At 65.8% G+C, this 57,671-nt stretch carries 53 protein-coding genes and 4 pseudogenes (2 of these 57 cut by a window edge); 16 read left to right on the top strand and 41 right to left on the bottom strand.

All coding sequences use genetic code 11. The annotated features are described in order from the left end of the window. Positions 1-18, bottom strand: the beginning of a protein-coding gene (gene uvrC, locus AB0L63_RS16175; RefSeq protein WP_364500655.1) for an excinuclease ABC subunit UvrC. The gene continues 2,010 nt to the left of window position 1, outside the view; the window shows 18 of its 2,028 coding nt (coding positions 1-18); it begins with the start codon at positions 16-18; its stop codon lies beyond the left edge, outside the window. 47 nt (positions 19-65) lie between these two features. Beyond that, positions 66-911, bottom strand: coding sequence for a LysR substrate-binding domain-containing protein (locus tag AB0L63_RS16170; protein WP_364500652.1), 846 nt, complete (start codon positions 909-911; stop codon positions 66-68). Positions 912-993: 82 nt separating this feature from the next. Here AB0L63_RS16170 and AB0L63_RS16165 point away from each other — a divergent pair, with 82 nt between their 5' ends. Beyond that, a complete protein-coding gene (locus AB0L63_RS16165; RefSeq protein ID WP_364500649.1) occupies positions 994-1,998 on the top strand; it encodes a bile acid:sodium symporter family protein in 1,005 nt (334 codons plus the stop codon). Between the two features lie 10 nt (positions 1,999-2,008). Here AB0L63_RS16165 and AB0L63_RS16160 read toward each other — a convergent pair whose 3' ends face one another. Both AB0L63_RS16160 and AB0L63_RS16155 read right to left on the bottom strand, forming a co-directional pair. After that, a complete protein-coding gene (locus tag AB0L63_RS16160) occupies positions 2,009-2,446 on the bottom strand; it encodes a hypothetical protein (RefSeq protein WP_364500647.1) in 438 nt (145 codons plus the stop codon). Between the two features lie 118 nt (positions 2,447-2,564). Beyond that, positions 2,565-3,248: an HAD-IA family hydrolase gene (locus AB0L63_RS16155; protein ID WP_364500645.1), complete on the bottom strand. Its 684-nt coding sequence runs from the start codon at positions 3,246-3,248 to the stop codon at positions 2,565-2,567. Positions 3,249-3,431: 183 nt separating this feature from the next. Between AB0L63_RS16155 and ggt the strand changes: the two genes are divergently transcribed. Further along, positions 3,432-5,384, top strand: a complete 1,953-nt coding sequence (gene ggt / locus AB0L63_RS16150; protein WP_364500642.1) for a gamma-glutamyltransferase — start codon at positions 3,432-3,434, stop codon at positions 5,382-5,384. Positions 5,385-5,960: 576 nt separating this feature from the next. On the opposite strand, the gene AB0L63_RS16145 is transcribed toward ggt, so the two are convergent. From AB0L63_RS16145 to AB0L63_RS16130, 4 genes are all read right to left on the bottom strand, one after another. After that, positions 5,961-6,458 carry a PH domain-containing protein gene (locus AB0L63_RS16145; protein WP_364500639.1) on the bottom strand — a complete coding sequence of 166 codons (498 nt, stop codon included), beginning with the start codon at positions 6,456-6,458 and terminating at the stop codon, positions 5,961-5,963. A 2-nt stretch (positions 6,459-6,460) separates the two neighbouring features. Further along, positions 6,461-6,940 carry a 6,7-dimethyl-8-ribityllumazine synthase gene (ribH, locus tag AB0L63_RS16140; protein WP_364500636.1) on the bottom strand — a complete coding sequence of 160 codons (480 nt, stop codon included), beginning with the start codon at positions 6,938-6,940 and terminating at the stop codon, positions 6,461-6,463. Between the two features lie 174 nt (positions 6,941-7,114). Further along, positions 7,115-8,359: a bifunctional 3,4-dihydroxy-2-butanone-4-phosphate synthase/GTP cyclohydrolase II gene (locus tag AB0L63_RS16135; protein ID WP_364500634.1), complete on the bottom strand. Its 1,245-nt coding sequence runs from the start codon at positions 8,357-8,359 to the stop codon at positions 7,115-7,117. A gap of 77 nt (positions 8,360-8,436) precedes the next feature. Then, entirely contained in the window at positions 8,437-9,060 is a 624-nt protein-coding gene (locus tag AB0L63_RS16130; protein ID WP_364500631.1) for a riboflavin synthase, read from the bottom strand. A 576-nt stretch (positions 9,061-9,636) separates the two neighbouring features. Here AB0L63_RS16130 and AB0L63_RS16125 point away from each other — a divergent pair. Further along, positions 9,637-10,107 (top strand): hypothetical protein, encoded by a 471-nt coding sequence (locus AB0L63_RS16125; RefSeq protein ID WP_364500629.1) that lies wholly within the window; start codon positions 9,637-9,639, stop codon positions 10,105-10,107. Here the strand turns inward: AB0L63_RS16125 and rpe are convergent. Then, complete coding sequence (gene rpe / locus AB0L63_RS16120; protein ID WP_364501068.1) at positions 10,104-10,766, bottom strand: ribulose-phosphate 3-epimerase; 663 nt, start codon at positions 10,764-10,766, stop codon at positions 10,104-10,106. The two genes, AB0L63_RS16125 and rpe, sit on opposite strands and share 4 nt — an antisense overlap. Positions 10,767-10,862: 96 nt before the next feature. On the opposite strand from rpe, the gene AB0L63_RS16115 reads away from it, so the two are divergent. Both AB0L63_RS16115 and AB0L63_RS16110 read left to right on the top strand, forming a co-directional pair. After that, the gene (locus tag AB0L63_RS16115) at positions 10,863-11,285 is read left to right on the top strand and encodes an anti-sigma factor (protein WP_364500626.1); all 423 of its coding nucleotides are present in this window, start codon (positions 10,863-10,865) and stop codon (positions 11,283-11,285) included. 53 nt (positions 11,286-11,338) lie between these two features. Next, positions 11,339-12,142, top strand: coding sequence for an RNA polymerase sigma factor SigF (locus AB0L63_RS16110; protein WP_364501066.1), 804 nt, complete (start codon positions 11,339-11,341; stop codon positions 12,140-12,142). Positions 12,143-12,154: 12 nt separating this feature from the next. Here the strand turns inward: AB0L63_RS16110 and AB0L63_RS16105 are convergent. The 5 genes and pseudogenes from AB0L63_RS16105 to dnaE form a co-directional block, all read right to left on the bottom strand. Next, positions 12,155-12,497, bottom strand: a pseudogene (locus AB0L63_RS16105) (MmcQ/YjbR family DNA-binding protein). Positions 12,498-12,757: 260 nt separating this feature from the next. After that, positions 12,758-14,083 carry an RsmB/NOP family class I SAM-dependent RNA methyltransferase gene (locus AB0L63_RS16100; protein ID WP_364500623.1) on the bottom strand — a complete coding sequence of 442 codons (1,326 nt, stop codon included), beginning with the start codon at positions 14,081-14,083 and terminating at the stop codon, positions 12,758-12,760. A 725-nt stretch (positions 14,084-14,808) separates the two neighbouring features. After that, positions 14,809-15,732, bottom strand: coding sequence for a methionyl-tRNA formyltransferase (fmt, locus tag AB0L63_RS16095; RefSeq protein WP_364500621.1), 924 nt, complete (start codon positions 15,730-15,732; stop codon positions 14,809-14,811). Then, the gene (gene def, locus AB0L63_RS16090; protein ID WP_364500619.1) at positions 15,732-16,295 is read right to left on the bottom strand and encodes a peptide deformylase; all 564 of its coding nucleotides are present in this window, start codon (positions 16,293-16,295) and stop codon (positions 15,732-15,734) included. Before def ends, fmt begins: the two co-directional genes overlap by 1 nt. A gap of 304 nt (positions 16,296-16,599) precedes the next feature. Beyond that, positions 16,600-20,163 (bottom strand): DNA polymerase III subunit alpha, encoded by a 3,564-nt coding sequence (gene dnaE / locus AB0L63_RS16085; RefSeq protein WP_364500616.1) that lies wholly within the window; start codon positions 20,161-20,163, stop codon positions 16,600-16,602. 138 nt (positions 20,164-20,301) lie between these two features. On the opposite strand from dnaE, the gene AB0L63_RS16080 reads away from it, so the two are divergent. Next, positions 20,302-21,276, top strand: a complete 975-nt coding sequence (locus tag AB0L63_RS16080; RefSeq protein WP_364500613.1) for a LysR family transcriptional regulator — start codon at positions 20,302-20,304, stop codon at positions 21,274-21,276. A 584-nt stretch (positions 21,277-21,860) separates the two neighbouring features. Here AB0L63_RS16080 and AB0L63_RS16075 read toward each other — a convergent pair. The 7 genes and pseudogenes from AB0L63_RS16075 to AB0L63_RS16045 all read right to left on the bottom strand — a co-directional run bounded on the left by AB0L63_RS16075 (position 21,861) and on the right by AB0L63_RS16045 (position 28,717). After that, positions 21,861-22,979 carry a serine hydrolase domain-containing protein gene (locus AB0L63_RS16075; protein ID WP_364500610.1) on the bottom strand — a complete coding sequence of 373 codons (1,119 nt, stop codon included), beginning with the start codon at positions 22,977-22,979 and terminating at the stop codon, positions 21,861-21,863. Between the two features lie 93 nt (positions 22,980-23,072). Beyond that, positions 23,073-23,945 carry a helix-turn-helix domain-containing protein gene (locus AB0L63_RS16070; RefSeq protein ID WP_364500607.1) on the bottom strand — a complete coding sequence of 291 codons (873 nt, stop codon included), beginning with the start codon at positions 23,943-23,945 and terminating at the stop codon, positions 23,073-23,075. A gap of 63 nt (positions 23,946-24,008) precedes the next feature. Next, positions 24,009-24,461: pseudogene (locus tag AB0L63_RS16065) on the bottom strand (NADH:flavin oxidoreductase/NADH oxidase); the annotation flags it as partial. Positions 24,462-24,689: 228 nt separating this feature from the next. Continuing rightward, positions 24,690-25,589, bottom strand: a complete 900-nt coding sequence (locus AB0L63_RS16060; RefSeq protein ID WP_364500603.1) for a nucleoside phosphorylase — start codon at positions 25,587-25,589, stop codon at positions 24,690-24,692. A 157-nt stretch (positions 25,590-25,746) separates the two neighbouring features. Further along, positions 25,747-26,649, bottom strand: a complete 903-nt coding sequence (locus AB0L63_RS16055; protein WP_364500600.1) for a hypothetical protein — start codon at positions 26,647-26,649, stop codon at positions 25,747-25,749. Positions 26,650-27,047: 398 nt separating this feature from the next. Continuing rightward, positions 27,048-28,106, bottom strand: coding sequence for an enoyl-CoA hydratase/isomerase family protein (locus AB0L63_RS16050; protein WP_364500597.1), 1,059 nt, complete (start codon positions 28,104-28,106; stop codon positions 27,048-27,050). 164 nt (positions 28,107-28,270) lie between these two features. Further along, a complete protein-coding gene (locus tag AB0L63_RS16045; RefSeq protein WP_364500595.1) occupies positions 28,271-28,717 on the bottom strand; it encodes a MarR family transcriptional regulator in 447 nt (148 codons plus the stop codon). 91 nt (positions 28,718-28,808) lie between these two features. Here AB0L63_RS16045 and AB0L63_RS16040 point away from each other — a divergent pair, with 91 nt between their 5' ends. From AB0L63_RS16040 to AB0L63_RS16030, 3 genes are read left to right on the top strand one after another with little or no spacing between them, the layout of a single operon-like run. Continuing rightward, a complete protein-coding gene (locus AB0L63_RS16040) occupies positions 28,809-29,639 on the top strand; it encodes an SDR family NAD(P)-dependent oxidoreductase (RefSeq protein ID WP_364500592.1) in 831 nt (276 codons plus the stop codon). Positions 29,640-29,648: 9 nt separating this feature from the next. Next, positions 29,649-30,098 carry an SgcJ/EcaC family oxidoreductase gene (locus tag AB0L63_RS16035; protein WP_364500589.1) on the top strand — a complete coding sequence of 150 codons (450 nt, stop codon included), beginning with the start codon at positions 29,649-29,651 and terminating at the stop codon, positions 30,096-30,098. Positions 30,099-30,100: 2 nt separating this feature from the next. Next, entirely contained in the window at positions 30,101-30,727 is a 627-nt protein-coding gene (locus AB0L63_RS16030) for an NAD(P)H-binding protein (protein ID WP_364500587.1), read from the top strand. Positions 30,728-31,084: 357 nt separating this feature from the next. Here the strand turns inward: AB0L63_RS16030 and AB0L63_RS16025 are convergent, their stop codons facing one another. Beyond that, the gene (locus AB0L63_RS16025) at positions 31,085-31,483 is read right to left on the bottom strand and encodes an LLM class flavin-dependent oxidoreductase (protein WP_364500584.1); all 399 of its coding nucleotides are present in this window, start codon (positions 31,481-31,483) and stop codon (positions 31,085-31,087) included. Positions 31,484-31,808: 325 nt separating this feature from the next. On the opposite strand from AB0L63_RS16025, the gene AB0L63_RS16020 reads away from it, so the two are divergent. From AB0L63_RS16020 to AB0L63_RS16005, 4 genes and pseudogenes are all read left to right on the top strand, one after another. After that, the gene (locus AB0L63_RS16020) at positions 31,809-32,069 is read left to right on the top strand and encodes a LysR substrate-binding domain-containing protein (protein ID WP_364500582.1); all 261 of its coding nucleotides are present in this window, start codon (positions 31,809-31,811) and stop codon (positions 32,067-32,069) included. Between the two features lie 57 nt (positions 32,070-32,126). After that, complete coding sequence (locus tag AB0L63_RS16015) at positions 32,127-32,846, top strand: dienelactone hydrolase family protein (RefSeq protein ID WP_364500579.1); 720 nt, start codon at positions 32,127-32,129, stop codon at positions 32,844-32,846. Between the two features lie 195 nt (positions 32,847-33,041). Beyond that, positions 33,042-33,782: pseudogene (locus AB0L63_RS16010) on the top strand (sigma 54-interacting transcriptional regulator); the annotation flags it as partial. Between the two features lie 376 nt (positions 33,783-34,158). Next, a pseudogene (locus AB0L63_RS16005) lies at positions 34,159-35,717 on the top strand (hypothetical protein); the annotation flags it as partial. A 120-nt stretch (positions 35,718-35,837) separates the two neighbouring features. Here AB0L63_RS16005 and AB0L63_RS16000 read toward each other — a convergent pair. The 3 genes from AB0L63_RS16000 to AB0L63_RS15990 form a co-directional block, all read right to left on the bottom strand. Next, positions 35,838-36,887 (bottom strand): alpha/beta fold hydrolase, encoded by a 1,050-nt coding sequence (locus AB0L63_RS16000; RefSeq protein ID WP_364500577.1) that lies wholly within the window; start codon positions 36,885-36,887, stop codon positions 35,838-35,840. A 62-nt stretch (positions 36,888-36,949) separates the two neighbouring features. Then, entirely contained in the window at positions 36,950-37,606 is a 657-nt protein-coding gene (locus AB0L63_RS15995) for a PadR family transcriptional regulator (RefSeq protein WP_364500574.1), read from the bottom strand. A 151-nt stretch (positions 37,607-37,757) separates the two neighbouring features. Continuing rightward, complete coding sequence (locus tag AB0L63_RS15990; protein ID WP_364500571.1) at positions 37,758-38,309, bottom strand: TetR/AcrR family transcriptional regulator; 552 nt, start codon at positions 38,307-38,309, stop codon at positions 37,758-37,760. A 110-nt stretch (positions 38,310-38,419) separates the two neighbouring features. Between AB0L63_RS15990 and AB0L63_RS15985 the strand changes: the two genes are divergently transcribed. Beyond that, on the top strand, positions 38,420-39,253 hold the full coding sequence (locus AB0L63_RS15985; protein ID WP_364500568.1) for an NAD(P)H-binding protein: 834 nt from the start codon (positions 38,420-38,422) through the stop codon (positions 39,251-39,253). Positions 39,254-39,289: 36 nt separating this feature from the next. Here AB0L63_RS15985 and AB0L63_RS15980 read toward each other — a convergent pair whose 3' ends face one another. From AB0L63_RS15980 to pyrR, 16 genes are all read right to left on the bottom strand, one after another. Beyond that, positions 39,290-39,583 (bottom strand): hypothetical protein, encoded by a 294-nt coding sequence (locus tag AB0L63_RS15980; protein WP_364500566.1) that lies wholly within the window; start codon positions 39,581-39,583, stop codon positions 39,290-39,292. 196 nt (positions 39,584-39,779) lie between these two features. Next, a complete protein-coding gene (locus AB0L63_RS15975) occupies positions 39,780-40,385 on the bottom strand; it encodes a TetR/AcrR family transcriptional regulator (RefSeq protein ID WP_364500563.1) in 606 nt (201 codons plus the stop codon). A gap of 86 nt (positions 40,386-40,471) precedes the next feature. Then, positions 40,472-40,882, bottom strand: coding sequence for an SSI family serine proteinase inhibitor (locus AB0L63_RS15970; RefSeq protein WP_364500561.1), 411 nt, complete (start codon positions 40,880-40,882; stop codon positions 40,472-40,474). A gap of 94 nt (positions 40,883-40,976) precedes the next feature. Next, positions 40,977-43,622 (bottom strand): primosomal protein N', encoded by a 2,646-nt coding sequence (locus tag AB0L63_RS15965; protein ID WP_364501063.1) that lies wholly within the window; start codon positions 43,620-43,622, stop codon positions 40,977-40,979. A gap of 70 nt (positions 43,623-43,692) precedes the next feature. Beyond that, on the bottom strand, positions 43,693-44,904 hold the full coding sequence (gene metK, locus AB0L63_RS15960) for a methionine adenosyltransferase (protein WP_364500558.1): 1,212 nt from the start codon (positions 44,902-44,904) through the stop codon (positions 43,693-43,695). Positions 44,905-45,187: 283 nt separating this feature from the next. Beyond that, the gene (gene coaBC / locus AB0L63_RS15955; protein ID WP_364500555.1) at positions 45,188-46,411 is read right to left on the bottom strand and encodes a bifunctional phosphopantothenoylcysteine decarboxylase/phosphopantothenate--cysteine ligase CoaBC; all 1,224 of its coding nucleotides are present in this window, start codon (positions 46,409-46,411) and stop codon (positions 45,188-45,190) included. Between the two features lie 25 nt (positions 46,412-46,436). Next, positions 46,437-46,718 carry a DNA-directed RNA polymerase subunit omega gene (rpoZ, locus tag AB0L63_RS15950; RefSeq protein WP_040692158.1) on the bottom strand — a complete coding sequence of 94 codons (282 nt, stop codon included), beginning with the start codon at positions 46,716-46,718 and terminating at the stop codon, positions 46,437-46,439. 58 nt (positions 46,719-46,776) lie between these two features. Next, complete coding sequence (gene gmk / locus AB0L63_RS15945; protein ID WP_364500551.1) at positions 46,777-47,361, bottom strand: guanylate kinase; 585 nt, start codon at positions 47,359-47,361, stop codon at positions 46,777-46,779. An 8-nt stretch (positions 47,362-47,369) separates the two neighbouring features. Further along, on the bottom strand, positions 47,370-47,687 hold the full coding sequence (gene mihF, locus AB0L63_RS15940) for an integration host factor, actinobacterial type (RefSeq protein ID WP_062993489.1): 318 nt from the start codon (positions 47,685-47,687) through the stop codon (positions 47,370-47,372). Between the two features lie 659 nt (positions 47,688-48,346). After that, the gene (pyrF, locus tag AB0L63_RS15935) at positions 48,347-49,171 is read right to left on the bottom strand and encodes an orotidine-5'-phosphate decarboxylase (RefSeq protein ID WP_364500548.1); all 825 of its coding nucleotides are present in this window, start codon (positions 49,169-49,171) and stop codon (positions 48,347-48,349) included. A 16-nt stretch (positions 49,172-49,187) separates the two neighbouring features. Further along, on the bottom strand, positions 49,188-52,499 hold the full coding sequence (gene carB / locus AB0L63_RS15930; protein ID WP_364500545.1) for a carbamoyl-phosphate synthase large subunit: 3,312 nt from the start codon (positions 52,497-52,499) through the stop codon (positions 49,188-49,190). Next, positions 52,499-53,614 carry a glutamine-hydrolyzing carbamoyl-phosphate synthase small subunit gene (carA, locus tag AB0L63_RS15925; protein WP_364500542.1) on the bottom strand — a complete coding sequence of 372 codons (1,116 nt, stop codon included), beginning with the start codon at positions 53,612-53,614 and terminating at the stop codon, positions 52,499-52,501. Before carA ends, carB begins: the two co-directional genes overlap by 1 nt. Next, positions 53,611-54,108, bottom strand: coding sequence for a transporter (locus tag AB0L63_RS15920; RefSeq protein WP_364500539.1), 498 nt, complete (start codon positions 54,106-54,108; stop codon positions 53,611-53,613). Before AB0L63_RS15920 ends, carA begins: the two co-directional genes overlap by 4 nt. After that, the gene (locus tag AB0L63_RS15915) at positions 54,109-55,404 is read right to left on the bottom strand and encodes a dihydroorotase (RefSeq protein WP_364500536.1); all 1,296 of its coding nucleotides are present in this window, start codon (positions 55,402-55,404) and stop codon (positions 54,109-54,111) included. Further along, on the bottom strand, positions 55,401-56,357 hold the full coding sequence (locus tag AB0L63_RS15910) for an aspartate carbamoyltransferase catalytic subunit (RefSeq protein ID WP_364500534.1): 957 nt from the start codon (positions 56,355-56,357) through the stop codon (positions 55,401-55,403). The genes AB0L63_RS15915 and AB0L63_RS15910 overlap by 4 nt, the downstream gene beginning before the upstream one ends. A 117-nt stretch (positions 56,358-56,474) precedes the next feature. After that, positions 56,475-57,110 carry a bifunctional pyr operon transcriptional regulator/uracil phosphoribosyltransferase PyrR gene (pyrR, locus tag AB0L63_RS15905; protein WP_364500531.1) on the bottom strand — a complete coding sequence of 212 codons (636 nt, stop codon included), beginning with the start codon at positions 57,108-57,110 and terminating at the stop codon, positions 56,475-56,477. A gap of 137 nt (positions 57,111-57,247) precedes the next feature. On the opposite strand from pyrR, the gene AB0L63_RS15900 reads away from it, so the two are divergent. Continuing rightward, the gene (locus AB0L63_RS15900) at positions 57,248-57,412 is read left to right on the top strand and encodes a hypothetical protein (RefSeq protein ID WP_364500529.1); all 165 of its coding nucleotides are present in this window, start codon (positions 57,248-57,250) and stop codon (positions 57,410-57,412) included. A 51-nt stretch (positions 57,413-57,463) separates the two neighbouring features. Further along, positions 57,464-57,671 carry the 5' end (the start) of an alpha-ketoglutarate-dependent dioxygenase AlkB gene (locus AB0L63_RS15895; protein WP_364500526.1) on the top strand. The gene runs 419 nt beyond the window's last position, so 208 of the gene's 627 nt are visible here — the first part of the coding sequence; it begins with the start codon at positions 57,464-57,466; its stop codon lies off the right edge, out of view.

The raw sequence follows: 57,671 nt of genomic DNA, 5'->3' as shown, positions 1-57,671 counted from the left end.
GGTCGCGGGATCTGCCACGAATCCAAGCCTATCGACCGGCTCCGACACATCCGCATGGGCGCGGCTCAGCCGAAGCGGCGGGCACTCGCGACGATCGCATCGCACAGCACCCGCTCCGGCGCGGACAGGGTCGTGCGACGCCGCATCAGGACGAATTCGAGGTCGCCGAGCGCCGGCAGCCGCGGGTCGGCGAGGACGCGCAGGCCGTCCGGGATCAGGGTTTCGGCATGCACGATGACGCCGAGGCCGGCGAGCACGGCAGCGCGCAGACCGAGCAGACTGTCGCTGGTGCAGGTGACGCGCCAGGTGCGGGCGTCGCGTTCGAGGGCCTGCAATGCGATGCGGCGGGTGAGACTGGGTGGCGGATAGGTGACCAGCGGGACCGGATCGTCGAATTCCGTCGTGGCCGAGCGGCCCGCCCACACCAGCCGGTCGCGCCAGAGCAGTTCGCCGTGCCGCTCACCGGGCAGGCGTTTGCCGACCATCAGGTCGAGTTCACCGGTAGTCATGCGGGTTTTGAGGTTTTCGCTCAGGCCGACAGTGAGTTCCAGATCAACGCCAGGATGGGTGCGCTGGAATTCCAGGAGTACGTCGGGGAGTTCGCGGGCCATCACATCATCGGAGGCGCCGAGGCGAATCAAACCTGTGAGGGTGGAGTCGGAAAAGTAGCGCTCGGCCTGCCCCTGCACGTCGAGGATGGCGCGGGCGAAGCCGACCATGGCCGCGCCGTCGGCCGTCAGCGCGAGATTGCGGGTGTCGCGGCGGAACAATTCCCGTCCCGCGGCTTTCTCCAAACGGGCGATATGGCCGCTGATAGTGGACTGACGCAGGCCGAGGATGCGCCCCGCGGCGGTGAAACCCCCCGCGCGTTCGACGGCGAGGAATGTGCGCAGCAGCTCAGGTTCGAACATACTCCAATTATCGTCGTTTGCGTTTACAGATATCATTCCGAACGCCTTTTTCGTTCAATCAGGCGGGCCGTACCGTCGACGGGTGAAGTTTCTTGCCAAACTCCGCATCGATGCGTTCATGCTCGGCCTCCTGGCCAGCGTGGCGGTGGCCGCGCTGCTTCCCGCACGCGGTGTCGCGGCCGATGCGCTCGACTGGATGACCAAGGTCGCGATCGGTGTGCTGTTCCTGTTCTACGGCGCGCGGCTCGAGCCCCGGGAGGCACTGGCCGGGTTGCGACATTGGCGGTTGCATTCGTCGGTGCTGGCGGTGACCTATCTGGTCTTCCCGCTGATCGGGCTGGCAATGCACGTACTGGCGCCATCGGTACTGACCGACGATCTCTACACCGGCGTGCTGTTCCTATGCCTGGTGCCGTCGACTGTGCAGTCATCGATTGCCTTCACCGCCATTGCCCGCGGGAATGTGGCGGGCGCGGTGGTGAGCGCGTCACTGTCGAATCTGATCGGTGTTTTCGCGACCCCGCTGCTGGTCATGCTGCTGATGGACACCACCGGCAAGGCGACCGTCTCCCCGACGGCGATCCTGGCGATCGTGGTCCAACTGCTGCTGCCGTTCCTGGCGGGTCAAGTCCTGCGACCCCGGATGACCTGGCTGCTGCGGCACGCCGCGGTGACCAGGGCCGTCGATCGCGGTTCGGTCTATCTCGTCGTCTATGCCGCCTTCAGCGCGGGCATGGTGGAACACATCTGGAGCGCTACATCGCCGCGGGCACTACTGGCGACGGTCGCGGTGTGCGCCGGCCTTCTCGCCGTGGTCCTGACGATCACCACCTTCGGTAGCCGCCTGCTGGGTTTCTCGCGCCCCGATCAGATCGTCGCCGTGTTCTGCGGCTCGAAGAAGAGCTTGGCCACCGGGCTCCCCATGGCCTCGGTCCTGTTCACCGGACATCCGGTCGGCCTGATCGTGTTGCCGCTCATGATCTTCCACCAGATCCAGCTACTGACCTGCACGGTCCTCGCCCAGCGCTACGCGCGATCAGCGGAGCCCGATCTCGTGACGACCGAACCTTCCGCACAACCCGCTTGATCCGAGCCGTTCACCACTCGGCGTCGGCGACCCGAATGTCGAACCACGCCTTGGCTTCCGGTCGCCACAGCTGGTACACGATCGTCGCCGACGCGCCCAACGTGAAGAAGACGACGACAAACCCCGCCACATTCGGGACGGCCTCGACGTGAATCCACAGCACGGCGACGGATTGCAGCAGGGCCGAACCGATCGCGACCCGCCGCACCAATGGCCCGCGGCCGAGGAAGAGTACCGCGAGGCCGAGCACCCAGCTAGCGCCGAATTGCACAGCCGCGGATCTCGCCGCGTCATCGCCGATGATCAGGCCAAGGACAATCGGATACGCAAGGCCGAAACCCGCAAGGCCCCATGCGCCGTCTCTGGCCTCGCGCACCGATTCGGGCAGGCCGACGGGCGACGCCGTCCGCACGGCCGACGATTCGAAATATGCCTCGGCATCATCCATGGCCACTCCCCGTCGAGCTAGCGCACCACGATGTGGTGGGCGTCACAGCAAGCTAATTCAGTTCGGGGGCAAGGGCATTCAGGATTCGAGAAATGTGTCGCAGGTCACATACCGGACACTAGGCCAGTTCATACCGCCGCAATACCTCGAGCAAACCTTCGGCGCGCTCCACCGTCGGCAGCGGATCGACCAGCGCGAAACCACAGCCAGCCGCTACCGCGCCGCCATCGGTTACGGCACTGTCGCCGACCATAAGCGCTGATTCCGGACGCACGCCGAGCTGGTCCACCGCGGCCAGGAAGATCCGCGGATCCGGCTTCACCGCGCCAACTTCGAACGACAGCGTGTGCGCGGCGACGAGCCGATCCCAGCCGTTGACGGCGAATGCCGGTCGGACATCGAAGGCGATATTGCTCACCACAGCGACCGGGATGCCCTGCGCTGCCAGGGTTTTCAGTACGGCGCCGGTATCCGGATACGGCGTCCACGTCAGCGGGTCGAGCATCCAGTCGTAGAGTCGCTCGATCAGCTCCGGTGTCGGCACCCCGGCTTGTCGCAAGACCTCGTGGTAGGCGATGCGGTGCATTGCCGGATCCAGATCCCGCCGCTCCCAGGCGAGCCGACCCTCGGCGTCGAAGACCGCACCGTGACCGACCGGCGTCGTCATCCGATCCAAGATCGCGGCCTGCTGCGACCCGTCCACGGGTTTGTCATCAGCCCCGACCATATCGGCCCAGCTTTCATCGGGTTCGAGCCGGAACAGCGTGCCGGAGAAGTCGAAAAGAACCGCCTCGATCGCCACTGTGCCAGCCTACCGACCGCCGCACTCGTCATCGGTCGAACAACTCGGCCTCGATACCCGTTCCCGCAGCGTCGCATTCGAACAGGCGCTCAATGCGATTGCCCGCTAACCGTTTTCGCTGAACTCACCAGCACTGGGACGGATTTCCTGCGACGCTCGGCGATCGGCGATACAGTGCGGTCCATGAGTCGCACGCGAGGAACTTGGGTCAGCGCCGCGGCGGCGCTCATGCTCATCGTCAGCGTTGTCAGCGGATGCTCATCCGATGACACACCGGCGAACGCGGCGTGTACCGCGACACCGAACGGGACCCCGGTGGTCGCGACCTCGGCGGCTGCGACACCCGGCGCGACCAAGGATCTGAGCACCCATCCGGAGATCGCGACCGGCTACCGCTCCGACATGACGGCGGTGCGCACCAAGACCTACGCGGTATCCACGGCCAACCCGCTCTCCACCGAGGCCGCCTGTAAGGTGCTGAGCAACGGTGGCACGGCCGCGGACGCACTCATCGCGGCACAGCTGGTGCTTGGCTTGGTGGAGCCGCAGGCCTCCGGCATCGGCGGTGGCTCGTTCATGCTCTACTACGACGCGGCCAGCAAGAGCGTGGAGGCATACGACGGTCGGGAGATCGCCCCCGCGGCGGCGACCGAGAACTATCTGCGCTGGGTCAGCGATACCGATCGGACCGAGCCGAAGCCGAGTGCCCGGGCGAGCGGACGCTCGATCGGCGTGCCCGGCGTCTTGCGCATGCTGGAACTGGCGCATCGCGACCATGGCAAGACCGCTTGGCGGGATCTGGTCGACCCGGCCATCGGCCTGGCCGATCGCGGCTTCCCGATCAGTCCGCGGCTGGCGAGTCAGATCGCCGAATCCGCTAAGGATCTCGCGGTGGACGAGTCCGCGAAGACCTACTTCCTCAATCCGGACGGCACTCCGAAACGAGTCGCCACCGTGCTGACCAACCCGGCAATGTCGAAGACCTTGAACGCCATTGCCACCGACGGCGTCAATGCCTTCTACACCGGCGCGATCGCCCACGACATCGTCGACGCGGCCGCGTCCACCGCGGGTGGCCGCACCCCGAGCCTGATATCCGCCGACGACCTCGCCGGATATCAGGCCAAAAAGCGTACCGCGCTCTGCACGACGTACCGCACGCACGACATCTGCAGTATGCCGAGTCCGTCCTCGGGTGGCATCACCGTCGCGGCCACCCTCGGCATCCTGGAGAACTTCGACCTGTCCGCATTGCAGCCGGACAATATCGACCGCAACGGCGGCAAGCCGAAGGCCGAAGCGGTGCATTTGATCTCGGAGGCCGAGCGGCTGGCTTACGCCGACCGGAACAAGTACGTCGCCGATACGGATTTCATTCCACTGCCGGGCAATTCGCCACAGACCCTGGTGAACAAGGACTATCTGAAAAAGCGCGCAAGTCTCATCGATCCCAACCACAGCATGGGTACCGCGCAGCCCGGCGATTTCGGCCCGGTGCCGCTCGGCGTCGGTCCGCAGCCGCCGGAGCACGGCACCAGCCATATCTCGGTGGTCGATAAGTACGGCAATGCCGCCTCGATGACCACCACGGTCGAAGCCGCCTTCGGATCGTTCCATCTCGTCGACGGATTCGTGCTGAACAACCAGCTCACCGACTTCTCCGCCGATCCATTCGGCACCGATGGCGCCCCGGTGGCCAATCGCCTCCAGCCGGGTAAGCGGCCCCGCAGCTCGATGAGCCCGACCCTGGTCTTCGACCACAATGCCGACGGCTCCCGGGGCGATCTGACCGAGGTCGCCGGCTCCCCCGGAGGTTCGGTGATCATCCAGTTCGTCGTGAAAGCCCTGATCGGCGTGCTGGATTGGGGCCTGGACCCCCAGCAGGCGGTGTCCGCAGTGGACTTCGGCGCCGGAAACAGTCCATCGACCGGCGTCGGCGGCGAGCACCCAGCCATCAATGCCACCGATAACGGCGATCACGATCCACTGGTTCTGCGCCTGCGCGAACTCGGTCACCAGGTCTCGGTCGCCCCACAATCCAGCGGCGCCAGCGCTTTGCAACGCGACGGCACCGACGGCTGGATCGGCGGTGCCGACCCCCGGCGCGAAGGCGCCGTCCTCGGCGACACCCACTGACCCGCGGCTGCGTTATCCGGCCCGATGCATTGGATAGAGCAGCGGGCCGTCATCGAGCGCCAGGGCGCCTAGCCGTTCGAAGCCGAAACGCTCCTAGAACGGCACATCAGACCGTCTGGTCGCCAGTCGGAAACACGGGTCCGTGGTGCCTGATAAGCGCTTCTCGGGCAATGCCGACGCGAAACCCATGCCCTGCATGTCAGGTCGGTTCCGATGGCCGCAAGATACAGATGCGGAAATTCGGGCAGAACACCCATCGATCCGCGTGGCGGCTGGTAGTGCCCGCCGCTGACCGCGACCGAGTGCCCGGATCAGGGTCACCGGCTTGGTCGGCGGCGACGCCACACCGCAGGTTCCCAGAGCCCGACGGCGACCGAGTTCACCGCCGTCGCTCGAGGTTGCGATGTCGACGATCCCGTTCCGCTGTCTAGATGCGAAGCACGAATCCCAGACCAGCGGCGACGCTTTTCGGCGACGCACCGCAACCGGCCAGAAGTATGTCATGAGCGGATCGTCGGCGAATGCCTCGGCCAGCACGCGAGCTCAGGATGTCGCGCAGCACGGGGAAATACCCGACTACTCTTGTGCGGCAGTGTATTTCGCGCCCAGCGCCCGCAATTTGTCCAGGGCCTCGACGGCGCGTTTCTTATCGTTGGAGCGGATTGCCATGAGCGGGACGTAGTCGTCGTCGACCAATTCGAGGCGGGCCCAGGACTTTCGGTCCGGAAACGAGACGCCGCGGATGTACTTCCAGGGGAATTCGGTGTCGCCCAGGATGTTCCGCACCGAAATGCCACGCTTGCCGACCCGGACCCGCGGCCGAGTCAGTAGCAGCACTGCCGCCGCACCGAGCACGCCGATGCCGATCATGGCGAACTGGTCCGCGAGCCGGAAGTTCACGCCCGTCGAGCCGTGACGCAACAAGACGCCGCCGGTAGTGAAACCGGCGACCAGCAGTCCCGCGACGATCCACGCGGTCCGCACCGCGCGATGCGGCCGTACCTCGAGGTCCCACTCACCGGAATCCGATTCGGCGGCCGAGGCGCCCCTGCGCCAGATGCGGACGACCGGCATGGCTACCCGGACTGCCGCAGGGCGCGCAACGTGAGCGCGGCATCGAGCGCCGCCGCGGCGGCCTGTTCGCCCTTGTTCTCGGCGGAACCGGGCAGCCCGGCCCGATCCAGCGCCTGTTCCTCGTTATTGGTGGTCAGCACACCGTTCGCGACAGGCGTGCCGGCATCGAGCGATACCCGGGTCAGGCCGGCGGTCACCGCATCACAGACGTATTCGAAATGCGGTGTGCCACCGCGGATCACCACACCGAGCGCGACCACCGCGTCATGCGAGCGAGCCAATTCCTGAGCCACCACCGGCAGTTCCATCGCACCCGCGCACCGCACCACGGTGATGTGCTCGACGCCCGCGTCCTTGGCCACCCGCTCCGCATTCGCGACGAGCGTGTCGCAGATCTGGGTGTGCCAGCGCGAGGCGACGATACCGAGCTTCAGATTCTTGGCATCCGACAGCTCGAAGCTGGGTACACCGGCGCCGCTCATGCCCGCGCCTCGCTGGCGCACGGACCCTGTGGGGACCACCCCCACACCGCCCGAGCTGCGGGACGCCCCTTGGACCTCCGGTCGGGCTCCGGCATGCGCGATGCGCGCTGTGACATGGTTCGCTCGCTGCGCTCGCTCACTGAATTCCTTTCCAGGCTGCGTCGAGGTGAGAAATCACCGTGCGGTCTCGCCGAGATCGAGTTCGTCCAGCCCGATCAGGTCGTGTCCCATCCGGTCCCGCTTGGTGCGCAGGTACCGCAGATTCTCGGCATTGGCGCGCAACGGCATCGGCACCCGCTCGGTGATCTTCAGCCCGTAGCCGTCCAGTCCGACGCGCTTGGCCGGATTGTTGGTGAGCAGGCGCATGGACCGAATCCCGAGATCCACCAGAATCTGCGCGCCGGTGCCGTAGTCGCGGGCGTCGGCGGGCAGACCGAGTTCCAGATTCGCGTCAACGGTGTCGTGGCCCGAATCCTGCAGCTGGTAGGCCTGCAACTTGTGCATCAGCCCGATGCCGCGACCCTCGTGTCCGCGCATGTAGAGCACCACACCGCGCCCCTCCTGGGCCACCATCTCCAGTGCGGCGTCCAGCTGCGGACCGCAATCGCAGCGCAGCGAACCGAAGACATCACCGGTGAGGCATTCGGAATGCACCCGCACCAGCACATCGTCGCCGTCGTCGATATCGCCGCGCACCAGCGCGACATGCTCGACATCGTCATAGATGCTCTGATAGCCGACAGCCTTGAATTCGCCGTGCGCCGTGGGGATCCTGGCCTCGGCGACCCGAATGACCTGCTTCTCGTGCTTGCGCCGCCAGGCGATCATTTCCGCGATGGAGATCAGCGCCAGGTTGTGTTCGTCGGCGAAGACGCGCAATTCCTCGGTGCGGGCCATATGGCCCTCGTCCTTCTGGCTCACGATCTCGCAGATGACACCGGCGGGCTGCAATCCGGCCATTCGCGCCAGATCGACCGCGGCCTCGGTGTGGCCGGGACGGCGGAGCACGCCGCCTTCCTTGGCACGCAACGGAACCACGTGACCCGGGCGGGTCAGATCGTCGGCCTTCGCATTCGGGTCGGCGAGTAGCCGCATGGTGGTGGCACGGTCAGCCCCGGAGATACCGGTGCTGATGCCCTCCCTGGCGTCGACCGAGACGGTGTAGGCGGTGCCGTGCTTGTCCTGGTTCTGCGCGTACATCGGCGGCAGGCCGAGTCGATCGCAGTCCTCACCCGTGAGCGGCACACAGATATAGCCCGAGGTGTAGCGAATCATGAAGGCGACCAGCTCGGGGGTCGCCTTCTCGGCCGCGAAGATGAGATCGCCCTCGTTCTCGCGGTCCTCGTCGTCGACGACGACAACCGCCTTACCGGCAGCGATATCGGCGACTGCGCGCTCGATGGTGTCGAACCTGGTCACGTCTGTTGTGCTCCATCTCGAAATAGGTGCCCCCATACAGTACGGCGTCGATGGCGAGTCGCCGCCGCCCGGCCGGATCAGCCGCGTTGTTGGAGACGTTCGACGTACTTGGCGATGACATCGACTTCCAGGTTCACTGTGGTACCGACGGTGGCGGCGCCGAGATTCGTCATGGATAGGGTGGTCGGAATCAGCGAGACCTCGAACCAGTCGCGATTGCCGTCGGGGGCGGGCGCGTCGGCGATGCCGAGACCCGCGACCGTCAGCGAGATACCGTCGACGGTGATCGAACCCTTCTCCACTACATAGCGGGCGATCGCGTCCGGCAGCGAGATCCGCACGACCTCCCAGTTCTCCGAGGGCGTGCGCGCGAGCACGGTTCCGGTGCCGTCGACATGGCCCTGCACCAGATGGCCGCCGAGCCTGCTGCTCAGCGCGGCCGCTCGCTCGAGATTCACCCGCGCCCCCGTGTCGAGTCCGCCGATACCGGAACGGTTCAGCGTCTCCTGCATCACGTCGACGGTGAACGAATCGCCATCGACCACATCGACAACGGTCAGGCAGACACCGTTGACGGCGATCGAATCACCGTGTCTGGCATCGGAAGTGACCAGCTTGCCCCGGATCGTCAACCGGGCGGCATCGGCCAGCTCTTCGGTGGCGACGATCTCGCCGAGTTCCTCGACGATGCCTGTGAACATGCCTTGACTCCCTGTCGCGTCGTTTCTACGGTTGCCGAACAGCCGGGATCCGGCGGCTATTCCCGTCGGTACGCCGATCCCTCCCCAGCCTAACGACGCCGGGTCGTAGACGACACCGCGGTTCCGGCCAGCGGTCGGCGGAAACCGTGGCTCGGCGAGTTCCCGGGGAAGCAGACCACAGGGCACCTCAGGTCGCGCCGAACCAGCGGAGATTATTTTTCGAAGCGGAATAATGCATGGCCGTGCAAGAAAATCAACATTTCCCTGCCGACGATAATTATTCATTCCCATTTTCGTGATCACCCGAATCGATTTCATCCGTGGCATATAGAGTCGAAATCAAAAGTTGTACCCAGCCGCAACACACTTACACCAAAACCTTGCGCGGGCCCGAAAATGGTCGCAAGATTGTTATGTAGCCGATTCCTATCGTTCAACTTCGACTTGCCGTTCAGTGCGGACCGGTTCGCCCCGGCCCGACATGGTCCGGCGAGTTCGCCCCAGGAAAATCCACCACTCGAGGAAGCCAGATGCGGCAGTGGGTCAAATCAGGTTCGATACTTATGGGGGTGTTGCGTGACCAATCTTCTCGATTCGACGCTGGAAGTTCGCTGTGTGCAGTACCGGCGCGAATTCCATATGCCGGCATCGATCGACCCGACGTCCCGCCGCATCCTGCTCCAAATCGGTGCCCATTACGGCGCCATCACGATGCCCGCCGAGCTGGGTGAACAAGTGCAGCAGCAGCTCATCCAGGCGCAGCTCGCCGCACCGGTGGTGCACCATCCGCGAGCCAGGCGCTGGACCTTCATCACCGGCCCGGCCCGGCCCGATACCCTCAGCACGGCCGTATCCGCGGAGCTGTTCCGGCTGTACGCGACCGTGGCCTGCACCGGGAGCCAGGTCGTGCTGCCCTCACCGGATGACGAGCGCACCGGCTATCGCACCTGGATCCAGCCGCCGGAGAGCGCGACGACCCTGCCACCACTCACCGCGGTGATCGAGGCGACCCGCACCATCGGCGGCCGGAAAGTGCCCGCCCGCTAGGAGATTCCCGACCTGAGCGCTGCGGCCTGCTGGCGCAGCTTTTCGACGGTCGCACTCGGATCGGCGGTGTTGTAGACCGCGGATCCGGCGACGAAACAATCGATGCCCGCCGCCGCGGCGGCCTCGATCGTGTCGGCATTGATGCCACCGTCGATTTCCACGATCAAACGCAGTTCGCCCGCGTCCACCAGCCGACGCACGATGAGCGCCTTTTCCAGTACATGCGCAATGAACGACTGCCCGCCGAAGCCCGGCTCCACGCTCATCACCAGCAGCGTGTCGAAGTGGCGCAGGATTTCCAGATACGGCTCGATCGGCGTATTCGGCTTCACCGAAAGACCGGCCTTGGCGCCGGCCGCGCGAATATCGCGCGCGACCGCGACCGGATCATCGGTCGCCTCGGCGTGGAAGGTCACGTTGTACGCACCCGCCTCCGCGTACGACGGGGCCCAGCGGCCCGGATTTTCGATCATCAGATGGCAGTCGAGCGGAATGTCGGTGGCCTTCAACAAACTTTCGACCACCGGGAGTCCGAGGGTGAGATTCGGCACGAAGTGCGCGTCCATCACATCGACATGTAACCAATCGGCACCATGCACGGCTTTTGCCTCATCCGCGAGGCGGGCGAAGTCGGCGGACAGGATGGACGGGGCGATCATCGGCGTGGTCGGGCGCCTAAACGTCGAATCGGACACATCGCGGGAGCTTACCGGTACCCAGGGTTGCTCTGGCCGGGAGTGGGTAGCCTGCATAGGGTGATCAACATTTCGGCGGAAAAGGGGCTCTACAGCACCCCGGTGGAGATTCGGGTGGCAGCGTCGGTGACGCAGCTGCCGATCGTGCGTGGGCTCGCCGAAACACTGGTGCTGCTCAGCGATTTCACCCTCGACGAGGTGGCCGATATCCGACTGGCCGTCGACGAGGTGTGCTCGACACTGATCGCGGTCGCGGCACCGGAGACCAGCCTGCACTGCCGGTTCACCGTCGGGGAAACCGAACTACTCGTTCGGGTCACCGGCCTCGCCGCGACGGAGGGGCTGCCGGATCAGCGCAGCTTCGGTTGGCATGTGCTGCGCACTCTCACCGATGAAGTACAAGCGACACAGGACCCGTTCGACGCGGCCACATCCGGATATCCGACGACGGTAGAGTTCCGTCGGGTCCGGGGGAAGGCGTAGTGGCGGACGAGAACACCGTGTCCGACGCCAAGCAGGACGACGACGCCGAACCCGTGCTGACCGAAGAGGCCGCAGAGGAAGTCGAAACCCTCCAGGCATCCGGCGCGGGGTACGACGATGTCGGCGCGCTGTTCGAGCAACTCGCGACCAGCAAACCGGGAACCGCGCGGCATACCGCGTTGCGTGCCGAGCTGATCAGCCGGTGCATTCCGCTCGCGGATCACATCGCCCGCAAATTCAGTGGGCGCGGTGAGCCGTTCGACGATCTCACGCAGGTGGCGCGGGTCGGTTTGGTGCACGCGGTGGACCGTTTCGATATTTCGCGCGGCTCGAACTTCCTGTCCTTCGCGGTGCCGACGATCATGGGCGAGGTGCGTCGCTATTTCCGCGACAACACCTGGGCCATGCGGGTGCCGAGACGAGTGAAGGAGACCCATCTGCGCATCGGCGCGGCCATCGACTCGCTCTCGCAAACCCTCGGCCGCTCCCCGACCGCGAAAGAGATTGCGACCGAACTCGATGTCGATCCCGACGAGGTGACCCAGGCCGTCATCGCGGGCAACGCCTACCAGCCGAGCTCCATCGATGCCGCCTCACTCGGCCGTGATACCGAGGCATCGCTGCTGGACACCCTCGGCGAGGAGGAATCCCAATTCGACCGGGTGGAGGAGTATGTAGCGATCCGTCCGCTGCTCGCTGGACTTCCGGAGCGCGAACGCCGGATTCTCACCATGCGTTTCTTCGAATCGATGACGCAGACCCAGATCGCCCAGCGCATGGGTATCTCGCAGATGCACGTCTCGCGCATTCTCGCGAAAACCCTTGCCCGCCTGCGCGAACAGTCGGCTCGGGACTGAGCACCGGCATAGTCAGCGTGTCTGCTGTTTGCGAGGTTTCGCGGGCGCAGACAACCACCAGGCGGCGTCGAGCAATTCGCGGAGTTGATCGGGCTCGATCCGGTCGAGGTCGATGAGGATGTAGGGATATCCGTCATAGTGCGGGGTGGTGGAGAAGGCCGGGTCACCGGAGGTGAGCATGGCCTCCTTCTCCGCCATCTCGCACAGCAGGACGAGTCCGCCCTCGGCCTCCGACCGCAGCCGCGCGAAACCCTTACCACTCACCTTTCAGTGCGGGGCTGCGCCACCACGTCGATTCCGTCACCTCGGGAAGTTCGGTTGCCAGCGCAACCACCTGGTCCCATGTCATCGCCATGGGACCAGTCTGCGCCGCCGACCTGCCGCGGTCTTGGACGAATGTCGCCGCGAGTACGCAAGGGCCATCGGCCATCATGCGGCACGCATCGGCACCGCGCCGGTGCGAACCTCCACGTCATGGAAGCCACATGCGAAGGCGTGGACCGGAGTGCAGGCCACTCCGCGGAGACGGGGGTCCTGACACACTGCCCGCCCCGCCCGGCGAGTCACAACTGCGGCGGCCGCCGACAGACCGCCGGAGGGCACCCGGATCACGCGTTATTCCAGCGGCTTGCGCAGGACAGCGAGGAACATGGCGTCGGTGCCATGGCGGTGCGGCCAGAGTTGGGCGCCGGGACCCTCGCCGATATCGGTGACACCAGGGAGGAGATCGCGGGTGTCGAGTTGGACGGCGCCGGTGCGGCGGGCGGCGTCGGCGACCACGGCGACGGTCTCCAGCAGGTGTGGTGAGCAGGTCGAGTACAGGACCACGCCGCCGGGGCGCAGCAGATCCCATGCGGCGGCGAGGAGTTCGCGTTGCAGGACGACGAGCTCTGCCACATCGGCCGGGGTGCGACGCCAGCGGGCCTCCGGGCGGCGACGCAGTGCACCGAGGCCGGTGCACGGAGCATCGACGAGGATGCGGTCGTAGCCGGGAGTAAGTCCGCTCTTGCGGCCGTCGGCGACGTGCACGTCGACGGGCAGGTCGTGCACCGCTTTGCGGACGAGTTCGGCGCGGTGTTCGGCCGGTTCCACCGCATCGACGCGATGGCCGTCGATTGCGGCGATCGCACCGAGTAGGGCCGCCTTGCCGCCGGGTCCGGCACACAGGTCGAGCCAGCGACCATTATCTGGACCGTCCAGTTCCGCCCGGGTCAGCGCGAGTGCGACGAGTTGACTACCCTCGTCCTGCACGGCCGCCATACCTTCGCGAACGGGCTCCAGCTTGCCGGGATCGCCGCCGCCGTCGAGGTAGACCGCGTACGGCGACCACCTGCCCTCTTCGCCGCCCGTCACCAGGGCCAGTTCCTCGGCGGTGATATCGCCGGGGCGAGCCACCAGATGAACGATCGGACGAGCATCGTCGGCCGCCAGCACGTCCCGCAGCTCCCCGGCTCGCGCACCGAGTGCATCCGCGAATGCCTGCGCGATCCACACCGGATGCGCGAATTCGAATGCCAACCGCCCCACCGGATCCCGCGGCGCGAGTTCATCCACCCACTCGTCGACGGACTTCTCCCCCGCCCGCCGCAGCACGGCATTCACGAAACCAGCCTTACCGGCACCGAATTCCGCGCGCGCCAATTCCACCGACGTATCCACTGCCGCATGCGCCCCGATCCGGGTGCGCAGCAACTGATAAGCCCCGAGGCGCAACACATCCAGCAGCGGCCCATCGATCTCCTCGACCGGACGCCCGGCACCCGCCGCGATGACCGCGTCCAGCAACCCGAGCGAACGGCAGGCACCGTAGGTCAGTTCGGTCGCCAATGCCGCATCCCGCCCCGAAATCTGCCGCTCGCGCAGCAGCCCCGGCAGCACGAGATTCGCATAAGCCGCCCGCTCGCGCACCGCCCGCAACACATCCCGCGCCACGAGCCGCACCGGATCCCCCTGTGCTGCCGAATCCTTTTGCCGCCCACGCCCTTTCGGCGAGCCGGCACGCCTACCCGAAGCAGCGGCCGTGCTGCTCCCACCGGCCGTCGCACCCGAACTTCCCGCACGACTCGAACGGCGCTCAGCACTGCCGGTCAATTGCTTCCCCTGCCGTCCTGCCTTCCCACCCGCCGATGCGGATGCACGGCCCTCACTCCGAGCACCGTTCGCAGGCCCTTTCCCCTTCGCGCCGCGATCCCACGAGCCGGATGCGCCTGCAGAACGTTCAGTCCCCGAGCGATTTTCGCGTCGGTCGGCGCCCGACTGCCGCGCGTCCTTGTTCCGAGGGCTGTCATCCCGTTCCGAAGACCGCCGCGCCGCCGCGCCGCGCCGCGCCGGATCGCCCTGTCCGGCGGCTTTTGCTCCCCGACCGACCCGTGCGGCGCCACCCGATCCACCGCGCACCGCGCCTTTGCCCTGCGCCGAGGTCGAACCTCCGCGCTGCGACGAACCTTCACTCGATGATCCGGACTTGCGCTGATCGGTCATATTCCACCGCTCTGATCGGGTTTGCGGCGCATCGCCACGGATCTGGTCGGTGCGCCACGGTCGGGCTTCGTCGTCACGCCGCGTGGACTGCGCATTCTTCTGCTGTGCACCACTTTTCGCTGATGTCGCGCGGGCGAGCCAACCCGAGTCGACGGATTTCCCGGCGGACCTGCGATTCGGCGGCGTCACTCGACCACCGCGCCAGGCTGCAGGCGGGCGCCACGGGCCCAGTCGAGGGCGGACATCATACGTTTGCCTTGTGGTTGCACCTGATCGAGGCGGACCGCGGTGGTCGCGGTGCCGACGAAGACGCCGGACTTGTGTACCTCGATCGTCCGTTCCGGCAGGACTTCCTCGACCATTTCGACGGGACCGATCTTCAACCGGGTACCGCCCACTTGGGTCCAGGCACCGGGTGCGGGGGTGACCGAGCGAATGCGGCGGTTGATCGCCAACGCGGGCTGGTCCCAACGGACATGTCCGGCCTCGACCGGCACCTTGGGTGCGTAGGAAACACCATCGTGGGGTTGCGGAACCGCCTGCAACGTCCCGTCTTCCACGCCGTCGAGCGTCTTCTCGAGCAGCACCGCCCCGGTATCGGCGAGCCGATCCAGCAACGCGCCCGCAGTATCGGTCACCGCGATCTTCTCGGTCACCACACCGAAGACCGGCCCGGTATCCAAACCCGCTTCGATCTGGAATGTGGACGCGCCGGTGAACTCGTCGCCCGCGTCGATCGCCGCCTGCACCGGAGCCGCGCCGCGCCACGCGGGCAGTAGCGAGAAGTGCAGATTGATCCAGCCGAAGCGCGGAATATCGAGGACTTGCTGCGGGAGCAGCGCTCCGTAGGCCACCACCGGACAACAGTCGGGCGCCAATTCGGTGAGCTGCTCGATGAATTCGGGCTCGGCGGGGCGCCGCGGCGTCAGCACGGGAATGCCGTGCTCCTCGGCGAGCCGCCCGACCGGCGACCGCTGCACCTTGCGTCCACGCCCGGCGACCGCATCGGGCCGGGTCAGCACCGCGAGCACCTCGTGTCGCTGCGAATCGATGAAACGCTGTAGCGACGGGACCGCCGGTTCCGGTGTGCCCGCGAAGACAATGCGCATCAGCGACCCCGTCCGAACAGTCCGGCCTCGGTCGAGCCGAGCGCACCCGAACTACGCACGGTGATACCCGCGCTGAACCAATCGGATTCGCGAATGGTGCGCATCGCCTCCTTGCGCTGCGCGGGATCGAGCCGATCGATGAACAGCACACCATCCAGATGATCGGTTTCATGCTGTACACAACGAGCCAGCAGGCCCTCGGCCGCGAATTCCACCGGCTTGCCGTGCACGTCGACACCCGCGGCCCGCACCCGCAGTGCGCGCCGCGTGTCATAGCGCAGCCCGGGGATCGACAGGCAGCCCTCGGGCCCGACCTGCTCCTCCACACCGACCACTTCGTAGGTCGGATTGATCAGATGTCCGCTCGCATCCCCGGTGTCGTAGACGAAAACCCGCAGACCGACGCCGATCTGCGGCGCCGCCATACCCACCCCGCCGTCATCGTGCATGGTGTCGATCAGGTCGGTGACCAACTGGCGCAGCTCACGATCGAACTCGGTGACCACCGCCGCATGTGATCGCAGGATTGGATCGCCGAAGAGGCGAACGGGCTGAATGGTCACGGCGGCGACTCCCCAAGAACGATGAACACGGTCGATTCATTCTAGAGAGCGACATCGTTCACACGGATATACCCGACCGAACGGGAAAAAGCTGGTAGAACTCCAATGCGGTCCGGGCGGGGTGTCCACCCCTCCGCCCGGCCGCCCGACAACGACCTCGTCAGCGACTCGGGGTCGCCCTTCGTCTGCAGCTCACTTCGACCAGGTGCGCCTTCCGGCGCAGCACCATCGTCGGTACCAGCCCCGCCGTGCCGATCAGGTTGGGGTCCTCGACGACGGCCCAGCTGACAGCCCGCTGACCGATCTACGCATCGGCCGTAACGACAGCTGTTGTCAGGCAGTTAGCCCCGAACAGGACCTTGAGATCTCCGAGTAGGGCTGGTGTCTTGCGGATGCGGAATCGTGGGTCGATTGCCCACCGCGACGTTTTCGTACTTCCAGACAGGATGATGTGCACGTCGGTGTCCCCGGGGTGGCGTTGGAGAATCTCCCGGAGGACTTCGATGTTGGGGCGTGTACACGCCCTCACCGCGATGGTGAGGGTCATCGGATCGGCACCCGGTCCACCTGCTCCCAGATCCGGTGTGAAGATGTCGACCGCGACGAGTGATGTTCTGCCATCTCGAATATTGACGTTCGCGGTGACGAGGAGAACGGAGTCGTTGGTGAGGGCGGAGTGGAAGCTGGTGTAGGCCGAGGCGAAGATGAGGACTTCTGTGGCGGCGTCAAGATCTGCGATCTCGACGATGGCCCAGGGCTCGCCCTTCTTGTTCACGCGGCGGTCGACAGCCGCGACGAGACCACCGATCACGATCTTCTGGCCGTGACGGATCTTTCCGGCGTGCACTGCCGCGATGGAGGTGTCGGTACGTGATGACAGCGCAGCGGCAATGCCGTCGAGGGGGTGCCCGGACACATAGAGTCCGAGCATCTCGCGTTCGAGTGCGAGTTTGTGCTTGGAGTCCCATTCCTCGTCGGGCACCTTGACGTTGAAGACGGACGCGATCGACTCGTCGACGTCGTGCCCACCGAACAGGTCGAACTGCCCCATCTCCTCGGCCTTCTTGGTGCCCATCACCGCGTCGATCGCATCGGCATGCACCAGCATCAGGCCCTTGCGAGGATGCTCGAGCGAATCGAATCCTCCTGCCTTGATGAGGGATTCGGTGACCTTCTTCGAACACGCCAGCGCGTCGATCTTGTTGAGGTAGTCGGAGAAGTCGGTGAAGCTCCCCTTCTGCTCGCGGGCCGCGATGATCGACGACACCACGTTCGTGCCGACGTTGCGCACCGCGCCCAGGCCGAAGCGGATGTCCTCGCCGACCGAGGCGAAGTCGACGCGCGATGCGTTGACGTCGGGCGGCAGCACCGTGATGCCCATCTTCCGGCAGTCCGACAGGTACACCGCGGCCTTGTCCTTGTCGTCACCGACCGAGGTGAGCAGACCCGCCATGTACTCGGCCGGGTAGTTGGCCTTGAGATATGCGGTCCAGTACATGACGAGGCTGTATCCGGCCGCGTGCGATTTGTTGTATGCGTAGCCGGCGAACGGCAGCACTGCCTCCCACAGTGCGGTGATCGCTTCGTCGCTGTAGCCGTTGGTGCGCATCCCGTTGCGGAAGTTCTCGAACTCCGCTGCGAGAACCTCGGGCTTCTTCTTGCCCATCGCTCGGCGGAGCAGATCGGCTTGTCCGAGGGTGTAGCCGGCCACCTTCTGGGCGATCTGCATGATCTGTTCTTGGTAGACGATCAGCGCGTAGGTTTCGGCGAGGATGTCGTGCAGGGGTTCGTCGAGTTCCGGGTGGATGGGCGTGACGGCCTCGCGTTCGTTCTTGCGGTCCGCATATGACCAGTGCGCGCCGACGCCCATCGGGCCGGGGCGGTAGAGCGCGTTCGATGCGATGAGGTCGTTGAATTCCGTGGGTGCCATGCGCAGGAGAAGCTCGCGCATACCTGCCGAATCGAGTTGGAAGACACCGAGGTTGTCGCCGCGGGCGAGCATCGCGTAGGTGGCGGGATCGTCGATGGGCAGCGTGTCGAGGTCGAGGTCGATACCGCGGTTGGCCTTGATGTTTTCGATCGCGTCGCCGATGACGGTGAGGTTGCGCAGGCCCAGAAAGTCCATCTTGAGCAGACCGATGGCCTCACACGACGGGTAGTCCCAGCCGGTGATGATCGCGCCGTCCTGTGCGCGCTTCCACACCGGGATGGCGTCGGTGAGCGGTTCGCGGGACATGATCACCGCGCACGCGTGGACACCGGCGTTGCGGATCAGGCCCTCGAGGCCCTTCGCGGTCTGGTAGATCTTCGCGACGTCCGGGTTCGACTCGATGAGCGCACGGACCTCGGCGGCCTCCTGGTAGCGCTCGTGCTCGGGGTCGGTGATACCGGAAACCGAGATGTCCTTCGCCATGATCGGTGGCGGCAGCGTCTTGGTGATCTGGTCGGCGATCGCGAAACCCGGCTGGCCGAACTGGACTCGCGCGGAGTCCTTGATGGCGGCCTTGGTCTTGATGGTGCCGAACGTGATCACCTGCGCGACCTTGTCGCTGCCCCACTTCTCGGTGGCGTAGCGGACCATCTCACCCCGGCGGCGATCGTCGAAGTCGATATCGATATCGGGCATCGACACGCGCTCGGGGTTGAGGAACCGCTCGAACAGCAGGCCGTGCGGGATGGGATCGATGTTGGTGATGCCCATCGCGTACGCGACGAGCGAACCGGCCGCCGAGCCTCGCCCAGGACCGACGCGGATGCCGACCTCGCGGGCATGGTTGATCAGGTCGCCGACCACGAGGAAGTAGGCGGGGAACCCCATCTGGTTGATGACGCCGATCTCGTACTCGGCGCGTTCGACGTAGTCCCGCCGTGGTCCGGCCGGGAAGCGGCGGCCGAGGCCTCGCATGACCTCCTTGTGCAGCCAGCTCGCCTGCGTCTCACCCTCGGGCACCGGGAAGATCGGCATCCGGTCGCGGTGCTGCCACACGTCCTCGTACGGCTGTATCCGCTCGCCGATGAACATGGTGTTGTCGCACGCACCGGGGACCTCCGAGTCCCAGATGGCCCGCATCTCGTCAGCCGATTTGAGGTAGTAGCCGTCGCCGTCGAACTTGAACCGCATGGGATCCGAGAGGGTCTTGCCCGTCTGGATGCACAGCAGCGCCTCGTGATTCTCGGCCGCGTCCTTGGTCACGTAGTGACAGTCGTTGGTCGCGAGTGGCGGGATACCCAGCTTGTTGCCGATCTCGAGCAAACCCGCGCGGACCCGGCGCTCTATCGACAGCCCGTGGTCCATCAGCTCGAGAAAGAAGTTGTCCTTGCCCCAGATCTCCCGCCACTTCGCGGCGGCCTCGAGCGCCTCACGATCGTGTCCGAGGCGCAGCCGGGTCTGGATCTCGCCTGACGGACAGCCGGTGGTCGCGATGATGCCCTCGGCGTGTGCGGCGATGAGGTCCTCGTCCATGCGCGGCCACTTGCCGAGCTGGCCCTCGATCGACGCGAGCGACGACAGCTTGAACAGGTTCCGCAGGCCCGTCGAGTTCTCGGCGACCATCGTCATGTGCGTGTAGGCACCGCTGCCGGAGACATCGTCGGACTTCTGGCTCGGATCGCCCCACAACACTCGCTTGGTGTTGAACCGCGACTCGGGTGCAATGTACGCCTCGATGCCGATGATCGGCTTGATGCCGTGCTTCTTGGAGACGTTGTAGAACTCGCTGGCGCCGTACATGTTGCCGTGGTCGGTCATGCCGACCGCGGTCATTCCGAGCCGCTCAGCTTCCTTGAACAGCGGGCCGACCTTTGCCGCACCGTCGAGCATCGAGTACTCGGTGTGATTGTGCAGATGCACGAAGGACGAACGACTCATGACCACCAACCACCCACTCAGGCTCTATCGACGTCACTTGGTTGTTGGACGCAAACCAGCGCCCGGCAAATCTGGCAGGTATATGACCAGCTAAAGTGCCGGTCTGTCGAACAAACGACACGAGCCGACAAACAACCAATGGATGTGGATGCAGGTGTCAGGGTGGACCTCGATCTGTCCGCGGTACGCGCGATGATCGCCGTCAGCGACGAAGGCCAGTTCGGTCTGGCCGCGTCGGCGCTGGGCATCAGCCAGCAAGCGGTGTCGAAGCGAATCGCAAAATTGGAGGGTCAACTGGGCGCCCAACTATTCGAGCGCCGGATCGGCAACGTCGCGTTGACCGCTCACGGCGCCCGCTTGCTGCCGCACGCACGCTCGGTCCTCGCTTCGGCCGACGCCGCTATCGCCGCGGTGCGCGATGCGCAAGTACTTCGCGTCGCGGTGCACGGTGCCCAGATCGCCGACGCGAACCTGATGCGGTTCTACCTCGAGAAGCACCCGGACGCCGAGGTCGAGCTCATCATGATGGGCCCGTCTACGACATCACGGAGCGCCGTGATCGACTGTCGGGTGGACGTCGCCTTCGCCCGCGCACACTGGCACACCCGCCCACTGCCGGCGTATGTCACCGCGACACCCGCCTACCTCGACGCTCTGCATCTGCTCGTCGGCAATGGCCATCCACTCGCCGGCCGCGATCAGGTCGAACTCGACGACCTCGACGGACTCACCGCGTGGGTACCCGGAGCCGGATTCGACTCCGAAGTGGGCGACTTCTACGGTCGACTCAGCGAAAGCTGCGGCATCACAATCAATACCGAGCGGCACCCCGGCGGCATCGGGTTCGCGAACATTATCGACCGCATCGCGGACTCGACGACACTGGTCACCTTCGGCGGTGCAGGAACCACGACGCCGTGGCATCCGAACATCCGCCGCATCCCCATCGTCAACCCCACGCCCGCTTACCCCATGGCACTGCTGTGGCGGGAGACGATCACTCCCCATCCACAGCTCAGCTCTTTGATCGACTTCGTCACCGGCAGCTACAACGGCAACGCAGTCAGCGCCACGTGGATACCAGAGCCAGATCGTGCATTGTTCGCGCGATGATCGCCGAGCACTTCGCAGGTGCGTCCGCCGGCTGACGTCTACTGCAGAAAAGTCTTTGCACTGCAAGGCATCTGGAGCGAGGAAGCTGAAGGCCAGTCTCGGATCAGCGGATTTGGGCTGATCTGCCCCAGAACGGCCCCTGGAATCACAACTGAGCACAGGGAGACACCACGACCTCGATGTCGGCGTATAGATCGATTGGCCGCCGCCGCGCCGATGTCGGCGCGGTCCGCGGTCGTCGCAGGCTTGGCCGCGGGCTTACCCCGCTCAGCCTTGACCGCGCTGAGCAGCCCCGCCGCGACCAAGACCCGACGAGCTGTCGGATGCGAAACACCTGCCGCCTTCGCTGCCTGATTCACCGATCCAGTTGCGTTGAACATCAATCGGATACGCTCGCGATCCACCGAACTAGACCGTTGCCTCGAACTCACCGATCGATCACCGAACTGACCAAGACCACCCGAAAACGACACGGCCGCCGCAACCTCTCAATCGAGAATGTTGCGACGACCGCATGAACCCGCGTCATCTCGGGGCCGCTGCCGTCAGTACACGGTCATGCCGAATTCAGGATGTTGTGTGTATCAAGCACACAGCGCCAGTTGGGTGAAGACCCGAAGTGCGTCGTCGATGGGGTGGGGCTGCGGCCTACCCGAGGAGTCGAGTTTGTTCCATCGCTGCAGGTTCACCGCGATGGACATTTGTCGTTTGCCGTCAGCACTGGTCATGGAAATCGCTCCGCCGCCCCAGACGGAGCCGTCATGGCCCCAGTAGGTGCCGTGACCGGGCACCTCCATCCTGTGCAGGCCGAGACCGTAGTCGAGGATCTTTCCCTCGAAGGAGACGACCGGAACGGTGCGTTGCATCTGTGCCAGCGACGATCGGCTGATGATTTCACCGGCCAGCAGCAGGCCGAAGAAGCGGTTCAGGTCCGCGACGGTCGATATCAGCGAAGCCGCCGGTCCCACCCAGGACATGTCATAGACGCTGTAGTCGCGCGGCGGGTCGATCATGCCGAACCACGCCTCGTAGTGCAGTGCGTGCGGTCCGTTGATATGTGGTCCGGCCGGGAGCTCGGTGTCCCGCAGCGCGGTGCGTTCAATGACGGCGCGGGTGATGTATTTCTCCGCCGAGGTGCCGGTTACCGACTCCAGGAGTTGGCACAGGAGCAGGTAATTGGTGTTCGAGTACACCCCCGGTGTCCCACCTGGGGTTCCGACGGGAGGCGCCGAGACCCCCATCTCGATCAGCTCGGTCGGGTGAAACTGGGTGAACCGGTTGTCGTCCAGGCTCGCCGGTGTCGTATTCGCCAAGGCGGGGAAGGCCGCGAGGGACGGGTAGGCATACGGGAGGTATTCGGCGAAGCCGCTGGTGTGGTTGATCAACATCCGGACCGTGATCGCCGCACCGCGTTCGCCGGGAACCAACCGTGGCAGGTAGTGGCCGATCGGTGTGTCGAGCCCGATCTCGCCAGTGTCGACCTGCTGCAGCACGGCGGCGGCGGTGAACGTCTTGGTGATGCTGCCGACGCGATGTCGCATATCAGCCGTGACAGGACGGTCGGTGGCGACATCGGCGACTCCAGCGGCGCCGCGCCAGATCTGGTCATCGGCGCGCACCTCGGCGAAAACTCCTGGCATGCCCGCGCGATGGACAGTCTCCAGGGCGGTCTGTAGCTCCGCGGGATCGAGGGTGTTGGTCACGACACTTGTCCTCTCGTTGTCGATGGGGTGATAGCTCGGGTGCGATCAGCTCGCCGACCGCACCCGAGGCGAACACCACTATCGACCGACCGGTCACGCGCGGTATTGGAAAAATTTTCCCCAGGCTCGGTACCGGTGCCGGGCGATGGCAGGCAGATAATGCCCCATCAGCGCCCCCGGCGTGCGGTCCGCGAAGATCGACACGTCCCGGCACAGATGAGCCTGATCGGTGTACCCGCCCGCCGCCGCGACGTCGGCGGCGGGCCGACCCGCCAGCAGGCCCTCGACCGCGTACCGGAATCGGACCAGCATCGCCGCGCGCTTGGGTGTCAAGCCGATCTGGGACTCGAACCGCGCCCACAGCCGTTTACGGCTCCATCCGAAGGATTCGGCGAGCTCGCCGATCCTCACCTGGCCACGGGAGGTCAGTATGCGATTCCAGCTGGCGAGCACCTCCGGGTCCGGGGTCCGCATCGGCCTGTCATGCTGTGCCAGAAACGATTTCGTCAGTGCGAAACGTTCGTCCCAGGTCCGGGCGGCCGCGAGTTGCTCACGCAGCCGCCGAGCCCGCCATCCCCACAGATCCTCCAGAGCGACAGCACCCCGGCCCAAATCGGTTGGGGGAATACCCAACAGCGAATACGCCTGTATCGGCGACACGCGAACCTCGATGCACTCGGCCCGCTCGCTACGGATGCGCATGGCCTCGATGGGAAGCCCCACGACGAAGCCGTTGAGTGTCTGCCGCCCGACGGCAGCATCGACGATCAGTTCGCGATCCCCGAACTCGATGACCACGGTGATCGCCGGTGTCCCAGCAACCCGGAGGTCCAACCCGGTGCCACCCGCATCGCGGTATCCGATAATCGCGGCACCTGGTAGCGCAGCATCGGCCGCTGCGAAATCCCACTCCACATCAGGCTCGCCGCCGAAGTCCACAGCTCCCACCACGTCCAGGCTACGCAAAGGTGAGAAACCCTATGCAGCACCCGAACCCAACAAGCCGACCATATCCGGCCATAGTGAACGCGTGATGAGACCCACTGCGGCGGTGGCGATATCGACTTCCTTGCGCACGCGAGCGGCGAAAGGAACCTGGTATCCCGGGCCGACGGGAATGCGGGCGTCGGGAGCCGAGCCGCCGGTCGATAGGTCTATCAGGTCGACTCCGAGGTGCTCGAGATGCCCCGCGAGCGTGATGGTGTCCTCCACTGTCCAGCCCTCCCGTGCGTCGCCGGTATCCCCGGCAAGCCAGTCGGTGGCCGAGACGCGGAAGAACAAGGGCAGTTCCTGAGGCCACACGGCACGCACAGCCGTGACGACTTCGACCGCGAAACGGAGGCGGTTCTCCAGGGGGCCGCCGTAGTGGTCGGTGCGATGGTTCGAGTATGGCGACAGGAACTGGTGAATGAGATAGCCGTGGGCCCCGTGCAGTTCGAGAACCTGGAATCCGGCGGCCGCGGCGCGACTTGCGGCCGCGGCGACTCCGATGCTGGACCGAGCCGATACCAGCGCGGATGCCCGGCCTCGACATGGCGGGCAATTGCTCGGCATACGCTGCTATCGCGCCAGCGTGTGATCGGTGCACGTCGGCGCGCCACACAAAACCGGCTGCCGGAGGCGCAACCCCGATGTGACCAGGACAAGCTGGGTGACGCTCCGGGAAATCCCTGCTTCGCTCGCGTGCGAACTGCCAGGCGGTGTCGGCGCTCAACACCGGGTTGCTGGACTTGTCGTAACCTGCGTTCCTGCGCGGAATGCTTCGGCGGGGAGCAGCGCTGTCGTGGCGGCGTGGGCCACCGCGAGTGCGGCGTGGACCCCGTTGTCGGCGCCTTTGTCGAAGTCGTCGCCGGCGGTGGCAATGGTATTGGTGATGTGCGCGATGCACACCACATCGCGCTGCTGGGCGGTGGCGTAGGCGTAGAGGGCGGCGGCCTCCATCTCCACGCAGGCGATGCCTTCGCGCTCGGCGGCCCGGATTGCGGCCGAGGTCTCCCGGTACGGCGCGTCGGTGGTCCAGGCCGACCCGATGCGCACATGCTCGTCCAGGCTGTCGAATGCCCGGTCGAGGCGGCGAAGCAGGTGGCCGGGCAGGATGCTCCAGCGACCGGGAGGCAGATAGTGTGCGCTGGTGCCCTCGTCGCGCCAGGCGCGTTCGATGAGCACGAAATAGGGCGGCTCGTCCATCCGGGTGATCTGGCCGGCCGATGTGATGCTGAGGGTCAGCCGGACACCGGAAGCGGTGAGCTGCTCGGCGACCAGGACCGCGAACGGCGCTCCGACGGCCATGCCGACGACGCCGATCTCGATGCCCGGCCCCGCGGTGCTCGCGCCGGGCAGGTAGGTCGTCCACATCTCGGTGTGGTAGCAGGCCCAGCCCGGGTGGCGTTGCCCCCGGCCGGTGCGCGCCAGATAGCGGACGATGTCGCCATCGGGGTCGAGGAGGCACACCGGCGGGACGGAGATGTCGGCAATACCGCGTTGCCGCCGTGCTTCCCGGAGCAGGTTCTCGGGGCGGAACACAGATTCCGCCGCGTAGTCCTTGCCCGCTATCAGCGGATACGTCGGGTCCTGTGGAGTGGCCGGTGGGTGGCTGTCCGACTCGCGCATGTGATACCTCACCATCCTCGCGCCATCGCGGCGGGACTGGTCAGGCGCACGCGAAGACAACTGCGGCGAGCATCCTCGCCCACTGCTCGGTGAACTGGCTTCTCGGCGGACTCGGCCGCCGCCCCGACAACCGATTCCATCCGTACGTCCAGATCCATCATGATCCTTTCTTCGGTCCGGCCGGACGCCGCCACGTCGCCGCGACCACGACCACGGCGCACACGAAAACGGCTGCGCTGGTGTTGGTTCCGCCGAGCCAGCTGGCTGTGCGGCCCGATTGCACGTAGAGCGTCGCCGCAGCCGCCGCGGCGAGTACGAGGGCCACCAATGCGGGTGGGCGGCCCCCCGATAGCGCGGCCACGAGCATCGCCGCCCCGGTCACCAGCAGCGCGAGCGCGCCGATCAGGTTGTAGTTGCCGAGTGAGAACTGCAGCGGCTCATAGCCGACAAACGCGCCCAGCGGCGCCCGCACCGGATTGTGCAGTCCGCCCAGCAGCGCCACGACCGCGACAACCACCAGCGCCACGCCCAATCTGCGCAGCAAACGCGCGGCGCCGCGGTCCGCACGTACTGCGTCCACGGCGGCGAACCGTCCCGCCGGGGTGAACAGCAGCACCGTGTGTATCGCGATCAGCATGATGTAGGACCAGGGCCATTCGCCGGGCGCCTCGGCGACCGACAAGGCGATGGCCAGTGACTGGCCGATGCCCAGCACCGCAGCGAACCGCACCGCCGTACCGGTCAGCAGCAACACGGCCAGCGCCGTCTCGACCATCAGCGTCAGCCAGCCGAACGCGGTGAACCACCGCAGCACGACATGCTCGACCAACCAACTGAACGGCGGCAAGACCGGATGCTCGACCGCCTGCCGAGTGAAATGGTACAGCGCGGTGTTGCCGTTGCGCCCGAAATCGGGCGGCACCTTCCACACCACGTTGTACAGCCAGATCAGCCCGGCCACGATCCGCAGGCACCCCACCGCGATCTCCGTCGCCCGCGCGGACACCGGATCGGTGCTGAACAAAATCCCGGCCCAACGTGGCAGACGGCGCGTGTCCATGGCTCACAGTCTCGGCTCCCGACCCGAGTATGTCCCGCAGGCTGGGCCCAAGGTCACCGTTTCGTCATGACTTTCGAGTGGAACATCGTCGACCCGGCAGACCGATGTGCAGGGAGTTCCGCCGTAGTCAGGTCCACGCTGATTACCGGAACCGGCGGGCACCATGAATAGCCCTTCATGCAGCTGTCCGGAATCCGCCGGGCTCTCACTTGGGAGCCGTTGCAAGGGCAGAATATATGGGTTTCGTATAGTCGAAGCGGCACCCGTGATTTCTGCGATTACCTGTCCTTTTCCGGCCGTACGGTCAGGACAGCTCCTCCATCGTCCGGATCGCCGCCACGGTGCTCGCTGTATCAATGTTGCTCGGGGGCGCGGCTATTGCTCCGGGTAGGTTGGTGTCAGCGCCCCGTGAAGGTGATGCCGGGCGAGACGTGGCCGGTGGCCGGTTGCTCACCGCGCGCGAGTGCGCCTAGCAGTGCGTCGAGGCTCTTTCGGGAGTCTTCGGTGTGAAACAGCCCAATGGTCAGGTCGAGCATGAGTTTGTCGGCTGCCGAGATGCCGCCCGCCGACCAGGCTTTGAGCACGGATTTGGCTGCGGCGTAGCTGCGGGTTGGGCCACGCGAGAGTCTCGTGGCCAGCCGTAGCGCGGTGTCGTCGAGTTGATCGTCGGGCACTATGTAGTCGGCGACCGTGGGGATCGTGATGACCGGGGTCGGTTCGCCGAGCATGACCATGCGACGCGCCGCGGACGGACCGATCAGACTGGCCAGGCGTTGGTAGCCGCCGGCCAGCGGCAGTTGCCCCCCGGTGACCTCCGCGCACCACATGACGGTGTTGTCGGCGGCGACGATAAAGTCCGCCGACAGCGCCAGCTCGAGGCCACCCCCGACGGTCTGGCCGCGGATGGCGGTCACAACCGGTATCTCGAGTGCTTCGATCGCGCGGTAGGTGTTGGTGATCTCGGCGATGAAGGTACGAAACCAGCTGTAGCTCTTGCCGGCCCATTCGTCCACGGCTGGGCCCACGGAGAAGTTGGGGCCTTCGGCCCGAACCAGTAGCGCTCGAATGTTGCTATCGCTGGCGTCGTGCACCGCAGCGGCCAGATCGGTGTTGAATCGAGCGCTGACGAAGTTGTTCGGCGGGCTCGTCAGCGTGATGTGCCCAAGGCTGTCAACGATGTCGAAACGTACGACGCTCACGGTGCACTCCTTCGAGGCGATGTGATCGAGGCTGTCTCGCACGGCCAGCTTAGCCTGGATCCACCGAAGTAAACGGCGGGTAGAGGCATGCAGAAATAGCGAAAGCGTCTTCTGACCTGGGATGATTGATGTTGCTTCACGCAGCAACCATTGCAGGATCAGGAAAGAAACTGCGGATCCAGCGCACCCTGACCGGCCCACCGCCCGCGGCATCGAGATCGCCCAGCAATCCACCGTGTTCTTCGCAACCTGAACCACCTCAGACCCTGGCCACCGCCGAAGCCGCAGGGGTACACGGCCACCACGCCCACGCCCTACACCAGTGGAAACCGCTGGCCATCGGGCAGTAGCGGCGACACACAGTGCAGGTCACGCTCAGGTTGTTGCGGGCTCGAATCCGCTGTATCGGCGTGGGAGGAGGCTCACTCGATTTCGCTGACGGCCTGCTGGAATGCGGTGGCGGCACGGTCGAAGTAGTCGAACAGCATGGCGCGCTGTTCGGGGGTGTATCCGGAGATGATCTCGCCGATCTTGCCGCGAGCCGGCGCCAGCATCCGATCGAGCTCGGCGGGCTGGCCGATCGGTTCAACCACTACTTTGCGCCGGTCGCCCGCGTCCGGCACGCGACGGACATATCCCCCCTGCTCCAACCGGTCGATGAGGCGCGTCGTCGGACCCGTGGTAAGACCGGTGCGGGCAGATAATTCCCCCGGAGTCATTGCACCGTCGAGGTCCAAGATATTGAGCGCGTACAGGTCGGTGGCGCCCAGGCCACACGCCCGCGCACCGGCCTGGGCATGCAGCAGCACCGCGCTCAGATAGCGGCGATAGATCGCACTCGCCTCGGCGGATCGATCTTCCGTTGACATCGGCAGCCTCTCTCCATAATCTCTTCCTCTATAAAGATACTTCTTTAAAGATGAAGAATCTTAAACAAAGTTAACACATCGGGAGGTTGCCATGGTCAGCGACATCGGATACCGAACCACAGAACCGCCACCGAAGGCTCTGGTGACCGGCGCCAGCGCCGGGATCGGCCGAGCATTCGCGACATCTCTCGCCGCGGCGGGCTACTCGGTCACCGCCGTAGCGCGCCGCCAGGACGCACTGGATGACCTACTCGCCCAACTCGGCAACGGGCACGATCACCTCGTCGCCGACCTAGCCGATCCCGCCGGACTCGCCGCCACCGCGAAATTGCTACACACGACGGACTACCGCCTGCTGGTGAACAATGCCGGAACCGCCGCTCCCGGCGACTTCTCGGCGACCCCGCTCGAATCCGCCTTCACCACACTGGATCTCAACTGCCGGGCAATGATCACACTTGCGCACGCATTCCTCGAAGGCGCCGAGCCGGGAAGCGCGTTGGTGAACGTGTCCTCCACCCTCGGACACACCCCCAAGCCCGGGATGGCCGTTTACAGCGCGACCAAGGCATTCGTCACCGCGTTCTCCGAAAGCCTGTGGCACGAGCAGAAATCACGCGGCGTGCATGTGACAGCACTATGCCCGGGTATCACCCTCACCGAGTCACAGACCGCACAGGGCATACCGGCATGGCTGACCCAATCACCCGAGCAGGTGGTCGACCGCGCCCGAAAGGCATTGTCCGACAAGGCCGGACCCGTTGTGCTGACCAGCCGGACCAACAGGCTGACCACAGGCGCACTACGCCTGCTCCCCCGACGCGTGAGCCTGGCACTGCTCGCAGACCGAGATCCAGCCGGGGTTGACACCATCACACCTCCTGGGCATCCAGGGCATCAACCCCAGACACTACAAACTTAGGGAACCGTCATGAACACCACCGCGCACACCGACATCGATGCCATCCGCGCCCTCATCGCCCGCAGCCAGGATGCCTGGAACCGCGGCGACGGCACCGCCTACGGTGCCTGCTTCACCGCCGACGCCACCGACGTCACCTACCCGGGCACCATCTACTGGGGCGGCGCGGAGATCGGCAACGCCCACCAGGTGCTGTTCGACAGCTTCCTGAAGGGCACCAAGCTGTGGACCGAGATCCTCGACATCCGCCGCTACGGCACCGACACCGCCGTCATCGTCTGCGCCGGCGAGTCGTCGAAGAAACAGCCGAAGAAGCTCGGCAAGCGCGCCACCTACACCGTGGTCCGCGACGCCGACGGCGAATGGAAGATCGCCGCGGTCCAGAAAACCCAACGCAAACCGCTTCTGGAGGCCATCACCTTCAAATTCCAGCCCGCCAGCCGTCCGGCCGAGCGCTGACCATGGCCGCCATCACCGTCATCGGCGCCACCGGGCGCACCGGACGCCTCGTCGTCGAGCAGGCCTTGGCCCGCAGGCATCGCGTCACCGCGATCACCCGCCAGCCGTGGGCCGACCCGCCGAATCACCCCGAATTGAGCACTGCCACAGTCGATCTCACCGATTCTGACAAACTCACTGGACTGCTGAACGGTCAGGATGCGGTCATCTCCGCGCTCGGCTCCGCCGGGCGCGGCCCGACCACCGTCTACTCCGCCGGCACCGCCGCACTCGCCGCCGCCCTGCCATCCCGCGCCCGGCTACTGGTGATTTCCTCGGCCGGGTTGCAGACACCAGCCGACGCCGGTCCGATCATCAGGGCCTTCGGCCGGCTGCTGTACCGGATCATGCACAGCACCTACGACGACATGCACCGCATGGAACGACAACTCGCCCGCAGTGACCTGACCTGGACTGCCGTCCGACCCACCCAGCTCACCGACGCACCGGGCACCGACCGGCTCCGAATCTCCCTCGGCGCCACCGAACGCGTCGGAAACCGCACCACCCGAACCGATCTCGCCCGCTACCTCCTCGACGCCATCGACGATCCGCACACCCACCACACTGCGGTGGCGATCTCGTCGTAATGCACGTGCCGACAGACCGGCTCAGCGGATTCCGACGCTGTTGTCGGGGCGCGCGAATTCTGCCTTGGCCCACCCACTTCGACACGGCTGACAAGGTCACGAAGTGGGTGACAATTCGCCCTCAGACAGTTTCAATTCAGCCACATTCCTTTGCTCGCCCCACTGAAAGGCAGGCGTTGAATTCGTTGACCTGCCGCCCATCACAGCCAGTAGCAGCGATTGCAATCGCAGAGGTTCGCAGGGTGAAAAGCGAATTCCGTACTGTCACAGCCGCGGTCGTGGCATTCGTGATGCGCAGCAGCACTCTTCGGAGACCGTCATCTCCCCCCAGAACCGTTGTAGCGCAGGGGCGAAGCATCACCCGTTATGTTTGTCGCGCCACGTTATCCATTTCCGCAGGGGTTCGAGGTCATAGTTCGGTCCGCCGATGGTCCATGCGAACAGCGTGAACCCGAGGTCACGGAGTTCATCGGGCGTGGCCATGGTGTCCGACAGCTCGGCCGGGACCGCAGGAGACGGCACAATCTGGCCGGAGTGTTCGATCTCCTTCGGGTCGCGCCCGATCGCGCGGCAATGCCCCTCCAGCACATCGATCTTGCGGCGCAAGGTATCCGAATCGCCGAACGCATGCCAGATATCGGCATGCGCCGCGACGATCCGCAGCGTCTTCTTTTCGCCGCCGCCACCGACCAGCACCGGAATCTTGCGGGTGGGCGGCGGGTTGAGCCTGGCCAACCGGTTCTCGATGCGCGGCATGGCTGCTGCAAGGTGCTTCCGCGGCGGCACGACGGATCACGTCGTACTCGGCATGCTGCAACTGCAGGTGTACGGCAATTCTGATTGGCCGATCGGTTGACGTCATGATCAAATTCCTTTCAGGCGAATTCTTCAATGACCAATTCATCTGACGTATCGTTCTGTTGATGCATCGACGAATTGCGCTGGTTTGTGGTGTTGACCGAAACCGGACATATGACAGACGTCGCAGCAGAACTCAATATCAGTCAAACCCACGCTGTCGCGAGCATTAGCGCGTCTCGAACACCAAGTCGGCGCGCCGCTGTTCGCCTACGGGCGCATCATGTTGGAACACGCACGACGCAGTCTTGCAGAAATGTGGTTGGCCAGTGAGCAAATCACCGCCCTACGCGATCCCGACACCGCCACCATGCGACCAGCGTTCGGGCGTTCAGTTGCCAGCTGGCTGGTTCCGGACCTGCCGCGCCGATTCCGCAGCGAAGCACCCCGGGTGCAGTTTGATCTGCGCGAGGGCGCAGGCCATCAAGTCTTCGAGCTTCTCACGACAGGGGAAGTTGACCTTGCGATCACCGGTCGGCCGTGACACGCCGGCGGTCGATCGACAGCAGATATCCCACCCCCACCACGAAGCGAGGATGCTATGACAGACATCACCCTCGAGACACCCAACGGAGACATCGACGCCGTGCTCGAAATCCCGACCGGAGACGGACCCAGGCCGGGCATCGTCGTTATCCACGACGGATTCGGACTGCGCGAACCTCACCGCGAGATCGCACGTCAGATGGCGGAGCACGGATACCTCGCCGTTGTCCCGAACCTCTTCGCCCGCGGCGGAGTGCTCCGCTGCATCCTAGGGGTCTTCAGAGACCTCATGGCATACCAAGGCCAAGCCTTCGAGGACATCGAGGCGGCGCGGAAACTACTGTCCGATCGACCTGACTGCACCGGCGCGATCGGCATCGCCGGATTCTGCATCGGCGGCGGGTTCGCACTCGTGGCCTCCACGAAGGGCTTCGGCGCATCGTCGCCCTTCTATCCACCGCCCCTGCACAGCAGGTACGCCGAAATCGTCGACGGTGCCTGTCCCATCGTCGCCAGCTTCGGCCAACGCGACCCGATGAACCGAGGCAGCGGCCCACTCCTCGAGAAAGTGCTGACCGAAAAGGGCATCCCCCACGATGTGAAGTCCTACCCCCACACCGGGCACAGCTTCGCCGACCGGGCACCCATCCAAACGCTCGCCCGCATTATGGGATTCGGTCAAAACGAAGAAGCCACCGCGGACGCATGGCGCAGGGTCTACGCCTTCTTCGACCAGCACCTGCAAACCACCGCACCGCGAACCGCGGATTCTTGACCGCCGGCGAACTGCAGAGTCCGGCTCGGAGCCGTCCAACCGCACCCTGTGATCGCGGGTCACGCCACCGCCTGCGCGGCTTCGACCACGCCCGCGTTGACAGGTATCGCACGGGTGGCAGCTAGCGCGCCGTCGGCCCGAACGTGGAGTCGTGTGCTCTGGCTGGCGGCCCGAAGGCGGCTCGCTCGAGCCGCAATGCCATCACCTCCGAAGGAGCGCGGCGCAGCGTCGACCGCATCGCCGAACCGACGTAGCGTCGATGGGTTGATTGTTCCTGAGCACCTGCCGACCACCGTCGGCGAGTTGCGCGCGGGCGGCCATCTGCCGCGCAGCGTGAAATCCGAGATTCGCGAGAACCTGTTGTCCCGGTTGGGTTCCGGCGACGATCCGTGGCCGGGCATCGTCGGCTTCGATCGGACCGTCCTGCCGCAGCTGGAACGCGCGCTGCTGGCCGGCCACGATGTCGTGCTGCTCGGTGAGCGCGGCCAGGGCAAGACCCGGCTGCTGCGCACCATGATCGGCCTGCTCGACGAGTGGACACCCGTCATCGCGGGTATCGAATTGGGCGAGCACCCACTCGCACCGATCAGCCCGGCCGGTCGCCGACTGGCCGAGGAAATGGGCGAAGACCTGCCGGTCACCTGGCGGCACCGGACCGAGCGCTATGCGAAGAAGCTGGCTACGCCGGACGCCTCCGTCGGTGACCTGATCGGCGATATCGATCCGGTCAAGGTGGCCGAGGGCCGCAGCCTCGGCGATCCGGAGACCATCCACTTCGGACTCGTACCACGCGCTCACCGCGGCATCGTCGCCATCAACGAACTTCCCGACCTCGCCGAACGCATCCAGGTCGCGCTGTTGAATGTGATGGACGAGCGCGATATCCAGGTCCGCGGTTACACCCTCCGGCTACCTCTCGACGTGCTGCTCGTAGCCACCGCCAATCCCGAGGACTACACCAACCGCGGCCGGATCACCACCCCGCTGAAGGACCGTTTCGGCGTGGAGATCCGCACCCACTACCCGCTCAGCGTGTCGGCCGAGGTCGCACTTGTCCGACAGGAGGCGGAATTGGTGGCCGAGGTCGGCAACCCGCTGATCGAGGTGCTCGCCCGGTTCGTCCAGCACCTGCGCGACTCGTCGGCGATCGACCAGCGGTCAGGTGTGTCCGCACGATTCGCGGTCGCCGCCGCCGAGACGGCGGCGGCGACCGCATTGCGCAGATCGGCGCTCACCGGCGAACGTCCCGCGGTCACGCGTCCCGTCGACTTGGAATCCGTCCCCGCGGTATTGCGCGGCAAGCTGGAATTCGTCCGAATACCAGTGGCGATCCGAAACCGCCAGGGAGAACTACCAGAAGATCCGCGACCTGCTCGGTCAGGAACTGCTCGAATCCCGGTTCCAGGGATGAAACAGGCCTTGGCGGACACCACCCCCGAGGATGTCGAACGCGTCGGACGAATGCTGTCCGATTTGAACGACCTGCTCGCGGCGCATGCGCGGGACGAGAACACCGAACAGGGGTTCGCCGAATTCATGGCCGAGCACGGCGAATTCTTCCCGGAGAATCCGCGTGATACCGATGAGCTGATCGACGCGCTCGCCGCCAGGTCCGCGGCCGCACAACGCATGCTGAATTCGATGTCCGCCGAGCAGCAAGCCGAACTGGCCGAGCTGATCGGACAGGCATTCGGCGATCCGCGCACTGCCCAGCAAGTCGCCGCCCTCGACGCCGCCCTGCGGGCGCGGCGGCCGGGCGAGGACTGGGAATCCGCCCAGCGGTTCCGCGGCAACGACCCGTTGGGCCTCGGTGCGGGCATCCAGACCCTGCAGGATCTCGCCGAACTGGACGCGCTCGCCGAGCAGCTCAGCCAGTCCTATCCGGGAGCCAGCCTCGAGGATATCGATCTGGACGCCCTGGCCCGCCAACTCGGCGTCGACGCGCGCATGGACACCGCTCGACGGGCCGAATTGGAACGCGAACTGCGCAGACAGGGCGTATTCGCACGGGCGCCGGACGGCTCGCTTCGGTTGACGCCCAGGGCTTTACGGCGACTCGGCGAGACCGCACTGCGCGCGGTCATCGGACAGTTGCGGTCTCGGCGCGGCGAGCGGGATACCCGGTTGGCCGGTGCCGCGGGCGAGCCGACGGGCGCCACCCGGGCCTGGCAGTTCGGCGATACCGAACCGTGGGACGTACCGAGGACCATGCGCAATGCGGTGCTGCGGTCGATGTCGGTGGGCCGTGGCAGCGTCACGCTCGACGTTTCCGATGTCGAGATCATGGAAACCGAGCAGCGCTCGCACGCCGCCGTTGCGCTCTGCGTCGACACCTCGTGGTCGATGGTGCAAGAGTGCAGGTGGCTGCCGATGAAACGCACCACGCTCGCGGTACATCAGTTGATCAGCACCCGATTCCGCTCCGATGCACTGAGCCTGATTACCTTCGGTCGGCACGCCACCACCGTCGATATCGGCGAACTGACTGCGCTGGAAGGTGTTTGGGAGCAGGGCACCAATCTGCACCACGCACTGCTGTTGGCCGCAAGCCATTTGCGCAGACATCCGGACGCGGTGCCCGTCGTGCTCGTTGTCGCCGATGGCGAGCCGACCGCGCACCTGGAGCCGAACGGTGCGGCGTGCTTCCATTGGCCGACCGCACCGCGCACACTGGCCGTGACCATGGCCCAGGTCGATGCTCTGGCGAAACTGGGCGCATCGGTCACCATCTTCATGCTCGGCGACGACCCGAGCCTGGCCGCATTCATCGATTTGGTGGCCCGCCGCAGCGGCGGTCGCGTGGTGGCCCCGGATCTGAACGGACTCGGTGCCGCGGTGGTCAGCGACTACCTGCGCGGCAGGCGCGGGTGATCCGCTCGGCGCGCTAGTCGCTGACCACGACCACCTTTCCTGTGGCGTGGCCTTCCTCGGTATGGACAGCGAACAGGGCGGAGGGTCGAGCCCTCCGCCCTGTCTTCCGAGCTGCGTCGGTCAGGAATGTCCGGCGATGATGACCTCGGGAATGCCGGTGCCGAGCGGAACCGCCCGACAGGTCGGAGCCGGGGCGTGGACCGGATCCAGCGTCCGCAGCAACAGCTCCTGCACGAATGCGTCGTAGACCATGTGGAAGTGACCGGTCTGGTCGGCCGCGCACTCGTCCTGCAATACGATGTTCTCCGCGTTCGAGCCGTGCAGTGCGATATTGCTGAACGGCTGGATCATCTCGTCGACCCGGCTGCCGATGGTCACATAGCGCGGGCCGGGCACGGTGTCACCACCCGCGTTGAGTTCGACCATCAGCGGCGACCCCTGCACCTGCTGCACCGCCGCGAGCGATGTGACCTGCGCGAAGGCCGGAAGCGCACCCGGAATGGCCTGCGCTACCGGCACCAGTCCGTACATGACGCCGCCGTAGCTCGGCGATGCCAGGCCGATCCACTGACCGACCTTCGGCGCGCCACCGAGCTTGTTGACGTAATAGCGAGTCACGGTGGCGCCCTGGGAAAATCCCACGATATCGACCTGGGTGGCGTTGGTGGCAGCCAATACCCGATCGACAAATGCGCCGAACTGGTGCGCGCTCACCACGATGTCCTCGGTGCCCCAGGTGTCTTTACCAGGTGCTCCACCGTAATTGAGCGCGAAGACGCAGAAGCCGAGCGCCGAAATTTGCGGTCCGATGGCCGCCCAGTCGGAGTAGGCCGAGGAATCGGTGCCGTGCGCCAGGACGATCGGACGGGGATGCTCGCCCGTCGGCTTGCAGTCGAAGTTATTGGTACCGGCCGGCGCCGCGTTCTTGTGCGTCTTCTGATAGACCGCGGCGGCCAGATGGTCCGGCTGGGCGGGACCGGTTTCGGTGGGTATATCCGGCGCACGATATCCGGGGATCTCCGCACTGACCGGCGGGGGGCCGGTCGGTTCGGCGCCTGCTACCGGTACCGCGCCGGCGCCGAAAAAGACGGCTCCGGCCAAGACACCGGCAGACACCACACGCCTGAACTGTGACACTCCCCAACCCCACGACCCGATCGGCTGTTCCATATCACAATGATTTACCCGATCGGCTCGAAAAGTGCACGTTCAGGTGATATTTCACATTGCCCCTACTTTTCGGGGGCGTCGTCATCCGCGAGAATACGGTACAGCGACTTGCGCGCCTCGGTGAGCACCTCCGCGGCCCGTGTCGCCTGCTGCGGGGTACCCGCCGCGGCGACCTGAGCGGCCGCACCCATCAGCTGCCCGATGAGCGCGCGCAGATCCATTGCCTGGCTGCCGACATCCTCTTTGACGTCGGCCCAGGGATCGCCGAGTTCGTCCCGATGCTCGGCGACGTAGGTCTCGCCCACGTCGGTGAGCTTCGCGGTCTTGCGACCGGCGACGCGCTCGATGATCAGCAGCCCCTCGTCCTCGAGCTGCGCGAGCGCCGGGTAGATAGATCCCGGACTCGGGCGCCAGACATCGTCGCTGCGCTCCCTGATCTGCTGGATCAGCTCATAGCCGTGCATCGGACGCTCGGTCAGCAGCAACAACACCGCGGCACGCACGTCACCGCGCCTACCTCGGCCACCGCGGCCGCGCCCACGCCCGAATCCCGGACCGAAGCCGGGCCCGAAACCAGGACCGAAGCCCGGTCCGAACTCGGGTCCGAAACCATGCCGCCCACCGCGGCGATGCTGGCGACAACCGGCGTCGCCCTCGTCATGACCGGGCTTCCGCCAGCGGCCACGACCTCTGAATTCTCCGTATTCGATGTTTTCCATGTCAGCCTCCTGGGACTCTTGCGTATACCTCACGGTATCAACGATATATCGGCAATGCATCGAACACAAGGGTGGTGGATGACACGAACCAACCAGTCTCCGCAAACCGAACGGGTCGCACATCAGTCGATGCGCGGCCCGATTGCTCGCGCTATGACGCGAGCGAATCAATCCAGCGCCCCAACCGGCGCCCCTCGGTCACCATGAGCTCAGGATCGCGGAAGGTATTGGTGAGCAACGAGATCCCCTGATATGCCGCGAACAGCGCAACCGCGAGCTCTCCAGCATCCACGCGCCCCATCGCCGTGAACTGCCGCTCGATCCAGTCGAGCAAGCTGCGCATACTCGCCGCCGAAGCCTGCTCCAGCCCGTCACCGCGTTTACCCAGCTCCGAGGCCAAGCTGCCAGTGGGGCAACCGAATTGCGCGGCACGGTCACGCTGGTGGACCCAACCGCGCACCAGCGCCTTCAGGCGCTCCCGCGGCTCGTCGTACTGCTCGAGCGCTGCGATCAAAATCTGCAGCGTCTGCCCGTGCGCGCCGAGGGCCGCCTCGATCAGCTGATCTTTGGTCTTGAAGTAGTAATACACGTTGCCGAGGGGAACGTCGGCCGCGCGCGCGATATCGGCGATCGTCGTCTTCTCGACGCCCTGTTCATGGAACACCTGGGCGGCGGCGGCGGCGAGGCGTTCACGTTTGCCCATGCGCCGCCCTTCGACTGAGTTAGTCATACAACTAACTATAGACAAGCAGACAATTCGTCGACTACGTTCGTTTAAGTCAGTCAACTAACTCAGGAGTGAACGTGATCGTAGTGACCGGAGCAACCGGCAATATCGGACGCACCCTCGTGCAGCACCTCGTCGCCGCGGGCGAACAGGTGACCGCCGCATCCCGCGGGAATCAGGACATCGCACTGCCGGACGGCGTCGAGCATCGCCGAGTCGACCTCGCCGACCCCGAAAGCCTCTCCCCCGCGGTCGAAAACGCCGATGCGCTCTTCCTGCTCCTCACCGGACCACAACTGGTCACTGGCCCCGATCCGGCGCGGTTCGTCGAGGTCGCCGTGGCGGGCGGGATCAAGAAGCTGGTATTGCTGTCGTCCCAGGCGACCGGCACCCGACCCGGACTTGCCTCGCACGCGCGACTGCACGCGTTCGAGTCGGCCCTGCAGCAGTTCGACCTGGACTGGACGATTCTGCGGCCCACCGGATTCTTCTCCAATTCCTACGCGTGGATCGAGTCGATCCGGGCCGAGCGGCTGATCGCCGCACCCTTCGCCGATATCGCACTGCCCGCGATCGACCCCGTCGACATCGCCGAGGTTGCCGCGACCGTATTGCGCACCGATCATTCCGGCCGCGTCTACGAGCTGACCGGACCCACCGCCATCAGTCCGCGCGAACAGGCCCTGGCCATCGAGGCCGCGCTCGGTACCCCGCTTCGGTTCGTCGAATTGACCCGCGAGCAGGCGCGTACCGGCATGTTGCGGTTCATGCCCGCCGACGTGGCAGATGGCACGCTCGACATCCTCGGTACACCGACACCGGCCGAGCAGCAGGTCAGCGGCGATGTCGAAGGTCTGCTCGGGCGACCAGCGACGTCGTATGCCGAATGGGCGCGACGTAATCGGGCGGTCTTCGGCTAGCCCCTGCTCGCCTGTCCGCCGATTCGGATCTGCTGCTCAGACTTGCGATCGTACGTCGACGCCGAGAGCGAGTAACTTGTCGTCGAGGTGCTCGACTTCGAGCGTCTTCTTATCGGCGATTGCCCGCCGCCTGGTACGCATCAGGGTATCGATATCGGCACCAGTTTCTGGCAGACCATCGACCCAGCGGATGAAGTCCGCGCGATACGGGTCGTTCTGCTCGAGCCAGGGGTAGCCGCGGTCGCGGAAGGCTTGTTCGATAGCCTGGCCGCTCGAGTCGGTTGCGCGAAAACGTGCCAGCCGCAGTCGATTTCGATCGATGACAACCAAGTCCGCGTGCTCGCGGAAGACCGCGGCGATCTCGGCGCGCGATACGTTCCGGGGATCTCGTGCACGGTATCGACCAGCCACTGGCCGACGAACGGGACGGCGAAACCGATCCCGCACCCCAGGGCGAGCCCGCCGAGGCCGAACAGTCAGAGCCAGACGGTGGAGAAACGCAGCACCGTGGGTGCGGATGTGGTGGTCATCGGTCCTGCGATCCGAAAGGGCGTAGGAGGCGTGAGACGGTGGCGCCCCCCAGCGGTCGCGGATCGTTCGGACGATCCGGATCGGCATTGAGGAAGGCTGCATCAATGACCGACAAGATCCAGCGGGCGGTCTCCTCGGGATCGAATCCGGGATCAATACGACCCTGGTCGATGCCACGTTCGAGCAGCGTCGTGAGCGCCGCCGCACTGAGGCGCGCATCCTCCATAGCGACCGCGAGGAGTTCTTCGTCGTGCTCGATACGTCGCAACAGTTCCACCGTGAGCCCCGGTGCGACCGGATCGAGCACCTCACCGGCGAGCGCGTCGACGATGTCGAGGATCGCGTCGAGGCAATCGGTGCGATCGATATGCCGGGAAATGAGTTCGGTGTGCTCGGGAATCGACAGTTCGAAGATCGATCGGAAGACCGCGGCCTTGTCCTGGAAGTAATAGAACATGCTGCCCGAGGTGAGTCCCGCCTTGTGGGCGATCTGCGTGGCAGTGGTGCGCTCGTACCCCTGCGTCGCGAACAGTTCGGTCGCGGCTTGCGTTATGGCGGTGCGCCTTTCGGCGACGCGCTGCGGGTCGACGGTGCGGGCCATGCTTCGAAATAACTCCCAGTCAGCAAGGCCCACGCCTTAGCGGCAGCTGGGACTGCCGTGAAAGAACGTAGCCTGCCGAAGATCGATCAGCCGGTGACAAAATCGAAGACCGGCGTGGTAGCGGCACGCAACTCGCAGCTGTTGCCGAAGGTCTTCTGCCACTGGACATTTCGGCCGCGCCAAGTGCCGGTGACCGTCGCGGTGACCGGATCGTAGATCTCCATGCACAACCCGCCGGGATCACCGACGAGCTTGTCGAAGGCGCCGTCCGCGTTCGCCAGCGCCGCGCACGCCGCACTCGCTGCGGGGTGGCTGCCGGCCGTCGGATCACAAGTCAGCGTGACCTGCTCCGCACCAGGACTCTGGACCTCTCCCTTGCTGACGCCCAGCGACAACTCGGACAGTCCAGGATCGGCACCTGCCGGTGTCGCCGATAATCCCGCAGCCGCAACCGCAAGGCAGATGGTCGCGATCGTACGAAGCGAGTGGCTGATCATTCTTTCCACTCAACCACAGCACGCACCAGACCACGATCGGCCAGCACAAGTCGGCACGTCGCGACAATGTTCGCAGCGAATGGCGGGGCGAGTATCAGCCGATATCGACCGGATCGATTTGCACGCGGAGTGGAGCGTCGGAGCGGTGGGTACTGCGGATGGCCTGGGCGGCGGTGAGGGCGCGGGCCAAGGCGGCACCGGAAGTGCGGTGCACGCGCAAGAGCATGCGTTCGACCTCGGCAGGGGTATCGCCGCTGTCGAAGGGTTTGCGGGCGCCGGGTGGGAGTGGTACCGGGCCCAGGAGGTCGACGTTGTCCGGAAGCTTTGCGGCGGATAGCAATTCGGCAATGGAATCGGAAGTGCCATCGATGGCGGCCATGCGGACGGTGGGCGGAAAGCCGACCTCGGCGCGGCCCGCCAGCTCGGCTCGAGCATGGCCGACTGGATCCCAGCGCAGCAATGCCTGCACGGTCGGTAGCGAAGGTTCGGCCATGACGATCACTTGGCCGTGGGTGCGGACCAGAGTGGCGGCAGACATCCAGCGGCGCAGCGTGTCCTCGGTGGCCCGCAGGTCGGCGCGGCTGAGCAGCGCCCAACCGTCGAGCAGCAGGGCGACACCGTAACCGCCGGGCAGCACCGGTTCGGCTCCGACGGTCGCGACGATCACCTGCGGGCCGGGTTCCACCGTATCGAGGATCGCGCCGCCGCTCGACCCGCGGATCGGCACGCCCGGAAATGCGCGGCCGAGTTCCTCGGCGGTGCGTGCCGCACCGATCACCACCGCGCGCAGGGATCTGGAAGCGCAGGCGGGACAACGGAATGCGGCCTCGGTGATACCACACCACCGGCACACCGGACTGTGCGCGGTCTCACCGCGGTGCCCCGCTCGCCCATCCGGCAGGGCAAGTGGTCCGTTGCAGCGCCGACATCGAGCTGGCGTTCGGCATTTCGCGCAGGCGAGCGCCGGAATATACCCCCGCCGCGGCACCTGCACCAGCACCGCGGCCCCCTCCGCGAGTGCCGATCGCGCGGCGGCATATCCCACAGCGGGTATGCGCACCGCCCGCGCGACGGGATCGCGTTCCATCGCGATATCGGAGTCACCCGGAGCGCTGATACGCGGGGAAAACTTGCGTACCACAGCCCGATCGGCGAGCAGATCATGCGCCCACCCCGAATCGACCACCGCCTGGATCTCCGCCGTCCGCGCGAATCCGGCCGCCACGAACGCCGCCCCGGTCTCGTGCGCCCGCAGCATGGCGACCTCGCGCGCATGCGGATACGGCGCCCGCGGCTCGGCGTAGGTGTCGTCCCCGTCATCCCAGATGGCGATCAACCCGAGATCAGCGGCGGGCGCGAACACCGCACTGCGCGTCCCCACGATCACCCGCGCGGTCCCCCGCAACGCCGCCAACCACCGCCGATACCGCGCGGCAGGACCCAACCCCGCCGCCAACCCGACCGCCGAATCCCCCACCAGCCGAACACATTCCGTCAGTACCCGATCCAGATCCCGCTGATCCGGCACCATCAGAATCGCGCTGCGCCCCCGCCCCGCCACCACCGCGGCCAATTCCGCCAACCGCCGCGCCCAGTCCTCCCCCGGCACCGCCTGCCAACCGGCCCGCACCCCCTTTCCCTGCCCCAATGCGGACACAAACGCCGCCCCATGGACATACCGCTCCCACGGACCGACATCGACCCCGTCCGGCACGGTCCCCGCGCCACCCGAATCAGTCGACGCCGCCGCGGCATTCACCGATTTCGCGGATTCGGCCGTAACGGCACCGCGCAGATCTGCTGGTACGCCACCACCCTCCGGCTCCGCATCCCCAACCGCACCACCGGTAGCGACAGAGCCGGCGCCGGCTCGCAGATGCGACATCGCGACACCCGAATTCGCCACCGATTCGACGGAATCCGTCGGCGACGGCTCCGATCCAGCAGCCGCATCCGTCACATAATCGGTGTATCGCGATGCCACCGGAGCGCTACGGACACGATCGCCTGCCACGTCGACCGCCCCACTCGCCGTCCGCATATCGGGCGAACTAGCTGGCGCCGCTGCCGAGTCATTCGGTATACCCGGTGATCCCGACACGAACGAGGCACTATGCGGATGGCCAACTACCAGAGCGTCGGGTCGGGCAACGGCGGATGGTGAATCAGCCACGCATGCAACCGGTTCCGCCGCGGAATTGTCGGCGAGATCGCTGTCGAGCGGCGCGCGCAAGGAACCGGATGCGACGACTCGCCCGCGCGAAGGTGTGACCGTCTTGGCTGTTCGGCTCACAGAGCTGCCCGGACCGCCGTCCGCCGAATCGGCCGAATCATCCTGCGGTTCTTTGGATTCGGCCGATTTCTTCGAGCCGCCGCTCTCGGTGCGGGCATGCCGGGGCGGGATGGCCAGGCGCAGAACGTCCGCGCGGGTGCCCGCGTAGCGGGCGGCCACGGCAGTGGCCAGCTGCAAGATTTCCGGGGTCAGGACGCGTTCAGCGGAGACCACGCGTTCGAGTTTGACCATCTTGCCGGTGTGGTCGCTGTGCGACAGGCGCGCCAGAATATAGCCGTCAACAAGGCGGCCCGCGAAGCGGACCCGGACTCGGACGCCGGGCTGGGCGATCTCCTCCAACTCCGGCGGCACCACATAGTCGAAGTCGCGGTCCAGGTGCGCAGGCGACAACAGCGGGAGCACCCGTGCGATCGGGTGTCCCGCTGCTGTCGAATCATGCGCCGCCATGACTCCGGCACCGGCGGCAGCCATGGCGGAGAGGTCCGCTGCGGGTTGGTGCACGCGGGTCCCGATATGCCTACAGGCCGACGGCCGCGCGCAGCTTGTCCGCCCGGTCGGTGTGCTCCCAGGGCAGGTCGACGTCGGTGCGGCCGAAGTGGCCGTATGCGGCGGTCGGCGCGTAGATCGGGCGCAGCAGGTCGAGGTCGCGGATGATCGCGCCGGGGCGCAGATCGAAGACCTCGGTGATAGCAGTGGCGATGCGGGCCGGATCGACCTTCTCGGTGCCGAAGGTCTCGACGAACAGACCGACCGGTGCGGCCTTGCCGATGGCGTACGCGACCTGGACCTCGACCCGGTCGGACAGTCCGGCCGCGACGACATTCTTGGCGACCCAGCGCATGGCGTAGGCGCCCGAGCGGTCCACCTTCGACGGATCCTTACCGGAGAACGCACCACCACCGTGGCGCGCCATGCCGCCATAGGTGTCGACGATGATCTTGCGCCCGGTCAGGCCCGCATCGCCCATGGGACCACCGAGGACGAATTTGCCGGTCGGGTTGACCAGCAATCGGACGTCGGAGGTGTCCAGGGTGGGCAGCGCGAGATCGGCGAGCACCGAATCGACAACCTTCTCGCGGATATCGGGGGCGAGCAGATTGTCCAGGTCGATGTCGGCGGCGTGCTGGGTGGAGATGACGACCGTGTCGAGGCGGACCGGGCGGTCGCCGTCGTATTCGATGGTCACCTGGGTCTTGCCGTCCGGACGCAGGTACGGGAGCACACCCGACTTGCGGACCTCGGTCAACCGACGCGAAAGCCGGTGCGCGAGTGCGATCGGCAGCGGCATCAACTCGGGGGTGTCGGTGTTGGCGTAGCCGAACATCAGGCCCTGGTCGCCCGCGCCCTGCCGCTCGATCTCGTCATCCGATCCGGCGGTGCGCGCCTCGTGCGAAGTGTCGACGCCCTGAGCGATATCCGGCGACTGCGCGCCGATCGCAATATTCACACCGCAGGAATTTCCGTCGAATCCCTTGGCGGACGAGTCGTATCCGATTTCCAAAACCTTTTCGCGGACGATTTTCGGAATATCCGCATAAGCCGATGTGGTGACCTCACCCGCGACGTGGACTTGGCCGGTGGTCACGAGGGTTTCCACCGCGACCCGGCTGCGCGGATCGGCCGCGAGCAGTGCGTCGAGGATGGAATCGCTGATGGCGTCACAGATCTTGTCCGGATGACCTTCGGTCACGGACTCACTGGTGAAAAGGCGGCTGCCAGACGTGGGCACAGTTCTTCCCTCTCCCTCAACGGGTTATTCGTATCGGATTGTGACGGTAACGCGATACGGTCACCAACAATCCTTCATTCAGACTATTCCAAACCACCGACACGACGGGGTTGACGACAGGCAACTGTCTCAGACTATTGAAATCCGTCGACATATCGGGCCGGGGCTCCAGCCTCCAACACATCGACCAGTCCAGGTTGCAGTGACACCAGCCTAACCATCACTCGGCGGTGTATCCACCAGACACCCTCAATGCACAGCAAACCAAGCGCCGCAACGGGTCTCAGCGCAGCAGCAGACCGAGCGCGTCCAGCACCCGGCTCGCGAGCAATGCCTTCGATCCATGGTCGAGCGCCTGTTCGGTGCCGTCGGCACCGAGTAGCCAGCCGTCATTGGTGTCGACCTCGAAGGCCTTACCCTCGCCGACCGCGTTCACGACCAGCAGATCACAGCCCTTGCGCGCCAATTTGGCCCGCGCATGCATGAGCACATCGCCATGCTCGTCACCGGTTTCGGCGGCGAAGCCGACGATCGCGGTTCCGGGTAGCTGACCGTCACGCCGCGCCTGGACCAGTCCGGCGAGAATATCGTCGGTCTTGGTCAGCGGGATCACGTCGGGCTCGTGTGCACCCTTCTTGATCTTGGCCGCGGCCACGGTGGTCGGCCGGAAGTCCGCCACGGCCGCGGCCATGATCACTGCGTCCGCGCCGACCGCATGCTTTTCGACGGCGGTCTTGAGCTGTTCGGCGGTGGTGATGTGCACGAGGTCGACGGCGGCGGGTGCGGCCATCTCGATCGTATTGCCCGCGATCAAGGTGACGTGGGCACCGCGCTGCGCAGCCACCCTGGCCAAGGCGTAGCCCTGCTTGCCGGAGCTGCGATTGCCGAGAAAGCGCACCGGATCCAGCGGTTCCCTGGTGCCACCCGCGGTGATCACCACCCGACGGCCCGTCAGATCACGCGGGATGGCGTCGGCGCGTTCCAGCAGCAGCGTCGCCAGCCCGAAGATCTCCTCGGGCTCGGGCAACCGGCCGGGCCCCGTATCGGTGCCGGTCAACCGGCCCGAGGCGGGTTCCATGACAATCGCACCGTGCGCGCGCAGCGTCGCGACATTGGCGACGGTGGCCGGATGCTCCCACATCTCGGTGTGCATCGCGGGCGCGAACAACACCGGACATCGGGCCGTCAGCAAGGTGGCGGTGAGTAGATCGTCGGCGCGGCCCTGTGCGGCACGCGCCATCAGATCGGCGGTCGCCGGGGCGATGACCACAAGGTCCGCCTCCTGGCCCAACCGCACATGCGGCACTTCGGGCACATCGGTGAACACATCGGTGTGCACCGGATTCCCGGACAGCGCTTCGAAGGTTGCCTTGCCGACGAACTGCAGCGCCGACTCGGTGGGGATCACCCGTACCTGGTGCCCGGTCTCGGTGAACCGGCGCACGATCGAACAGGCCTTATAGGCGGCGATCCCTCCGCCGACGCCGACGACGATCCGTGTGGTCACTACGCCTCCGGCCTAGATGTGGTTGTTACTCGCCTTCGGAGTGCTCGAGCAGGTCGGAGTGGATCTCACGCATCGCGACCGACAGCGGCTTCTCCTGCAGACCGGGCTCGACCAGCGGGCCGACATACTCGAGAATGCCGTCGCCGAGCTGGTTGTAGTAGTCGTTGATCTGACGGGCCCGCTTGGCCGCGTAGATCACCAGCGCGTACTTGGACGAGGTGCGCTCGAGCAACTCGTCGATCGGGGGGTTGGTGAGGCCGACCGGAGTGTCGTATGCGGGCGCGGGCTTGATGTCCGTACTGCTCACTGAGAGGGCTCCTGCGGGGATCGATTCTTCGGGTTGGGTAGTTTTCACAGAGTGCGGGTCACGAACTCGAATTTGTGCTAACGAACAACGATACCAACTGCTCACAGGCGCTGGTCACCTCGTCGTTCACTATGACGATGTCGAACTCGTCACAGGCCGCCAATTCGGTCCTGGCGGTCTCCAACCTGCGGGCGATCACCTCGGGTGATTCGGTACCCCGCGCGGTCAGCCGGGAAACCAATTCCTCCCAGCTGGGCGGGGCGAGAAATACCAGCAGCGCATCCGGCATGGCCTTGCGCACCGACCGTGCGCCCTCGAGGTCCACCTCGACGAGCACCGGCAGGCCGGCGACGAGTGCGTCACGCACCGGTTGCGCCGGAGTGCCCGAGCGCTGTAGTCCCCCGTGGATGTCGGCCCACTCGAGGAGTTCACCCGCCGCGATCATGGCGTCGAACTCCTCCCGGGACACGAACCGGTAGTCGCGGCCGTCGATCTCCCCGGGCCGGGGGGCCCGGGTTGTCGCCGACACGCTGAAGACCAGTTGGGGCAGTCGCTCGCGGACGCAACGGACCACGGTCGACTTGCCCACGGCCGAGGGGCCGACCAGTACTACCAGTCGACCCTTCCGCGTGTGTTGGACCACCTCGGTGGTCAGGCGAAGTCGAATCGGGCGAGCAGCGCCTTGCGCTGCCGATCACCCAGTCCGCGCAGCCGCCGGGTGGGGGCGATCTCCAGCTCGCTCATGATCTCCGCCGCCTTGACCTTGCCCACCTTGGGCAGGGCCTCCAGCAGCGCCGACACCTTCATCTTGCCGAGGATCTCGTCGGTTTCGGCATCGGTGAGGACCTGCTTCAGGTCGGTGCCGCCACGCTTCAGGCGCTCCTTGAGCTCCGCCCGAGCACGGCGAGCGGCAGCCGCCTTCTCCAAAGCAGCGGCGCGCTGCTCGTCAGTCAGCTGGGGAAGGGCCACGGTTCCTCCGTCTCATCGTTCATTGCATCAACTCCTGCCGGTAACCCAGCAGTCTCAGCGACCGTACCCACGACGTTGCCCGATTGCGAACCCACCCCCCAGGTCAGCGCATGATTCGCCGGTGTCGTAGGGGTGGGACCGGCGGGATGCGCACAGCGCGTCGATCGCTGCGGTGATCCTACCGCCGATATCTTGAAATGCCCCGCGAGCAGGGCTTTTCCATGCCGTAAGTGGGTTAGCGGGGCAATTGCGGCGACAACCCGCATCGCGCCAGCAACCGGTAACCTGTCCGACCTGGAATTCTCTCGGATTTTTCCGCGTGTCGCGTTGTTCTTGCGCGTGTCGGAGACGAGAAATCATTGATTTCGGCCCTTCATACCTGCCGGAGCGACGCCGGGCCGGCGAACCGCAACGAAATCCCGCCATTCGCCGCGATCTCAGCGCAGCAAGCACGAACGGCACTCTGTGCCGGTCCAGTTCGCTCCGTAATCGATCAGGACACCGCCGCGGCCATCGGTGTGCCGGATGGCGGGGAAATCGGCGCAGCGGGCCGCACAGCTGTTCGATATGACACGTCATGCCCGTTCAACGGCCCGCCCCGTCCCGAAACGCGAAATGGACCGACGCCGAAACGCCGGTCCACCGCAATCATCACCACTTCATCGCCGGAGGAACGCGAACTCCTCCTGCAGCGCGCTCACCTTGGCACGCAGTGCCGAGACGGACGGACCGACACTGAGCACCTCGCGCGAAGCCGTCGGCACCGCAGCGTGCAACAACTCCTGCGGCACCAGTTCCCGCACCGTTTCCGGACCACCACCCTGCGCTCCGACGCCCGGCAACAGGATCGGGCCGTTGAGTCCCGCGAGCTCCGGCGTCTCGGTGAGGGTGGCCCCGAGCACGATGCCGACCGAGCCGAATTCCTGGCCCACATTGCACTGCGCCGCCGCGTCGACCATGGTTTGGGCGATCGTGCGACCGTCCGCCGCCAACGCCCGCTGCACCAGTGCACCTTCGGGGTTTGAAGTGGCGGCGAGTACGAAGACGCCGCGGCCGTTCGCCTCCGCCAGCGTCAAAGCCGGTGCGAGCGAACCGAATCCGAGATACGGCGAGAGCGTCAACGCATCCGAGCCGAGCGGTCCGTCGCCCAGCCAGGCGCGGGCGTAGGCGTCCATGGTCGAGCCGATATCGCCACGCTTGGCATCGGCGAGCACCAGGGTGCCCGAGCCGCGCAGCACCTCGATGGTGCGCTCCAGCACCGCGATGCCGCCGGAACCGTGAGCCTCGAAGAAGGCGGCCTGTGGTTTGATCAGCGCGACCCGGCCGTCGAAGGCCTCGACGCAGATCTCGGCGAATGCCTCGACACCACCGACATCGTCGGTGAGGCCCCACGATTCGAGCAGGCCGGGATGCGGATCGATGCCGACGCACAGTGGCCCGAAGTGCCGCATTGCGTGCTGCAATCGGGCACCGAACGTTTTCATCGCACCGCCTCCATGGTCAGCCACGCAGCACCGAATGCAGTTCCTGCAGCGAACGCACCCCGATGCCGCCGTTGATACTCGCCTCGATGCCCTGCACCGCCGCGGCCGCACCCTGCACCGTGGTGATGCACGGAATGTTCACCCCGACCGCCGCCGTGCGGATCTCGTAGCCGTCCACGCGCGGCCCGGAATTGCCGTACGGGGTGTTGAACACCATGTCGACCTCGCCATCGCGGATCTGCTCCACGATGGTTGGCTGGTCGGCCGGACCGTCCTCGGAATGCTTGCGCACTTGTTCGCACGGAATTCCGTTGCGGCGCAGCATTTCCGCGGTGCCCTCGGTGGCCAGGATGCGGAAGCCGAGATCGTTGAGGCGCTTGACCGGGAACACCATGGCGCGCTTGTCCCGGTTGGCGATCGAGACGAAGACGGTGCCCTCCGTCGGCAGCGAACCATAGGCTGCGGCCTGGCTCTTGGCGAAGGCCGTGCCGAAATCGGCGTCGATGCCCATGACCTCACCGGTGGACTTCATCTCCGGCGAGAGCAGCGAATCCACACCGCTGCCGTCGGCCTTGCGGAACCGGTGGAACGGCAGCACCGCCTCCTTCACCGCGACCGGCGCGTCGAGCGGCACGTGGCCACCGTCGCCCTCGGCGGGCAGCATGCCCTCCTTGCGCAGTTCGGCGATGGTTTCGCCCATGGTGATCCGCGCGGCCGCCTTGGCCAGCGGCACCGCGGTGGCTTTCGAGACGAACGGAACCGTCCGGCTCGCCCGTGGATTCGCCTCGAGAACGTAGAGCACATCGTCCTTGAGCGCGTACTGCACATTGAGCAGGCCCTTGACACCGATGCCCTTGGCCAGCGCGATGGTGGAGCGGCGCACCGCCTCGATATCGCTGCGGCCCAAGGTGATCGGCGGCAGCGCGCAGGCGGAGTCGCCGGAGTGGATGCCCGCCTCTTCGATGTGCTCCATCACACCGCCCAGGTAAACCTCGTCGCCATCGCAGAGCGCGTCGACGTCGATCTCGATAGCGTCTTCCAGGAAGCGGTCGACCAGTACCGGATGTTCTGGACTGAGTTCGGTGGCCCGGGAGATATAGCCCTCCAGTGACGCCTCGTCGTAGACGATTTCCATGCCGCGTCCGCCGAGCACATAGGAGGGGCGCACCAATACCGGATAGCCGATGCCCGCGGCGATCTTCTTGGCCTGCGCGAAGGTGGTCGCGGTGCCGTACTTCGGCGCGGGCAGGCCGGCGGCCACCAGGACGTCACCGAACTCGCCGCGATCCTCGGCCAGGTCGATCGCGGCGGCACTGGTGCCGACCACCGGCACACCGGCATCGGTGAGGCGCTGCGCCAGCCCCAGCGGGGTCTGCCCGCCGAGCTGCACTATCACACCGGCGACCGTGCCCGATTCGGTTTCGGCGTGGTAGACCTCCAGCACATCCTCGAAGGTCAGCGGCTCGAAGTAGAGCCGGTCGGCGGTGTCGTAGTCGGTGGAGACGGTCTCCGGGTTGCAATTGACCATGACAGTCTCGTATCCGGCCTGCGAAAGCGTCTGCGCCGCATGGACACACGAGTAGTCGAACTCGATGCCCTGGCCGATCCGGTTCGGCCCGGAACCGAGGATGATCACCTTGTCCCGTTCGCGCTGCGGCGAGACCTCCGACTCTGTGCCTTCGAAATCGAGCTCGTAGGTCGAGTAGTGGTACGGGGTTTTGGCCTCGAACTCCGCGGCGCAGGTGTCGACGGTCTTGAAGACCGGACGGACACCGAGCCGGTGCCGCAGTACGCGCACGCCGGTCTCACCCGCCAATTCCGGTCGCAGCGCGGCGATCTGGCGATCGGAAAGGCCGTAATGCTTGGCGCGGCGCAGCAGCGGCTCGTCGAGCACGGGTGCGTCGATGATCTCCCGGCGTAGCTCGACAAGTCCGGCCACCTCGGCGACGAACCAGGGGTCGATGCCGGAGGCCGACGCGACGTCTTCGATGCTCGCGCCCAGGCGCAGCGCGCGCTCCACCTGGTAGATGCGCCCCTCCGTCGGGGTGCGCAGATCTGCCAGGATGGCCTCGGTATCGGTCCATTTGCCGTCGTCCTGGGTCCAGAAGCCCGCGGCCTTGGTTTCCAGCGAGCGCAGCACCTTGCCGAGCGCCTCGGCGAAGTTGCGACCCAACGACATCGCCTCGCCGACCGACTTCATGGTGGTGGTCAACGTGTCGTCGGCGCCGGGGAACTTCTCGAAGGCGAAGCGCGGCGCCTTGACCACCACATAGTCCAGGGTCGGCTCGAAACAGGCTGGAGTTTCCTTGGTGATGTCGTTGACGATCTCGTCCAAGGTGTAGCCGATGGCCAACTTGGCGGCGATCTTGGCGATCGGGAAACCCGTCGCCTTGGAGGCCAATGCGGACGAGCGCGAGACGCGCGGATTCATCTCGATGACGATCAGGCGGCCGTCACGCGGATTCACCGCGAACTGGATATTGCAGCCGCCGGTGTCGACGCCGACCTCGCGCAAGATATCGATGCCGAGGTCGCGCAGCCGCTGGTATTCGCGGTCGGTGAGGGTCATGGCGGGTGCGACGGTGACCGAATCACCGGTGTGCACACCCATCGGGTCCACATTCTCGATCGAGCAGACCACCACGACATTGTCGCGGCCGTCGCGCATCAGCTCGAGTTCGTATTCCTTCCAACCCAGGATGGATTCCTCGATGAGCACATTGGCCGTCGGCGAGGCGGCCAGGCCGCCGCCGGCGATGCGATCCAGGTCCTCGTTGTTGTAGGCCATCCCGGAGCCAAGGCCGCCCATAGTGAACGACGGCCGCACGACCACCGGAAAGCCCAGTTCCGCAACGGTTTCGCGGACCTCGTCCATGGTGTGGCAGACCTTGGAGCGCGCGCTCTCGCCGCCGACCTTGGCGACGATGTCCTTGAACTTCTGCCGGTCCTCACCACGCTGGATGGCCTCGAAGTCGGCGCCGATCAGCTCGACGTTGTACTTCTGCAGCACACCACGCTCGTGCAGGGCGACCGCGGTATTCAGTGCCGTCTGCCCGCCGAGGGTGGCGAGAATGGCGTCGGGGCGCTCCTTTTCGATGACCTTCTCGACGAATTCCGGGGTGATCGGTTCCACATAGGTGGAATCGGCGAATTCCGGATCGGTCATGATGGTCGCCGGGTTGGAGTTCACCAGCGATACCCGCAGGCCCTCGGCCCGCAGCACCCGGCACGCCTGGGTGCCGGAGTAGTCGAATTCGCAGGCCTGGCCGATGACGATCGGACCGGAGCCGATCACCAGGATGTGCTTCAGATCCTCGCGGCGAGGCATCAGGCTCCTTCCATGAGACCGGCGAAACGGTCGAAGAGATAGGCGGCGTCATGGGGTCCGGCGGCGGCCTCCGGGTGGTACTGCACCGAGAATGCACGGCCGTCGACCAGGCGTACGCCTTCGACGGTGCCGTCGTTGGCGCAGACGTGGCTGACCTCGGCCTTGCCGAACGGGGTGTCGAACTGTTCGCCCTGTTCGCCCTCCAGCGCGAAGCCGTGGTTTTGCGCGGTGATCGAGATCCGGCCGGTCTCGTGTTCGACGACCGGGATATTGATGCCGCGGTGGCCGAACTTCATCTTGTAGGTCTTGCGGCCCAAGGCGCGGCCGAGGATCTGATTGCCGAAGCAGATGCCGAACAGCGGCAGCCCCTGCTCCAGCACCCCCTGGGTGATAGCGACCGCGCCGTCCTGGGTGGCCGGGTCGCCCGGACCGTTGGACAGGAAGACACCGTCCGGCTTCAGTTCCAGGATCTGGTCGAGCGAGACGGTCGACGGCACCACATGCACCCGCATGCCACGCTGGGCGAACATGCGCGGGGTATTGGTCTTGATGCCGAGGTCGACCGCGACCACGGTGAAGCGCGGGTCGCCGTTCGGTTCGATCGTGTACAGCCTGTCGGTGCTGACCTCTTCGGCCAGATCCGCGCCGAGCATCGAGGGCTGTCCATTGACCCGCGCCAGCAGTTCGTCGGCGTCGGCCAGCGCCGAACCCGAGAAGATACCCGCCTTCATCGAACCGCGGGTGCGCAGGTGGCGTACCAACGCGCGGGTGTCGATACCCGCGATGCCGACGATCCGCTGGCGGTCCAGCTGGTCCTGCAGTGTGCCGGTCGAACGCCAGTTCGACGCGACGCGCGAGGCGTCGCGAACCGCGTATCCGGCGACCCAGATCTTGCCGGATTCGTCGTCCTCGTCGTTCCAGCCGGTATTGCCGATCTGCGGGGCCGTGGCCACCACGATCTGGCGGTGGTAGCTGGGGTCGGTGAGGGTCTCCTGGTACCCGGTCATCGCGGTGCAGAACACCGCCTCACCGAGTGTTTCGCCGACGGCGCCGAAGGCCGTGCCGCGGAAAACCCGGCCGTCCTCCAGTACCAATGCTGCTACTTCTTGTTTCATCCCTCGTCGTCTCCCGTCATCGTCCTGGCCCACGCCGGGTACACCGTCTTGTCGTCACCTCGGAACCCGGTATCTATCTCGGTTCCGGTCGGCAGCTTCCAGCGAATTACCAGCACACCATCTTCGGTCATCACCTTGCCCGCATGTCCGCGTTCGGTCCGCACCGCGGTAATGGATTCCTGCGGAATCCAGATCACCGTCGCACCGTCGCGCTCGAGCAGAATCCCCCGTTCGAACCGCGTAAGTTCCGCCGTGGCCCGGAAACCCAAGTCGCCCACCGCGATCCGGTCCTGCCAGCTGGGTGCGATGGTGCTGCCGAGATACACTCCGGTGGTCGGCTCGAGCACCTGAGCACCGAGATCACCCGGCACATGCGGTAGTTCGCCGATCCGTGCCGCCTGCCGCGCGGCGCGATTCTGCCAACCTCGGTACATCAACCAGATGCACAAGGCGAACAGTGCGAGCAGTCCGACCACCCACAGCGTTCTTTCCACTTACGAACCTCCCACCGCCTTGCCCGCACGGGCGGTTACCCGGCCGCGGAGCAACGTCGCTGTCACCCGGGCCGGGAACGTCATGTCCTCGAACGGCGTGTTATTGGAAATACTGGCGAGCTCCGCGGCCCGCACTGTCCAGGCCGCATCCGGATCGACCAGCGTCAGGTTGGCCGGTTCACCGACTTCGATCGGGCGGCCGTGGCCGTCGAGGCCGACGATTTCGGCCGGACGCTCGCTCATCACGTGGGCGACACCGCGCCAGTCCAGCAGGCCGGGTTCGACCATGGTCTGCACAATGATCGACAGCGCGGTTTCCAGCCCGAGCATACCGGGGCGGGCGGCGGCGAATTCGCAGCACTTGTCCTGTTCGGCGTGCGGGGCGTGGTCGGTCGCGACGCAGTCGAGGATGCCCTCGGCGAGTGCCTGCCGTAGTGCGATGGTGTCGGAAACCTCGCGCAGTGGCGGGTTCACCTTGTTGACCGCGTCGTAGGTCTCCAGGCGCGAGTCATCGAGCAGCAGATGGTGCGGGGTGACCTCGGCAGTGATCGAAATCCCTTGCGCCTTGGCCCATTTCACCAATTCGACAGTGCCGGCGGTGGATGCGTGGCAGATGTGCACGCGGGCGCCCGCGTCCCGGGCCAACAGTGCGTCCCGGGCGACGATCGACTCCTCCGCGGCGCGCGGCCAACCGGCCAAGCCGAGGCGGGCGGCGGTCGGACCTTCGTGCGCGACAGCGCCTTTGGTCAGGCGTGGCTCCTCGGCGTGCTGGGCGATCAACACGCCGAGGGAGTTCGAGTACTCCAGTGCGCGGCGCATGAGCAGCGGGTCGTAGACGCAGTGGCCGTCATCGGAGAACATGCGCACCGCGCCGACACCGGCGGCCATGGTGCCCATTTCGGCAAGCTGCTTACCTTCCAGGCCGACCGTGACCGCACCCACCGGATACACATCGACCAGGCCGATCTCCTGGCCGCGCCGCCATACATGATCGGTGACCACCACCGAATCGGCGACCGGGCTGGTATTGGCCATGGCGAAGACAGCGGTATAGCCACCGAGTGCCGCGGCGGCGGAACCGGTTTCGATGGTTTCGGTGTCCTCGCGGCCGGGTTCGCGCAGATGGGTGTGCAGATCGACGAAGCCGGGCAACAGGATCTGTCCCTGCGCGTCGATGACCTCGGCGTCGACAATGCCCAGATCCGTTCCGATGGCGGCGATTACACCATCGCGCACGAGCACGTCGACCGGCTCGCCTTCGCCGTACGGTCGAACACCCTTGAGCAGCAGGCTCATGCGGCAGCCTCCTGGGTACCGACCAGCAGCCGGAACAGCACGGCCATCCGCATATGTACTCCGTTCGTCACCTGTTGCAGGATCGCCGCCTGCGAGGAATCCGCCACGGGCGAGGCGATCTCCATACCGCGCAGCATCGGACCTGGATGCAGGACGACCGCGTTCGCGTCCAGCATTGCGAGCCTGCGCTCGGAAAGTCCGTAGTTGACCGAATACTCGCGGGCCGACGGGAAGAAACCGCCGTTCATCCGCTCTTGTTGAACCCGCAGCATCAGCACCGCATCGGCGCCGGGCAACTCGGCATCGAGCGACGCCGAGATCCGGGCGGGCCACAGATCCGCGCCGACCGGCAGCAGCGTGCGCGGCGCGACCAGCACCACTTCGGCGCCAAGGGTGTTGAGCAGGAAGACATTCGAGCGCGCGACCCGGCTGTGCAGGATATCGCCGACGATGACGATCCGCTTGCCCTCGATATCGCCGAGGCGCTGCCGCAGGGTCAGCGCGTCCAGCAGCGCCTGCGTCGGATGCTGGTGAGTGCCGTCACCGGCATTGATGATGGCTGGGCCTCGACGCCCCTCGGAAACCGCCCAGGCATCCATCCACCCCGCGATCTGGTGGGCCGCACCCGAGGCCGGGTGCCGGACGATGAGCGCGTCCGCGCCTGCCGCGTGCAGAGTCAGCGCGGTATCGCGCAGTGATTCGCCCTTGGTAACCGAGGAGCTGCTCGCGCTGACATTGATCACATCGGCACTCATCCACTTGCCCGCGACCTCGAACGACACCCGGGTGCGGGTGGAGTTCTCATAGAAGACCGTCATCACGGTGCGGCCGCGCAGCGTCGGCAGCTTCTTCACCTCGCGGCCGAGCAGCGCCTGCTCGAAACGTTCGGCCTCGTCGAGCAATTCGGTGGCAGTGCCACGATCGAGGTCGGTCACCGTCAGCAGATGCCTCACGACCTCACCTCGCTGACGCTCGGCTCCGTCGCTCGGCCTCGGGCCGCTGTGTTCATGGTTCGCTCGCTACGCTCGCTCACGATTCCACCTCGCTGACACTCGCTTCGGCGAGCCGGTTCACTGCGCTTCCTCCTGATGCAAATAGACGCCGTCGCGGCCGTCGTGTTCGGTGAGTAGTACGCAGATGTCCTCACTGCGGGAGGTCGGCACGTTCTTGCCGACGAAATCCGCGCGGATCGGGAGTTCGCGATGGCCGCGGTCGATGAGCACCGCGAGTTGGACGGCGCGGGGGCGGCCCAGATCGCGCAGACCGTCGAGAGCGGAACGCACGGTGCGGCCGGAGAAGAGCACGTCGTCGACCAGGACCACGAGTGCATCCTCTATGCCGCCCTCGGGTACCGAGGTGCGCTCGAGCGGGCGGTGCGGGCGGCTGCGCAGATCGTCGCGATAGAGGGTGATGTCGAGCGAGCCGAGGGCCGGGCGAACCCCGGAGAATTCCTCGATCTTGTCGGTGAGACGCGCGGCCAGGGTGGTACCGCGGGTGGGAATGCCGATCAGCACCACGCGGGGTGCGTCCGGGTCGCCCGCATCCAGGGCGGTTTTTTCGATGATCTGATGCGCGATGCGCGCGATGGTCCGGCCGACGTCGGAAGGAGACAGCAACTCGCGTCCCGCGCTCACCCAATCGGGGGTGTGTCGCTGCGACGTTTCGGCAGCGCCGGACTTGGCGGCCCGTTCCTCGGGCACGGCCATGCCGACCTCCTTCCCCGCCTCACCGGACGGTCCGTTAAAGGATGTCTTACGGCATGCAGCCTAGCAGCGCCGTTTGCACCGCTTTAACCAGGCATATCCTGCTGTGAGCGGGGCCACGTGCGATTCGGACACTCCGAGTGTTCGAGAGGTGCGCCTACGGACCACCGCCCCTCGCCGTTTTCCGTGAAGCCCTGCTCACCATCAGCTGGAGCACCGCCATGATGGGCGATCTTCCGCTCACCGACGACGAGTGCTACACGGCCGCTGTCGATATCGCACGTGACATTCTCACCAAGAATTGAATGACCGTTTCTCGCTAGCACATATGTTCGATTAGGCGTAGATTCGGCGGCATGCCGACACCGCTGCAGGGATCATTGCTCGACGGGTTCGGGGATATCGAGGTGGGCGAGCTCGGTGGTGTACGCCGGACGGCGTTGAGTCATAACGCCTGGGTGGATGTGCTGCCCGGGTGGTTGTCGGGGGCGGATCTGCTGTTCGAACGCCTGGTGGACGGGGTGCCGTGGCAGGCGGAGCGGCGGCCGATGTACGACCGGGTGG

It is taken from the genome of Nocardia sp. NPDC051990 (assembly GCF_040680755.1).
Classification (GTDB): Bacteria; Actinomycetota; Actinomycetes; order Mycobacteriales; family Mycobacteriaceae; genus Nocardia.
Note: the sequence above shows the minus strand (reverse complement) of the source record. Positions and strands in the feature narration are given on the sequence as shown.

Excerpts from the sequence above, each read along its gene's own strand:
- AB0L63_RS15970 (WP_364500561.1), bottom strand. The coding sequence starts at position 40,882 with ATGATCAGCCACTCGCTTCGTACGATCGCGACCATCTGCCTTGCGGTT.
- AB0L63_RS16025 (WP_364500584.1), bottom strand. The coding sequence starts at position 31,483 with ATGCCGCGCATCGAGAACCGGTTGGCCAGGCTCAACCCGCCGCCCACC.
- AB0L63_RS15965 (WP_364501063.1), bottom strand. The coding sequence starts at position 43,622 with ATGGCGGCGCATGATTCGACAGCAGCGGGACACCCGATCGCACGGGTG.
- AB0L63_RS16045 (WP_364500595.1), bottom strand. The coding sequence starts at position 28,717 with ATGTCAACGGAAGATCGATCCGCCGAGGCGAGTGCGATCTATCGCCGC.
- ggt (WP_364500642.1), top strand. The coding sequence starts at position 3,432 with ATGAGTCGCACGCGAGGAACTTGGGTCAGCGCCGCGGCGGCGCTCATG.
- AB0L63_RS16030 (WP_364500587.1), top strand. The coding sequence starts at position 30,101 with ATGGCCGCCATCACCGTCATCGGCGCCACCGGGCGCACCGGACGCCTC.
- ribH (WP_364500636.1), bottom strand. The coding sequence starts at position 6,940 with ATGAGCGGCGCCGGTGTACCCAGCTTCGAGCTGTCGGATGCCAAGAAT.
- dnaE (WP_364500616.1), bottom strand. The coding sequence starts at position 20,163 with ATGAGTCGTTCGTCCTTCGTGCATCTGCACAATCACACCGAGTACTCG.
- AB0L63_RS15975 (WP_364500563.1), bottom strand. The coding sequence starts at position 40,385 with ATGGCCCGCACCGTCGACCCGCAGCGCGTCGCCGAAAGGCGCACCGCC.
- AB0L63_RS16080 (WP_364500613.1), top strand. The coding sequence starts at position 20,302 with ATGGATGTGGATGCAGGTGTCAGGGTGGACCTCGATCTGTCCGCGGTA.
- carB (WP_364500545.1), bottom strand. The coding sequence starts at position 52,499 with ATGCCTCGCCGCGAGGATCTGAAGCACATCCTGGTGATCGGCTCCGGT.
- AB0L63_RS16060 (WP_364500603.1), bottom strand. The coding sequence starts at position 25,589 with ATGCGCGAGTCGGACAGCCACCCACCGGCCACTCCACAGGACCCGACG.
- AB0L63_RS16055 (WP_364500600.1), bottom strand. The coding sequence starts at position 26,649 with ATGGACACGCGCCGTCTGCCACGTTGGGCCGGGATTTTGTTCAGCACC.
- carA (WP_364500542.1), bottom strand. The coding sequence starts at position 53,614 with ATGAAACAAGAAGTAGCAGCATTGGTACTGGAGGACGGCCGGGTTTTC.
- AB0L63_RS16145 (WP_364500639.1), bottom strand. The coding sequence starts at position 6,458 with ATGCCGGTCGTCCGCATCTGGCGCAGGGGCGCCTCGGCCGCCGAATCG.
- AB0L63_RS16000 (WP_364500577.1), bottom strand. The coding sequence starts at position 36,887 with ATGGAACAGCCGATCGGGTCGTGGGGTTGGGGAGTGTCACAGTTCAGG.
- AB0L63_RS16170 (WP_364500652.1), bottom strand. The coding sequence starts at position 911 with ATGTTCGAACCTGAGCTGCTGCGCACATTCCTCGCCGTCGAACGCGCG.
- AB0L63_RS15995 (WP_364500574.1), bottom strand. The coding sequence starts at position 37,606 with ATGGAAAACATCGAATACGGAGAATTCAGAGGTCGTGGCCGCTGGCGG.
- pyrR (WP_364500531.1), bottom strand. The coding sequence starts at position 57,110 with ATGGCCGTGCCCGAGGAACGGGCCGCCAAGTCCGGCGCTGCCGAAACG.
- AB0L63_RS16160 (WP_364500647.1), bottom strand. The coding sequence starts at position 2,446 with ATGGATGATGCCGAGGCATATTTCGAATCGTCGGCCGTGCGGACGGCG.
- fmt (WP_364500621.1), bottom strand. The coding sequence starts at position 15,732 with ATGCGCATTGTCTTCGCGGGCACACCGGAACCGGCGGTCCCGTCGCTA.
- AB0L63_RS16020 (WP_364500582.1), top strand. The coding sequence starts at position 31,809 with ATGTTGGAACACGCACGACGCAGTCTTGCAGAAATGTGGTTGGCCAGT.
- AB0L63_RS16130 (WP_364500631.1), bottom strand. The coding sequence starts at position 9,060 with ATGTTCACAGGCATCGTCGAGGAACTCGGCGAGATCGTCGCCACCGAA.
- pyrF (WP_364500548.1), bottom strand. The coding sequence starts at position 49,171 with ATGAAAACGTTCGGTGCCCGATTGCAGCACGCAATGCGGCACTTCGGG.
- AB0L63_RS15915 (WP_364500536.1), bottom strand. The coding sequence starts at position 55,404 with ATGAGCCTGCTGCTCAAGGGTGTTCGACCGTACGGCGAAGGCGAGCCG.
- AB0L63_RS16035 (WP_364500589.1), top strand. The coding sequence starts at position 29,649 with ATGAACACCACCGCGCACACCGACATCGATGCCATCCGCGCCCTCATC.
- rpe (WP_364501068.1), bottom strand. The coding sequence starts at position 10,766 with ATGATCGCCCCGTCCATCCTGTCCGCCGACTTCGCCCGCCTCGCGGAT.
- AB0L63_RS16015 (WP_364500579.1), top strand. The coding sequence starts at position 32,127 with ATGACAGACATCACCCTCGAGACACCCAACGGAGACATCGACGCCGTG.
- AB0L63_RS16040 (WP_364500592.1), top strand. The coding sequence starts at position 28,809 with ATGGTCAGCGACATCGGATACCGAACCACAGAACCGCCACCGAAGGCT.
- AB0L63_RS15990 (WP_364500571.1), bottom strand. The coding sequence starts at position 38,309 with ATGGGCAAACGTGAACGCCTCGCCGCCGCCGCCGCCCAGGTGTTCCAT.